The organism is Saccharicrinis fermentans DSM 9555 = JCM 21142 (assembly GCF_000517085.1).
In the GTDB taxonomy this organism is placed as follows: Bacteria; Bacteroidota; Bacteroidia; order Bacteroidales; family Marinilabiliaceae; genus Saccharicrinis; species Saccharicrinis fermentans.
In genome coordinates this window covers 2819678-2877348 of the sequence record NZ_KI912107.1, presented here as the reverse complement: position 1 = coordinate 2877348, position 57671 = coordinate 2819678, and the positions used below count along the sequence as shown (strand labels likewise).

Annotated in this window: 49 protein-coding genes and 1 pseudogene (2 of these 50 running past the window's edge); 34 read left to right on the top strand and 16 right to left on the bottom strand. The window is 37.7% G+C overall.

Annotated features, from left to right (window positions below; all coding sequences use genetic code 11):
• A protein-coding gene (locus CYTFE_RS0111490) for a CsgG/HfaB family protein (protein WP_044213364.1) crosses the window boundary here: on the bottom strand, positions 1-293 show its 5' portion. Its footprint begins 649 nt before the window's first position; only the first 293 of its 942 coding nucleotides appear in the window; the start codon lies at positions 291-293; its stop codon lies beyond the left edge, outside the window.
• 296 nt (positions 294-589) lie between these two features.
• On the opposite strand from CYTFE_RS0111490, the gene mnmA reads away from it, so the two are divergent.
• A complete protein-coding gene (gene mnmA / locus CYTFE_RS0111485) occupies positions 590-1789 on the top strand; it encodes a tRNA 2-thiouridine(34) synthase MnmA (RefSeq protein WP_044213366.1) in 1200 nt (399 codons plus the stop codon).
• 68 nt (positions 1790-1857) lie between these two features.
• On the opposite strand, the gene CYTFE_RS0111480 is transcribed toward mnmA, so the two are convergent.
• Positions 1858-2358, bottom strand: coding sequence for a SixA phosphatase family protein (locus CYTFE_RS0111480; protein WP_027471903.1), 501 nt, complete (start codon positions 2356-2358; stop codon positions 1858-1860).
• A 361-nt stretch (positions 2359-2719) separates the two neighbouring features.
• On the opposite strand from CYTFE_RS0111480, the gene CYTFE_RS0111475 reads away from it, so the two are divergent.
• Positions 2720-3229, top strand: coding sequence for a metallophosphoesterase family protein (locus CYTFE_RS0111475; protein WP_027471902.1), 510 nt, complete (start codon positions 2720-2722; stop codon positions 3227-3229).
• A gap of 473 nt (positions 3230-3702) precedes the next feature.
• Here the strand turns inward: CYTFE_RS0111475 and CYTFE_RS0111470 are convergent, their stop codons facing one another.
• On the bottom strand, positions 3703-5364 hold the full coding sequence (locus CYTFE_RS0111470; RefSeq protein ID WP_027471901.1) for a glycoside hydrolase family 43 protein: 1662 nt from the start codon (positions 5362-5364) through the stop codon (positions 3703-3705).
• A gap of 385 nt (positions 5365-5749) precedes the next feature.
• Here CYTFE_RS0111470 and CYTFE_RS0111465 point away from each other — a divergent pair, with 385 nt between their 5' ends.
• The 5 genes from CYTFE_RS0111465 (at position 5750) to CYTFE_RS0111445 (ending at position 11449) form a co-directional block, all read left to right on the top strand.
• A complete protein-coding gene (locus CYTFE_RS0111465) occupies positions 5750-6082 on the top strand; it encodes a hypothetical protein (RefSeq protein ID WP_027471900.1) in 333 nt (110 codons plus the stop codon).
• Between the two features lie 116 nt (positions 6083-6198).
• Entirely contained in the window at positions 6199-6783 is a 585-nt protein-coding gene (gene tssD / locus CYTFE_RS28720; RefSeq protein WP_027471899.1) for a type VI secretion system tube protein TssD, read from the top strand.
• Positions 6784-6785: 2 nt separating this feature from the next.
• A complete protein-coding gene (locus CYTFE_RS0111455) occupies positions 6786-8135 on the top strand; it encodes a hypothetical protein (RefSeq protein ID WP_027471898.1) in 1350 nt (449 codons plus the stop codon).
• 2 nt (positions 8136-8137) lie between these two features.
• Positions 8138-9775 carry an outer membrane protein assembly factor BamB family protein gene (locus tag CYTFE_RS0111450; RefSeq protein ID WP_044262764.1) on the top strand — a complete coding sequence of 546 codons (1638 nt, stop codon included), beginning with the start codon at positions 8138-8140 and terminating at the stop codon, positions 9773-9775.
• 45 nt (positions 9776-9820) lie between these two features.
• Positions 9821-11449, top strand: coding sequence for an outer membrane protein assembly factor BamB family protein (locus tag CYTFE_RS0111445; protein ID WP_027471896.1), 1629 nt, complete (start codon positions 9821-9823; stop codon positions 11447-11449).
• A 212-nt stretch (positions 11450-11661) separates the two neighbouring features.
• Here CYTFE_RS0111445 and CYTFE_RS26215 read toward each other — a convergent pair.
• Positions 11662-12896: pseudogene (locus CYTFE_RS26215) on the bottom strand (IS256 family transposase).
• A gap of 58 nt (positions 12897-12954) precedes the next feature.
• Here CYTFE_RS26215 and CYTFE_RS29980 point away from each other — a divergent pair.
• Complete coding sequence (locus tag CYTFE_RS29980; protein ID WP_154665659.1) at positions 12955-13098, top strand: hypothetical protein; 144 nt, start codon at positions 12955-12957, stop codon at positions 13096-13098.
• Between the two features lie 30 nt (positions 13099-13128).
• Here the strand turns inward: CYTFE_RS29980 and CYTFE_RS0111430 are convergent, their stop codons facing one another.
• Genes CYTFE_RS0111430 through CYTFE_RS0111425 form a run of 3 tightly spaced genes read right to left on the bottom strand, consistent with a single transcriptional unit; the run spans position 13129 to position 16410 of the window.
• Positions 13129-15474, bottom strand: coding sequence for a TonB-dependent receptor (locus tag CYTFE_RS0111430; protein ID WP_162150087.1), 2346 nt, complete (start codon positions 15472-15474; stop codon positions 13129-13131).
• Between the two features lie 14 nt (positions 15475-15488).
• Positions 15489-15692, bottom strand: coding sequence for a 4Fe-4S binding protein (locus CYTFE_RS31920; RefSeq protein WP_081735971.1), 204 nt, complete (start codon positions 15690-15692; stop codon positions 15489-15491).
• 1 nt (position 15693) lies between these two features.
• Positions 15694-16410 carry a hypothetical protein gene (locus CYTFE_RS0111425; protein WP_027471894.1) on the bottom strand — a complete coding sequence of 239 codons (717 nt, stop codon included), beginning with the start codon at positions 16408-16410 and terminating at the stop codon, positions 15694-15696.
• 425 nt (positions 16411-16835) lie between these two features.
• On the opposite strand from CYTFE_RS0111425, the gene CYTFE_RS0111420 reads away from it, so the two are divergent.
• Together CYTFE_RS0111420 and CYTFE_RS26210 are read left to right on the top strand one after the other, a co-directional pair.
• Entirely contained in the window at positions 16836-17075 is a 240-nt protein-coding gene (locus CYTFE_RS0111420; protein ID WP_027471893.1) for a hypothetical protein, read from the top strand.
• Positions 17076-17463: 388 nt separating this feature from the next.
• The gene (locus tag CYTFE_RS26210) at positions 17464-17913 is read left to right on the top strand and encodes a flavodoxin domain-containing protein (RefSeq protein ID WP_052343157.1); all 450 of its coding nucleotides are present in this window, start codon (positions 17464-17466) and stop codon (positions 17911-17913) included.
• On the opposite strand, the gene tnpC is transcribed toward CYTFE_RS26210, so the two are convergent.
• The 3 genes from tnpC to tnpA form a co-directional block, all read right to left on the bottom strand.
• The gene (gene tnpC, locus CYTFE_RS26205) at positions 17818-19392 is read right to left on the bottom strand and encodes an IS66 family transposase (protein WP_044262762.1); all 1575 of its coding nucleotides are present in this window, start codon (positions 19390-19392) and stop codon (positions 17818-17820) included. The genes CYTFE_RS26210 and tnpC overlap by 96 nt on opposite strands.
• Before the next feature lie 73 nt (positions 19393-19465).
• Positions 19466-19816 (bottom strand): IS66 family insertion sequence element accessory protein TnpB, encoded by a 351-nt coding sequence (tnpB, locus tag CYTFE_RS0111405; protein ID WP_027470457.1) that lies wholly within the window; start codon positions 19814-19816, stop codon positions 19466-19468.
• A gap of 3 nt (positions 19817-19819) precedes the next feature.
• Positions 19820-20164, bottom strand: coding sequence for an IS66 family insertion sequence element accessory protein TnpA (tnpA, locus tag CYTFE_RS0111400; RefSeq protein ID WP_027471892.1), 345 nt, complete (start codon positions 20162-20164; stop codon positions 19820-19822).
• A 32-nt stretch (positions 20165-20196) separates the two neighbouring features.
• Here tnpA and CYTFE_RS0111395 point away from each other — a divergent pair, with 32 nt between their 5' ends.
• Positions 20197-21225 carry an outer membrane protein assembly factor BamB family protein gene (locus CYTFE_RS0111395; protein ID WP_027471891.1) on the top strand — a complete coding sequence of 343 codons (1029 nt, stop codon included), beginning with the start codon at positions 20197-20199 and terminating at the stop codon, positions 21223-21225.
• 80 nt (positions 21226-21305) lie between these two features.
• Here CYTFE_RS0111395 and CYTFE_RS0111390 read toward each other — a convergent pair whose 3' ends face one another.
• Together CYTFE_RS0111390 and CYTFE_RS0111385 are read right to left on the bottom strand one after the other, a co-directional pair.
• Positions 21306-22352: a TRM11 family SAM-dependent methyltransferase gene (locus CYTFE_RS0111390; protein WP_027471890.1), complete on the bottom strand. Its 1047-nt coding sequence runs from the start codon at positions 22350-22352 to the stop codon at positions 21306-21308.
• 65 nt (positions 22353-22417) lie between these two features.
• Positions 22418-24031, bottom strand: coding sequence for an ABC-F family ATP-binding cassette domain-containing protein (locus CYTFE_RS0111385; protein WP_027471889.1), 1614 nt, complete (start codon positions 24029-24031; stop codon positions 22418-22420).
• Between the two features lie 372 nt (positions 24032-24403).
• Here CYTFE_RS0111385 and CYTFE_RS0111380 point away from each other — a divergent pair, with 372 nt between their 5' ends.
• From CYTFE_RS0111380 to CYTFE_RS0111340, 9 genes are all read left to right on the top strand, one after another.
• A complete protein-coding gene (locus CYTFE_RS0111380) occupies positions 24404-25195 on the top strand; it encodes an META domain-containing protein (protein WP_027471888.1) in 792 nt (263 codons plus the stop codon).
• Positions 25196-25448: 253 nt separating this feature from the next.
• Positions 25449-26297, top strand: coding sequence for an HAD-IIA family hydrolase (locus CYTFE_RS0111375; protein ID WP_027471887.1), 849 nt, complete (start codon positions 25449-25451; stop codon positions 26295-26297).
• Positions 26298-26316: 19 nt separating this feature from the next.
• On the top strand, positions 26317-26973 hold the full coding sequence (locus CYTFE_RS28715) for a phospholipase D-like domain-containing protein (RefSeq protein WP_052343156.1): 657 nt from the start codon (positions 26317-26319) through the stop codon (positions 26971-26973).
• Between the two features lie 107 nt (positions 26974-27080).
• Positions 27081-27917, top strand: coding sequence for a CvfB family protein (locus tag CYTFE_RS0111365; RefSeq protein WP_027471886.1), 837 nt, complete (start codon positions 27081-27083; stop codon positions 27915-27917).
• Positions 27918-28029: 112 nt separating this feature from the next.
• Complete coding sequence (locus CYTFE_RS26195; protein WP_052343155.1) at positions 28030-28812, top strand: sirohydrochlorin cobaltochelatase; 783 nt, start codon at positions 28030-28032, stop codon at positions 28810-28812.
• A 78-nt stretch (positions 28813-28890) separates the two neighbouring features.
• A complete protein-coding gene (locus CYTFE_RS0111355; protein WP_027471885.1) occupies positions 28891-29484 on the top strand; it encodes an ABC transporter ATP-binding protein in 594 nt (197 codons plus the stop codon).
• Positions 29485-29490: 6 nt separating this feature from the next.
• Entirely contained in the window at positions 29491-30285 is a 795-nt protein-coding gene (locus CYTFE_RS0111350; RefSeq protein ID WP_044262757.1) for an ABC transporter permease, read from the top strand.
• Positions 30286-30468: 183 nt separating this feature from the next.
• Positions 30469-31311, top strand: a complete 843-nt coding sequence (locus tag CYTFE_RS0111345; protein WP_235208207.1) for a polysaccharide biosynthesis/export family protein — start codon at positions 30469-30471, stop codon at positions 31309-31311.
• A 20-nt stretch (positions 31312-31331) separates the two neighbouring features.
• The gene (locus CYTFE_RS0111340) at positions 31332-33737 is read left to right on the top strand and encodes a polysaccharide biosynthesis tyrosine autokinase (protein WP_081735970.1); all 2406 of its coding nucleotides are present in this window, start codon (positions 31332-31334) and stop codon (positions 33735-33737) included.
• Between the two features lie 5 nt (positions 33738-33742).
• Here the strand turns inward: CYTFE_RS0111340 and CYTFE_RS0111335 are convergent, their stop codons facing one another.
• Together CYTFE_RS0111335 and CYTFE_RS0111330 are read right to left on the bottom strand one after the other, a co-directional pair.
• The gene (locus CYTFE_RS0111335) at positions 33743-36814 is read right to left on the bottom strand and encodes an AAA family ATPase (protein ID WP_027471881.1); all 3072 of its coding nucleotides are present in this window, start codon (positions 36812-36814) and stop codon (positions 33743-33745) included.
• Positions 36811-38037, bottom strand: a complete 1227-nt coding sequence (locus CYTFE_RS0111330; protein ID WP_027471880.1) for a metallophosphoesterase family protein — start codon at positions 38035-38037, stop codon at positions 36811-36813. The genes CYTFE_RS0111335 and CYTFE_RS0111330 overlap by 4 nt, the downstream gene beginning before the upstream one ends.
• 445 nt (positions 38038-38482) lie before the next feature.
• On the opposite strand from CYTFE_RS0111330, the gene CYTFE_RS0111325 reads away from it, so the two are divergent.
• The 3 genes from CYTFE_RS0111325 to CYTFE_RS0111310 all read left to right on the top strand — a co-directional run bounded on the left by CYTFE_RS0111325 (position 38483) and on the right by CYTFE_RS0111310 (position 40484).
• Positions 38483-38755, top strand: a complete 273-nt coding sequence (locus CYTFE_RS0111325) for an HU family DNA-binding protein (protein ID WP_027471879.1) — start codon at positions 38483-38485, stop codon at positions 38753-38755.
• A gap of 187 nt (positions 38756-38942) precedes the next feature.
• Complete coding sequence (locus tag CYTFE_RS0111320) at positions 38943-39629, top strand: TrmH family RNA methyltransferase (RefSeq protein WP_244880321.1); 687 nt, start codon at positions 38943-38945, stop codon at positions 39627-39629.
• Positions 39630-39770: 141 nt separating this feature from the next.
• Entirely contained in the window at positions 39771-40484 is a 714-nt protein-coding gene (locus CYTFE_RS0111310; protein ID WP_027471877.1) for a LytR/AlgR family response regulator transcription factor, read from the top strand.
• Positions 40485-40631: 147 nt separating this feature from the next.
• On the opposite strand, the gene trmD is transcribed toward CYTFE_RS0111310, so the two are convergent.
• Positions 40632-41306: a tRNA (guanosine(37)-N1)-methyltransferase TrmD gene (gene trmD, locus CYTFE_RS0111305; protein ID WP_027471876.1), complete on the bottom strand. Its 675-nt coding sequence runs from the start codon at positions 41304-41306 to the stop codon at positions 40632-40634.
• A gap of 217 nt (positions 41307-41523) precedes the next feature.
• Here trmD and CYTFE_RS0111300 point away from each other — a divergent pair, with 217 nt between their 5' ends.
• From CYTFE_RS0111300 to CYTFE_RS26190, 11 genes are all read left to right on the top strand, one after another.
• Positions 41524-43578 (top strand): DUF349 domain-containing protein, encoded by a 2055-nt coding sequence (locus CYTFE_RS0111300; protein WP_027471875.1) that lies wholly within the window; start codon positions 41524-41526, stop codon positions 43576-43578.
• A 647-nt stretch (positions 43579-44225) separates the two neighbouring features.
• Positions 44226-45482 (top strand): glutamyl-tRNA reductase, encoded by a 1257-nt coding sequence (gene hemA, locus CYTFE_RS0111290; protein ID WP_027471873.1) that lies wholly within the window; start codon positions 44226-44228, stop codon positions 45480-45482.
• A 20-nt stretch (positions 45483-45502) separates the two neighbouring features.
• Positions 45503-46438: a hydroxymethylbilane synthase gene (hemC, locus tag CYTFE_RS0111285; RefSeq protein WP_235208208.1), complete on the top strand. Its 936-nt coding sequence runs from the start codon at positions 45503-45505 to the stop codon at positions 46436-46438.
• A complete protein-coding gene (locus tag CYTFE_RS0111280) occupies positions 46431-47216 on the top strand; it encodes a uroporphyrinogen-III synthase (protein WP_027471871.1) in 786 nt (261 codons plus the stop codon). The genes hemC and CYTFE_RS0111280 overlap by 8 nt, the downstream gene beginning before the upstream one ends.
• 46 nt (positions 47217-47262) lie before the next feature.
• Positions 47263-48231 carry a porphobilinogen synthase gene (gene hemB, locus CYTFE_RS0111275; protein WP_027471870.1) on the top strand — a complete coding sequence of 323 codons (969 nt, stop codon included), beginning with the start codon at positions 47263-47265 and terminating at the stop codon, positions 48229-48231.
• 41 nt (positions 48232-48272) lie between these two features.
• Positions 48273-49583, top strand: a complete 1311-nt coding sequence (hemL, locus tag CYTFE_RS0111270) for a glutamate-1-semialdehyde 2,1-aminomutase (protein ID WP_027471869.1) — start codon at positions 48273-48275, stop codon at positions 49581-49583.
• Between the two features lie 73 nt (positions 49584-49656).
• Entirely contained in the window at positions 49657-50688 is a 1032-nt protein-coding gene (gene hemE, locus CYTFE_RS0111265; protein ID WP_027471868.1) for a uroporphyrinogen decarboxylase, read from the top strand.
• A 71-nt stretch (positions 50689-50759) separates the two neighbouring features.
• Positions 50760-51074 (top strand): DUF6787 family protein, encoded by a 315-nt coding sequence (locus CYTFE_RS0111260; RefSeq protein ID WP_027471867.1) that lies wholly within the window; start codon positions 50760-50762, stop codon positions 51072-51074.
• A gap of 109 nt (positions 51075-51183) precedes the next feature.
• Positions 51184-52083, top strand: coding sequence for an oxygen-dependent coproporphyrinogen oxidase (gene hemF / locus CYTFE_RS0111255; RefSeq protein WP_027471866.1), 900 nt, complete (start codon positions 51184-51186; stop codon positions 52081-52083).
• Between the two features lie 11 nt (positions 52084-52094).
• Positions 52095-53882, top strand: coding sequence for an ABC transporter ATP-binding protein (locus CYTFE_RS0111250; RefSeq protein WP_027471865.1), 1788 nt, complete (start codon positions 52095-52097; stop codon positions 53880-53882).
• A 92-nt stretch (positions 53883-53974) separates the two neighbouring features.
• A complete protein-coding gene (locus tag CYTFE_RS26190) occupies positions 53975-55558 on the top strand; it encodes a MutS-related protein (RefSeq protein WP_161636275.1) in 1584 nt (527 codons plus the stop codon).
• A 123-nt stretch (positions 55559-55681) separates the two neighbouring features.
• Here the strand turns inward: CYTFE_RS26190 and CYTFE_RS0111240 are convergent, their stop codons facing one another.
• Positions 55682-57671, bottom strand: the 3' portion of a protein-coding gene (locus CYTFE_RS0111240; protein ID WP_027471864.1) for a bifunctional alpha,alpha-trehalose-phosphate synthase (UDP-forming)/trehalose-phosphatase. Its footprint extends 212 nt past the window's final position; 1990 of the gene's 2202 nt are visible here — the last part of the coding sequence; its start codon lies beyond the right edge, outside the window — the gene reads right to left on this strand; it ends in the stop codon at positions 55682-55684.

Here is a 57671-nt window from a genome sequence, read left to right as displayed (position 1 = left end):
ATGTCCTGTCTTTCCAGTAAAATGAATTTATTAGTAGCTGCTAATTTGGTGGATAAGATGTCAACGGCTTGTTTACCTACAGGGTCGTTGTCTTTGTCGTAAAATATACCTTTGGCATATTGTGTTTCATTGGAGAAGCGGGCTATGGCCACTTTTCTTTTGAGTATTTGTTCTTCTGTGTTGTTTTGTGGTATGTCTTCTTGAACTTGCGGTTCAACTTGTACCACTTTTTGTTGGGTGGTGCAGCTCATTGCTAAGCTAACAATGAACATCGCAACTAAAAATCGAATCATGTTAATTTGGTTTAATTATTTTTTTAAATCAATAAAAATAGAAAATATAATGCTGATTTCCTGATGGATCGTAGGCAGGAAGCATTGACAATTATATAACCTATATTTATACAAAAGTAGTCTTTTGAATAAGAATAATTGTATTCTATTAGTTTTTGTTTAGTAGGAAGGTGATATTTCTATTAAAAACAGCTTCTGTAATATGATAGAATTAATGTATCTTTGTGCGCTTAATTTCTCTGTTGAGAACATGTTTTAATGGAGTGTGAAGTTATGTTTGTAAGAAAGGATTGACCATGCAAAAGAAGAAAGTAGTTATAGGATTATCGGGGGGCGTAGATTCGAGTGTAGCAGCTTATGTACTCAAAGAACAGGGGTATGAGGTGATTGGTTTGTTTATGAAAAATTGGCATGATACTACCGGAGTGTTGGAGGCTGATTGTCCTTGGCTAGAGGATCGCTTTGATGCTATGGCTGTGGCTAAAAAGTTGGATATACCCTTTCATTTTGTGGATTTAAGTGAGCAATATCGTGCTCGTGTGGTGGATTATATGTTTGCTGAGTATGAGAAAGGACGTACCCCGAATCCTGATGTGCTTTGTAACCGAGAAATTAAATTTGATGTCTTTCTAGATAAGTGTTTTGAACTGGGTGCTGATTATGTGGCCACTGGTCACTATTGTCGCAAGGAAACAATAGAAAAAGAGGGCAAAGAATATTATCGTTTGTTGGCTGGAACGGATAATAACAAGGATCAAAGCTATTTTCTTTGCCAGCTTTCTCAAGAACAGCTTGCGAAGGCTTTGTTTCCCATTGGAGATATTGTAAAACCGGAGGTGCGTAGAATCGCCAATGAGTTAAACCTGGTGACAGCGCATAAAAAGGACTCGCAAGGTATTTGCTTTGTGGGGAAGGTTGATTTACCTGTGTTTTTGCAGCAAAAACTGGAAGCAAAAAAAGGCAAGGTGTTTTTGATTGATAAACAAGCAGAATTATATCAAAGAGATTGGCAGCAGGCCTTTGATAACCCTAGTGATGAAGTACTGGAAGAGCTATCAAAACCTTATATGTTCCATCCCAAATATGGCAAAAAGGTAGGGGAGCATGGTGGTGCTCATTTTTATACGGTAGGACAGCGTAAAGGACTTAATATTGGAGGTTTTCCTGAACCTTTATTTATTATAGGTACTAATATCGCTTATAATCAGATATATGTGGGAATGGGTAAGGACAATCCCGGTTTGTTTAGGCAGGTACTAAAGGTAGATGCCGGGGAGCTACATTGGGTGAGACCTGATTTGGCTATGCGAGTGGGGGAGAGCCGTCGTTTAAGTATTCGGATTCGTTATCGGCAACCATTGCAAAATGGTGTTATACATCGCCGTAATGAAGGTATGTATGTGGTCTTTGATCAGCCACAGCGAGGTATTGCTGCGGGCCAGTTTGCTGCTTGGTATGTGGAGGATGAGTTGATTGGCTCCGGGGTCATCAGTTGATGACCAACTTGCCATCGGCAACTTATGTTCCTCTAAATAATAAACAGCTACTGGCCTACAATCAATAACTATTTAAACTGTTTAGGATACATGTAGGTGATGAGTCCTCCTTGGTGTGGTTCTATGTCTTTCCAGCTTTTTATGCTAAAATGCAGTGCTGTTGTGCACGAAGTGGGGAAATGATATAAATCCTCGTCTACTAAATTAACGGTAAAGCCTGCGATATCCGGGTTGTGACCAAAAATGATAATCGTGTTGTATTGTTCATCAAACTGTCCTAGGAAACGTAACATTTCGGCAGTGGTAAAGCCATCGTAAATAAATCGCTCCTTCATAATTTTATCTTCCGGGTAGCCCAGTTGTTCAGCGTATATTTGAGCTGTCTGTTCCGCTCTTTTGGCACTACTGGTAATAAATAAGTCGGGCATTATCCCCTTTTTCTTTAGCTGCTCGGCCATTAAAACGGAGTCCTTTTGACCTCGGGGTAAAAGTTCTCGCTCAAAATCCGATTTGTCAAAATCTGTTAACGCCTCTGTTTTGGCGTGGCGTACTAATATTATATTTTTCATGTATGATAAAATAGTAAAACCTAGTTGACCAGAGCAATTTTCAATACCCATCTTACCTTTCTTTTGAGGTAGGATGTTTGACCTACTTGTGTGCTCCGGTTATACCGGTTTTAGATGTTAAAAAAATGCAAAGTATGGATAGCCTGAGCAAATGCCCATCATCTTCATCCTATCGATGGATGTAGATTGGTGTGTATTATTTTTGTGCTCCGGCTATGCCGGTTTCATATAAAGAGTGTCAAGTTCTGGGTATCAAGTAACAAGGCAAGAAGTTGAGTGCGTTGGTACTTGGCACTTAGTCTATGATCGGTTTAATCTTTGGCAAAAATACATTAATTTGGCGCAATATAAAACAAATGTTATGACTCGTATTGGTCTTTTATCAGATACGCATTCGTATTTTGATCCTCGATTTAAAGAATTATTTGCCAACTGTGATGAGATTTGGCATGCTGGTGATATTGGCGATATTCGCGTGTTGGATGATATGCGACAATTAAAGCCTACTCGTGCTGTATATGGAAATATTGATGATGCTACAATTAGAGCAGAGCTGAGTGAGCATTTGCGTTTCGTGTGTGATGGGGTAGAGGTCTGGATAACCCATATTGGAGGGTATCCCGGTAGATATAACCCGGCGGTAAAGACTGATATTTTTAAAAATCCACCTGGACTGTTTATCTGCGGGCATTCGCATATTTTGAAAGTGATATATGATGATAAAATAAATTGTTTGCATATTAACCCCGGAGCTTCAGGTCGTTCTGGATTTCATGCTGTTCGTACGGCCATACGTTTTGTGCTGGATAAAGGAGAAATTAAAAACCTGGAGGTGATAGAGCTTGAGGATAAAGGCAAGGCACTGGTCTAAAGAGAGTGATCCGTTGTGATTTTGGCATGGGATTAGATGATGTTGTTAATCAAAAACTTGTAAGGATCTGACATTGTGTGCGCTATGGTGAGTTGAAACGAGCCATGGGAATGGATTTGTACACAAGAGGATGATTAAGCTAGGCGAGTTTCATATGATCACTGATAGATAAATAGTCTTTGCAAGAAAACTCCAAATACTGCGTTATTCTCATTTTTGAAACAGTCATTTACAATCAGTAAACTCCTTGGTTTCAAAAATATCGAAAGCCTTGTCTTTGAAGCTTTCATATGATTATAATTTGTCTTTCAATGGTCATATGGAACTCCCGATGAATTTTAATCATTCTTTTGTGTGTATTTTAGAATGCTAAAATTCATGTTCGTTTCTTATCAAAGACAGAAAAAACGGTCGTTTTCTTGCAGCCACTAAATATAAACATATTAAACGGGCCTGGTGAATTTACTGGGTAGTTATTTTGTTTGAGATAGATTTTTTAATGCATTTTCGGGTTTATACCAGAACCAATCAAACAGTGCTTTATTTTTGCTTTCTAAACCGGATGATGTAGCATACATTCCCACATAAACACCATTGAATTTTTGGGCTAGTTCGTCTGATACGATGGTGTAATCTTGTATCTGTCCTATCGTTTTTAGGTTTTTTATGTTTTCTCCATATAAAAACTGAACAGTCAGATTTTGCACCCTGGCTTCAAGAATTACTTCTTTATTAGTATATGGTACAGAGGCTATAATTTGTGGTTTAATGGGGCCCTTGTTATCTTTTTGAAACACTTTAATGAGTACAATCTCGTTTTTTTGTTTTAATAGTTGATAATTATTCCCGTGGCGGCGATAGATTACCAGACCAGCTTTTTCGTTGTCCTTCCTGGTTTTGAAAGTTAATTTAGTGCTTGCTTTGTAGTCGTGATGTCGTGTGCGTTGTGCGATGTAAGAAGGGTTTTTAAGTTCTGTGACCATTTCAGGACGTAGGTCGATTTCTAATTTTCCATGCTGTTGTTTGTACCATTGGTAGCGGGGGGTTCGTAGGAAATTCCACTCTAAGCCAAGGTTTGTTTTTTCAAATTCATCTTTTTCTACAAGTGGAGGTACTGCTGTCCACGGTAATTTGGGGCGTTCCTGTTCTTCTTGAAGTAGTCCAACGCCTGGATTAAATATGGGGGTTATTCCACTTTCTTGATGTGTCATTATTACTTGGGCTAAAAAGGTTTCGCGTGCCAGTGTAACATATCCATCTACTTGTCTTTTGGCCAGCATAACGCTCCACCAATCTCCACTTTGTGTTTGTACCAGGTCGGCATGTCCAGTCTGACCGATTGGATGTGTCTTGCCCAAGTGGCGATGTGTCATTACCGGATTGGCATGGTTAGGAAGATATGGTCCCCATAAGTGTTTGCTGTTGAAGACGGTGACTGCATGATATTCTCCGGTGCCACCTTCTCCAATTAGCAGGAGATATTCTCCATCTATCTTAAATAAATGTGGACCTTCTGCCCAGCGGGCATTGCTGGCATGCCCATAGGTCAATTGTTTTTTTTCGCCAAGTAAGCGCCCCTCATCGGGATCTATTTCTTGCATCCATATACCGTTTTTACCGGGCCATTCTTTTGAAGAACCGTCAATGATTCCTGCGCCTGTATAATAGCAACGGCCATCATCCTCCCAAAATAAAGATGGGTCAATACCTGGTGCATCCTTTATCCACATAGGATCACTCCAGGGACCTGCCGGATTTTTGGCGGTGATAATAAAGTTTCCTTCTTGTCCTACCATGGTAGTGATGATGTAAAAGGTACCCTTATGGTATCTGATACTAGGAGCAAAAATACCATGTGAATTATCTAATCCATCTTTGTATATTATTTGGTCAGGACGGTGTAAGCCATAGCCAATCTTCTCCCAATTTACCAGGTCTTTGCTCTTATGTATAGGTAATCCGGGATACCATTCAAAACTCGAGTTGACCATATAGTATGTGTCACCTACACGGCAAATAGATGGGTCTGGATAAAAACCGGAAAGGATGGGATTTTTAAATCTTTGTGGAGCTTCTTGAGCAATGATATTGAATGTAGCCAATATTAGTACTACTATAAGATGAATATTTTTCATAGGTTTTAAATTTATTTTTCAATCTTCATGTGATATGAGTCAAAAGCGATTGAGCCTTCTATAATTTACCTCATTCCAGATGTAGGTGTATTTTGAATCTAAATAAAATCATTATTAGTGGTTTTTGTTATGAGAAATTATTTGAAATGATAGGGGTATTTTGATTGTTACCTCATGGGTTTCTAATTTTTATTTACTGCATGAAACTCTCCATAAAATTTTACCGGTATAATGGTTTAGAGCTTCGGACTAGGTTTTAAATGTATTTATTTGGTTAAATAACAGCCTTTATTATTTTGCTTAAAACATTACTTTGTATTATTATTGCACATTATATTAATCTTTAACGGTATTGCAATAACTAAACTATTTTTTCCTTAACTGTATGTATAAAGTAAAATTAGTTGTAAACGACTATGAACGTTGGTTGACAGCTTTGCACTATGAGTATTTTTGTCCGGTTGCTGTAGATGAGCGTTATTATAGAAAATTTCTACAGAAAAACTTTCCTTATGAGATCAACGATGCAGATGATCTTCATCCTTATAATCACAGATCAGTTCCGAGTATTAAACCCAATGTGCTTGAAAAAAGATTACAGAAGCAAAGTATGGATGAGGCTAAATTTGCCAACCATAGCTCAGGGTACTCTGCTGCCAATGATTTTTCGAGTTTTAGCGATACTGATCCTGTAAAAGAGGATTATTTACGCGCTTAGGTAAAGCACGCCATACGGCAGGATTAGATTATGGTATCGCGCCTAACTATACCTCTAACTACGATAAATATATTCGTCCTGCACAGCAAATGTGTAGACGCATTGAATATAACAAGATGGGAGGTATTTTTAGTATGCAACTAAACTCTGGTGAGAATGATGATTTCTTATATCAGTGGTTGTTGGATGGAGACATGAAAAATGGTAAGCTTGTCTTTTATGATGGAGACCTTGACCAAGCTTTCAAGATAGAGTTCTGGGATTGTTATTGTATTGGCGTCGGAGAGCAAATGACATCCACTGGTAGTTCTGCAATGACTATGAACCTGCGTATATCGCCCGCAATTACACGCAACCGAAGCGAGGAACACCAAAAGGTTTGGAAAGTAACTGATATTACGCCATCCGATAGAGCTTTTGGTCCTGGTCCTGTTGAGGAAGTGGAAGAGCAACCTGAATTATTGAAGGTAGAATGTCAGGGGCCGGATGGAAAACCGTGGTCTAAATATATTGACGAAGGTGAGTTTATTGTTTATATACAAACAGCCAACGCAATTGGAGAGGATGTTAATATCAATTTGGGTATGCCCAATAGAGTGATTGAGTTTAATGGGGAGGTGCTGAATAATAATACGCTCAGGCATACCATAGAAAGCAATGAAGACAGCATAACCTTAGTAGCAAAACCTAAATTTAAATAACAATGGCAGATACTCTAGAAGTGAGCTTATTTTCCCGACCACAGGTTAAGAAGACGTGGGAAGGTACTGATTTAATAGAAAATTCAGATATGCAGGGTGGTGGCCTACAGGAAATTATAGCTTATATATGTACCACTCGCGTTGATGTTTTAACAGGGCGGAAGGGTGATGAAGAAATAGATCCATTTGGTGAGAAGTTTTTCGATCCTTATAAAAAAGGACATGAAAAGGACGATTTTGCACATGTATACTATTGTGTCGACTTCGTTAAGGCTCTATTGGAAATAGATGTTATTGTAGGCATTGAAGAGGAGGCACGGTTTATTATAGCAATGGTATATAAGTACTATCAGAAAAAGATGTTTGCGCTCAAGGAAAAGGAGGCGTTGGATATGCTTGAAAGTGAAGGCTGGTTGCACGAGGAGGTGAATAACCCAGATAAAATTGCGCTTAAGGTGATGAAGAGTCACTTCTCGAAATTTAACGCCTATTCTGATGTGTTTAAATATACTTCTACCTATGTAAAAAGTTATTTTAATGCCAAGGGAGATGCCATTATTGAGGCTACTCTTATAGAGGCTGAAATGTATTTTAAGACGGGGGATTTTAGTGGTCAAAAGCGTAAAAAGATATTACGTGCTTTAGGAGCTTCTAAAAATCAGGTGCAAGAAATAAATAGCAATTGGACTAAAATTGAGGACTTTTTAAATGCCAAAAAGCTGGAGAAAATGAGTTATGAAAGGGATATGATTAGGGCCTATAAAATTAACAAGGAGATTAAGCCCTTGTTGAATAACGATTTAAAAGCGGCAAGGCAATTGGTTCGTAAGGGAGCGTTTATGGAGGAGTTTGCAAAATCGAGTTTTTTAAAACGCACAAAAAAGACAGGTTTGCATTTGGTAGATGCTGTTTTAAGTTTAAAAGATGCCCATAATAAAGATGATATGATGGATAATTTACTCTCCGGGGCAGGAGGTTGTTTCGGAACAGGGCCTGGTTTTGCTGTTTCTGCTTTTTTGGCAGTTGGGAATGACTTTTGGGACAATGTGGAGGAAGATATGTATGGGTGTGTGTATAATTCATGTGGTTTTAAATGGGGGGATATTTGTGCAACTAAAAAAGAAGATGGTGTTTATGTTCTTAAGGAAAAGAGGTTAAAATCATTGATGTTAGTATATAAAGAAGAGAAATGTGAACCCTTTAAAAATAAGGATATTCAGGCTACTTCAATCAGAATATTAGATGCGGAAAAAGCCAAGAAAATATTTGGCTTTAAACCTGCCTTTGTAAATTATTATATGGCTGACGATCCTTACCATGTTTGCCGTACACGTTGTTATCAAACATTATAAAAATGATGAAATTATCCCGTATCATACCCATAGTACTCTTTAGTGTGATGGCTATCACTGCGAGTGGGCAATCAGTCTATAAGGTTGATTCATTAAAAAGAGAAGCACGCGCCAAGTTAGACATATTCAAACAAGTGCAGAAGGATTCCATTTCCAAAACAAGTTTGGAGTATAAAACTGCACTTCAAGATTTGAGATATGTTTTTAATAGATACATAAATGCGAAATCCGATTCTATATTTGATAGCCGAATTCGGCAGCGAGATTCTCTGTATACCCAGGAAACGAGGTTTTTGGGTACGATAATATCACGAAAAGGCCTAGATGGTTCTACCATAATAATAGACGACAGTTTATTGTTTTTATATAATCGTAGATTGTTGCGGTGTGTCGATATCAATACCAAAAAGCTTTTGTGGCAGTCGGAATGTAGTTATGATAATACCCGTGGGAATATGGTACTAACAGATAGTCTTATTATAGTACCTGCCAGTTCTAATGGAGAGATAAATGCCTATCATAAAGCAGATGGTGTTATAGAATGGTCGGTGGATAGCTGCGAGTTTATTGGGCAAACGAATTACTTATCTATGGGCATACCTTTTATTAATAGGAATGGTCAATTATACGAGATAGACCATACAACTGGTCAATTATTAAAGCGTAAAGAACCTGCACCTGAGCGAATGTTTCATTACAAGGAATATGAGATTGTTGTAAAGGTTAAAAAGATATGCAAAAAAGAGGGGGATGGGATAAGTCATATAGATAGAACTATTGTCTGTACTAATAAAATATCTGGCGAGCTGAAATGGGAGAAGAATATTGTTACAGAATTTTTTGGTACGTCTTATTCTTCATATATTATTAGAAATTCATTGTGGTTGGATGTGGGTGAAGAAAACTTTGGTGTAATAAATATTAAAACAGGCAAGGTGAAGCGAGCCGCATTTAATAATATTGGATATTATGATTTCCTTTATACGTTGAAAAATGGATTTGTTAGATGGACAGAGGATCACAGAATTGAGTATACTAATATAAGGAATTCTCGTAAAAGTTGGGTGTATGAAACTCCTGAGGGGGATAGGGTATACCGACCGTTTAATGGACCAAAATCGACAAATGATAAAATCCTTTATTTACAAGCAAATAGGAATGCTATTAGGGCATTTAATCTGAATACAGGCAAAGTAGATTGGGAATTTTCTTGTGTTTCAAACATTACTTCAAACTTGGTGCTGGCAGATGATGTTCTTTATTTTACAGATGGAGATGGTTTGGTTGCCCTGGATGCTAGCGAGAAAAACGATAAAAAAAGATGGGATGATTATCATCTTCGTTTTCCGGATGAGAAAAACAAAGAAGAATCAGAACCCGAGTTGCTTTCGGAAGAGTATCGTACACCAATGGGAGAGAAATTCGATGAACAGGATGTATTAGGAGATTTTGTAGTGTATATAAGAACTAAAAATGCCAAGGGTAAACAAATCGCTATAAAGTTCAATATGCCGGGTCGAGTAGTCCTGTATAATGGAGAGGTCGTCAAGGATAACAAAATAGAAGGATATACCATAAAAAAAGACTTTGAGAAAATATATTTACGTGCCGAAAAAATCAAACCAGAAGATGATGAATGATTAAAATTGCTATCGGCTAGAAAAACTTTGTTAATTTTTAAATGCGTGAAATTATTCCGTATCATATTTATTGCACTCTTTAGTGTGACAGCTATCACTGCGAGTGGGCAATCAGTTTATAAGGTTGATTCATTAAAAAGAGAAGCTCGCGCCAAGTTAGACATATTCAAACAAGTGCAGAAGGATTCCATTTCCAAAACAAGTTTGAAGTATAAAACTGCACGACAAAACTTTCTTGATGCATTTTTTAAATATAGAGACATGAAATCCGATTCTATATTTGATAGTCGAATTCGGCAGCGAGATTCTCTGTATACCCAGGAAACGAGGTTTTTGGGTACGATAATATCACGAAAAGGCCTAGATGGTTCTACCATAATAATAGACGACAGTTTATTGTTTTTATATAATCGTAGATTGTTGCGGTGTGTCGATATCAATACTAAAAAGCTTTTGTGGCAGTCGGAATGTAGCTATGATAATACCCGTGGGAATATGGTACTAACAGATAGTCTTATTATAGTACCTGCCAGTTCTAATGGAGAGATAAATGCTTATCATAAAGCAAATGGTGTTATAGAGTGGTCGGTTGATAGCTGTAAGTTTATTAGGCAAACGAATTATTTATACATGGGCATACCTTTTATTAATAGGAATGGTCAATTATACGAGATAGATCATACAACTGGTCAATTATTAAAGCGTAAAGAACCTGCACCTGAGCGAATGTTTCAATACAAGGAATATGAGATTGTTGTAAAAGTCAAAAAGATGCCCAAAAAAGAAAGGTCTGGGATAAGTTATGTAAGTAGAACTATTACCTGTACCAATAGGTTATCGGGTAAGTTGCAGTGGGAGAAAAGTATAGTGTCGGAATCTTCAAGTACGTCTTATGTTTCATATATTATAAGAAATTCATTGTGGTTGGATGTGGGAGAAGAAAACTTTGGTGTAATAAATATTAAAACAGGCAAGGTGAAGCGAGCCCCATATAATAACATAGGGTATTATAATCTACTTTATGCTTCAAAGCATGGTTTTGTTAGATGGACAGAGGATGATAGAATTGAGTATACTAATTTAAGGTATCCTCGTAAAGGTTGGGTGTATGAAATTCCTGAGGGAGATTTGATAGCTTGGTATCCCAATGGCCCGAAATCGATAAATGATAACTTCCTTTATTTACAAGCAAATAGGAATGCAATTAGGGCATTTAATCTTAGGACAGGCAAAGTAGATTGGGAATTTTCTTCTGTATCAAACATTACTTCAAACTTGGTGCTAGCAGATGATGTTCTTTATTTTACAGATGGAGATGGCCTGGTAGCCCTGGATGTTAGCGAGAAAAATGATAAAAAAAGATGGGATGATTATCATCTTCGTTTTCCGGATGAGAAAAACAAAGAAGAATCAGAGCCTGAGTTGCTTTCGGAAGAGTATCGTACACCAATGGGAGAGAAATTCGATGAGCAGGATGTATTGGGAGATTTTGTAGTGTATATAAGAACTAAAAATGCCAAGGGTAAACAAATCGCTATAAAGTTCAATATGCCGGGTCGAGTAGTCCTGTATAATGGAGAGGTCGTCAAGGATAATAAAATAGAAGGATATACCATAAAAAAAGATTTTGAGAAAATATATCTACGTGCCGAGAAAATAAAAGCAGAAGAATAGTATTATCCCGAGGGGGAATGTTAGCTGAACTCTGTCCTGTTGTTTTTTTACGATTTCAAATTAACTCATTATTTTTCTTTTAACCAATTTCTAAAAGCTTCATCGGGGAGCTTATGATTTTTGCCAAGGGCGGCTGAGGTACGAAGCCGTTTATATACCCTTGGCAGAACTCATAAGCGGACCTACCTTCGCTTTTATAATTTGGTGTGTGCTCACAGATTGATAACAAACCTCCCCTCAAACATGATACAAAGCTGCTGGGCTGTCAATGCCCAGTTCTGTATGGGTTGAGTCCACTTTTTCGATATGTTTTCGGTGGCCAGATAAATGAGTTTCATCAAAGCCATGTCGCTGGAAAACGCACCCTTGGTCTTGGTTACCTTGCGAACCTGCCTGTGGAAGCCTTCGACGGCGTTTGTGGTATAAATCAGCTTCCTAATGGGGGCGTCATATTTAAAGTAAGCGGACAGCTCCTCCCAGTTGTCGTTCCACGAGCGCAGCACCACGGGGTACTTTTTGCCCCACGTTACTTCTAGGTTAATCAGCTCGCTCTCGGCTCGCTCTCGGCTTGTGACTTGGTTGGGGCTTGGTACACTTTTTTCAAGTCCTTCATAAATTCTTTCTGGTCTTTGGAGACCACGTATTTGAGCGAATTCCGAATTTGGTGTATCACGCACTTTTGAATTTCTGTATCGGGGAATATGCTTAATATCGCCTGTGAAAAACCCGTCAGATTATCCGTACAGGCAATCAGGATATCCTTTACTCCGCGGCTCTTTAGGTCTGTCAATACCGACAGCCAGAAGTTAGCGCCCTCGCTTTCGGAAATGTACATCCCTATGAGTTCCTTCCTGCCGCTTTTGTTGATAGCCAAAATATTGTATACGGCGCGCGATACTACCCTTCCCCCGTCCCTTACCTTGTAGTGCATAGCATCCATCCAAACAATGGGGTAAACATCGTCTAGGGGGCGGTTCTGCCACTCCTTGACCTGTGGGATCACCCTGTCGGTAATGTTGCTCAAAACGGTTGGGGAAACCTCAACGTCGTACATGTCCCGGATATATGATCCGATGTCACGTAGGCTCATACCCTTGCCGTAAAGGCTAATAATCTTGGGGGCAAGGCTGTCTGCCAAAACGGTCTGCCGCTTCTTTACTATTTCGGGCTCAAAATCCCCGTGGCGGTCATAGGGCGGTTCAATGTCCACACTACCGCCTTCGGATCTAACCGTTTTGTTACCCTTGCCGTTGCGCTTATTGCCCTGGGAGCGCCGCTCGGAGGTCAAATGCTCGTCCATCTCGGCCTCCAAAGCGCTCTCCAAAAACTCCTTTATAATGGGTGCAAATACTCCACCCTTACCCGTCAGGGATTTACCGCTCTTTAACTGTTCGAGTGCCATATCACGCATAGCGATATACTCGGGGTTCAATTCTTTTTTTTCCATAATCCTCAAAAATATAATTTTTAAATTATGGACAGAGTTGAGTTTACAGTCTCTATATATGGCCGATTTTTTTGCAGTGTCGCTTATCTTTTTTGCCATCTCAGGTTTGTTTCTTTCCAGAGGTAAAAAAAGTGTAAAGGGAAGGGGGAAGTGGTTTATTCTGGCAGGTATTGTTGTGGTGGTGGTGTTTTGGTTGGTGTAGGGGTTCCGACTCATCCCGAAGCTGCAAACCCTACCTCTTTTTATAATAACTAAACAACAAATAATTTGCCTTTAACCATACAATGGGAGATTCTGGATACTTTTGAGTTATAATATTGCTTTCATCATCTTTATATTCTGTTTTAATACCATTATGTGACAAAAGGTTTTGAGCTGATAGTGAAATACGTAATTTGTTTCTTAAAAAAAAGCGACTTAACCTGGCCTGCATATCATAGTATTCGCAAGTTGTTGTATTGTAATTCTGTTCCTGAGAGTGATAGGTACTTTGAATATCAAATTTTATATCAACAGGCAAGGTTCCTGATAAACGTACATTTCCCTGCCAGTCTTTATTTTCGGAGCGAGTAATTGTATTAAAAACTCTGTAATTGTATGATAAACCTCCTGATAGTCTAATATATTTATTTACATTCCAATCAACCTTTGAATCAAATGCTGAAGTAAAACTCTCTTTAGCATTCTTCCAAGTATAAATAATACTGTTATCCTCATTTATAATTACATCCTGAACAATTTCTTTATTTCGGTAATTAAAACGTATTTTAAAATCATACGCTATCTTCTCTTTATCCTTGCCTTTAGAACTTACTCCTTTGCTAATTGCAATGTAATTGGTGTTTTTACAAAAACTCAATACCCCTTCAATATTGTAAGCCTGTTCTAAACCGTTGTTTCCTTGTTGCATAGTATAATCGTTTACATAAGTTAAAGGTTGGTGTAACTGTTTGTATGTAGGTGGTGTTATCCTATTATTTATTAAAAACATAAGTTCCTTTTCTTTTTTCATTGAATAACGATACTTAAAGTTTTGGGTATAATAAATAATACTTGATGACTCCAATACTTGTTGTGTATTTTCATTATCTTCATTACGCAAATAGGAAGCCAATGTCAATTTAAAATAGTGGCTTGTTTTTTTTGGAGTACGTATCAAATAACTGGCATATGGGCTCAAGGAAGCTGTGAATATGCGTGTGGTTGTATTATTTTCATATAAATATTGTTCATGCCAGAGATTATCAGTTATATCAAATATTTCTCTGTTATATTTTCTGGTATAGTAACTATAACTCACATTTGCATTAGCACTAACAAACAGTCCCTTTTTATGATAATTATAGTTGAAAAATAAAGAAGCATCATAATTCTTATTCGAACTTTCTGTTTGATACTTGTCTTGTTTATCCAAAATCCACTGATCTTGTGTTTCATTATCTTTATTTTCGGTTACAGATGCTTTGGCATTTATTATTCCATATTGACCAAAACCAATATTTAATCTTTTGTAGTATGCTGCCGATAAATTATATGCCGATGATTTATTGCTTAATAAATCGCAAATATTAATCCCATCCAGATAAGTTAAATTTCTATTATTACTAAAGTTTGTACTGGTATAATCCATATCCAAAGAGAGCCTTTGGTCACGATTAAATGCATAGTCCACCTCCATTGAAGGAGCTATTTGTTTATTTGTTTTCAAATTATTTATTGCCTGAGTTGTTGTTGCCTCAATATCACTTCGCTCTTCCTCTTCTTTTGTGGTGTATTGAGTGTTTTCATAAGTTATAGAAGGCCTAAAGGTTAGCTTCTTAAATTTTTTAGTAAAATCCAGATTTAAAGCATATTTATCTTTAGTGCCCACATCCGCCGATGCATAATAAATATCCTGCAAATCTCCTTTAGGGATAATATTAATTACCGGGGTATAAAAACCAAAGCGTCCGTTAGGTTCAGTTATTACCTCAATCCGCTTAATATTTTTAGCCTCAATACCTGCAAGTATAAAACCAGGCTTTCCTCTATAATAACTCCCCATACGTTCCCCATTTATAAGCGTTGTAAAAACATGATAACCGCCATATAAAACATTACCATCAATATCTATTGATAAACCTGGAATGTTCGTAATAATATCAGAAAGGAATAATTTCTCTACATTCCCCATTTGATCAACATTTAAGGCAACATCACCCTCCTCGTTATAATCTATAAGGGGTTTCCAAACTACAGTGACTTCTTCTATAGTTATGGTATCAGGAGTTAATTCAATATAAAAAGGATTTGAATAGGTATTAGAATTAATTAGAACTTTCTTAGAAACATAACCCAAACGACTCACCGTAAGGGTAACACAATTATTATTTGGTTTACTAATTCTAAAAGCACCATTTTTATTACTAATAGTACCTGTTATAAATTGATCGGATTCGTTATTACTTAAAATAATGTTTGCATTAGCAACCGGAGTTGCCAATGCACTATTTCTTATAATGCCTTTTATGTTATTGTTTTGACAATCACTAATAGTATAAAAATGCATCAAGATTATTAAGAAAAGGTATTGTTTCAAAATATAGCATTTAATTATCCTACAGACTCTACGCAATATATTGCCTCTGTAGGACATGATCTTAAGCATGCTTGACATCCCGTACAAAGAGAAGGATAAAGTTTAATTTCTTCATTTGAACAAGGATTTATTATTATTGCACTTGTAGGACATACAAGTTCACAACTTTCGCACAATATACATTTGTCCCAATCTACTCTTACAATAAAATAACTCATATCAAATAGTTTTTATTTGGTTAATCACTTTTTTTGTTTCTTCATTAAAATAATCCATAACAATATCCTTTGAAATAGCAATCCGAATATATTGATCAGGAGGAAAAGTTAAATTCGGCTTTATGCTTTGTACTGATATTTTAGAATCATAATTAAAATCTCCTTTCAATATAGTCAATTCATTTTTTTTGTCTTCATAAATTTTTCCCTTAGGCAAAGACATAGTCTCTTTAATATTTTTTATGGTCTTCCAATCTTTAGGAGGAAGTAATGATTTTATAGAAAAACCGTTATTGTACTTAACTATTGCATCATACGCTACTAATTCGTCAATTTTTAAATATTGATGCATCTCTGGTTGCCTAATTACTACACCTCTTTTATTTATTTCCATACCTTTAGGTATAACTCCATCCTTTAATGCTGAAGCATCAAAACCAATTGCGTCACAATGTTCTATTACTATATCTGCAATATCAAATATATTATTCTTTTCAGTAACGGTTTCTATCTCAAAGCTATCTGCAATTAGTATTTTGCCATCTGGCAAAGGTACATTAGGGTCAAAGAGTCCACCTCTAAAGTATTTGCCAAAATAATCTTCTAATGACGTTTTAAGTTCTTCGGGAGGAAATAGTTTTTGAGTATTCTGCATGTTGTTAAGCGTATTTCCCATTAAAGTTTCAACGCTACATAAACCAAGGGTTCCAATACCCATAGTTTTAAGGAATAGTCGTCTGTTCATTTCTTGTTATTAGATTTTATTTAATTAATGATTGCAATCATAACACTTTTATAAATAAACTTTATAGTAAACGATGTAAAGTCATAAGATGTTATGAGTTGCTGCGTTCATATTAGGCGTTTAGTTAAAATGTAATACCTATTAGTTATGAATTTACAAGATGCAACGAGGACGGAAGTCAGAAGTGATTTACATGGCGCTTAAACAAGCTGCTAATCAACTTTCGGCTTTAAACTCTCAAAAGTTTGGAAAACAATAGTTTGGAGCAGAAAAAATGCATTTAAAAAGGTTTGAGTGCTTCGCTATAGATCTCCGACCTGTTCTTTAGTTCTCATTTTTTATACGGATTAGCAGCCAATGGTCAATTTGCCAACTTTCTGAAAAGAGTGAACCGATCGATGAAGATGGGCGGTATTTTCGTTTCGAACCATGTATGTGACAAAATGCTGTCTCAACAAGAAGAAATGGTTCTTGCCTTAGTTGAATTACAGACCCGTGTGTTGGGATACCCTTCTCACAATATCCCAGAGGAAAAACTCAAGAAAACTCTTAGTGAAGCAGACTTTGGAGAATTTATAACAAAGCAGCCCGATGGAAGCTATGCTTATCCAACGTTGCTTTTATCTGTAAAAAAATAAAGGAAGTGTAATGTTGTAGCAAGTTTATGTCATTATGACTGAGTCATAAATATTTACTAATAACATATGGGGAGTTTGATTTAGCTGTCGTTGTATTGTGTTGATATACATTAATATGCTGTAATTAAATAATTGAGCCGCTGTTTTTTTTAGTTGTTTAATTCGTTAATAATTGGGATTGATTGAATTGTAGTGTCAGGTTACTTTTGAATAAACATTTTTAATAAATCAAATGATGACCAGAACAATTAATCTACAACAAGACCAGCAAAGTACAAGAATTCTTATGGCCGGTTCGTTTTCGCTTTTACACGAAAATTGGATGCTAAAAAAAAGAGGAAGAACTTAAACAAAAGAAACATAACAACATTAAAAAAGAAAAATAATTATGGAAAAAACAGCAGTTTTAGTAGGGTCTTCTACAGGAAACACAGAGTCTGTAGGAGAAAAAATAGTAGAAAAATTAGGAAATGGAGCTAAGTTAATCAACGTGGCAGATGCTTCTGTGGCTCAAATAGAAGATTGTAAAAACCTGATTCTAGGAACCTCGACCTGGGGTGTGGGCGATTTGCAAGATGACTGGGAAGATTTTCTTCCGAAATTAGCACAGGCCGATTTAAACGGGAAAACCGTAGCGCTTTTCGGGCTGGGAGATGCAGAATCGTACTATGATTCTTTTGTTGATGGTATTGGCACTATCTATGAGGAAATTAAAGACAAAGGTATCCGCCCGAGCAAATACTTATTCCTGAAGCAAACTTTTATCAATAAATTGCGGCAAAAGTTCTTTGAAATTTTCGGCGGGTGTAATGTGGATGTTTTCCATGACGTACTTTAGCCATTTTTGCGGATCAATGTCAAGTTTCTTGCAAGTTCCAAAGAAGCTGTAGAACATTGCGATATTTCTGGCAGCATCATGTGAACCGGCAAACAAATAGTTCTTACGTCCCAGAGCCAGAGGGCGAATAGAGTTCTCAACCAGATTGCTGTCTATCTCCAGCATTCCGTTGGTAAGATAGTTCTGCAGGCTTGTCCAGCGATTTTTGCAATATTCAAAAGCTTTGCCCAGAGGACTTCTTGGTATTACAGATCCTTTGTGCTTGTTAATGTATGCTCCAATTTCGTTAATTACAGGCAGAGCTTTTTCCAGCCGCAGAGCATGCCGTTGCTCATGGGATAGATTTTGTTCCCGTGCAATAGCCTCAATGGCATAGAGAAGCTGAATGAGGCTTAGCACATGCGAAGCTCGTTCCTGATCGTTCTTCAGTGCGGCATCAAAATACCGTCTGGCATGTGCCCAGCATGATAAATGAGTCAGTCCTGCTTTTTTTGCCAAAAAGGTATAGCCACTATAACCGTCGGTTTGAACAAATCCACGGAACGAACTCAAGTCGTCGATGGGGCCATTGGCCGATCGGCTCTTGTAGTACTCAAACAGCACGCTTTTTGACAATGGGGCATACCGAACCCACATGTACCCCTGGTGACACGTTCCTTTTTTGTTGCGATCCTGCACTTTTATTGGTGATTCATCGATCATCTGATAAATTTCCCTGAAAACATGTAATCGATGTACCACGTATAAAGGTCGCAATAAATTGGCTCCAAGTTTTATCCATGATTCCAGCGTGGAGTCCGGAATGGTAACTCCCATTTGGATGAGCATCTGGCGGGTGCGGTAAATCGGTAAGTGGTAGAGGTATTTATTGGTAAAGATCATTCCTAGCAGATTGGCACTGGCGATGCATTTATGAAGAGGTCTGTTTAAAGGAGCAATTACTTGCTTTTGATCGGCTTTCTCGTCCTCTTTGGTAATAAATTTGTAACGGATGTAATGGTTCTTAAACAACTTGGCAGGTGTATAATCCAGCTCCTCAGTGACTTCCTTACCAATACATATCATGCCTGTAGTGTCTTGCTCCGGCTCTAAAATAATTTCGTTAACAGGCAAGTGATCAGGCAGTTGCATACGGCCAGGATGTTCTTTTCTGACTTTCCTGCGTTCATACTCAACACGGATCTTTTCCTGCTCTTCTTTAACAGCTTTGGAAACAGCAGCAACCTCCTCTTCGAAAGACAATGTAAGTTGATCGGGATGAACCTGAGGAATGAAGCGTTCTCGTTTGGACCCGAATATTAAACGACGCATCTGATCATTCTGAAAAGCAAGATGTTCTACATCCTGCGTAAGCTTTTGTATAGAAGAGTCTTTTTCTGAAATAACAGCTTCTTTCTCCAAAAGATCCGCTTTCAGAGCCGATATTTTGGCCTCCAGTTGAGCAGTATTTTGGCTATGTGAAATGTGCTGTTTTTTCATACACAAATATAATATTAAATATTTGACTGACAAATATTTAAACCTATATTTTACAGTTATTTAACAACAAAAATCAGCTGATTTTAAATCGCTTTTTTCGTTTCAAATTTTTAAAGGAAAGACCTTCCAAAATCATCATCAACTCTTCCCGGGTAATGAGTCGTAATGGTGTTGTTTTATCCTGGTCTTCTAGAAAATATCTACCTCGCTCCAGACGTTTGTAAAACAAGGCAAAACCATCTCCGTCCCAAAATAACAGCTTTATATGTGTTCCGGTGCGATTTATAAAAATGAAAACGGAACCACTGACAGGATCCTGCTTCAATATATTGCGCACGATTCCGGCCAGTCCATCAAAGCCATTACGCATATCAACAGGCTTGCAGCACAAATAGTACTGCAAGTTTGCACTCAGCCCAATCATGAGCTAGTAAATTTTCAGGCTCATGTCGTTCGGAAAAGTAAGGCTCATTTGCGGCAATCGCTCATCCTGTAGCGATGAAACTGCCGTTGTTGCCGAAGATTCTGTTGAGGCGAAAGAATCAACCTGTGCATTCTGAAGACCGAATGAGTTAAGGTCAATAAATTTCAGGCTGGTGTCGCTTTCTGTTTTTTGAGTCTTTTCAAGGGCTTTGTATTTACCTACCCAGTATTGCATTTTCGAGCGTGTTACTCCAATTTGTTTGGCGTAACTTCCTATAGTTTGGCCGCTTTCCTGCTGTAGAACCACATGCTCAAACATGCTTCGGTTTAAGGATTTTCTGCGTTCCATGATTTTTTGAGGCAAAAATAACAGTCATTGGAATGGCAGGAAACATGGGTTTGGTGGGGTGGATACATACAACTGGTCAATTATTAAAGCGTAAAGAACCTGCACCTGAGCGAATGTTTCATTACAAGGAATATGAGATTGTTGTAAAAGTCAAAAAGATGCCCAAAAAAGAAAGGTCTGGGATAAGTTATGTAAGTAGAACTATTACCTGTACCAATAGGTTATCGGGTAAGTTGCAGTGGGAGAAAAGTATAGTGTCGGAATCTTCAAGTACGTCTTATTCTTCATATATTATTAGAAATTCATTGTGGTTGGATGTGGGAGAAGAAAACTTTGGTGTAATAAATATTAAAACAGGCAAGGTGAAGCGAGCCGCATTTAATAATATTGGATATTATGATTTCCTTTATACGTTGAAAAATGGTTTTGTTAGATGGACTGAGGATCACAGAATTGAGTATACAAATTTACGGCATCCTCGTAAAAGTTGGGTGTATGAAACTCCTGAGGGGGATAGGGTATACCGACCGTTTAATGGACCAAAATCGACAAATGATAAAATTCTTTATTTACAAGCAAATAGGAATGCTATTAGGGCATTTAATCTTAGGACAGGCAAAGTAGATTGGGAGTTTTCATCCGTTTCAAAGATTACTTCAAACTTGGTGATAGCAGATGATGTTCTTTATTTTACAGATGGAGATGGCCTGGTAGCCCTGGATGTTAGCGAGAAAAATGATAAAAAAAGATGGGATGATTATCATCTTCGTTTTCCGGATGAGAAAAACAAAGAAGAATCAGAGCCCGAGTTGCTTTCGGAAGAGTATCGTACACCAATGGGAGAGAAATTCGATGAGCAGGATGTATTGGGAGATTTTGTAGTGTATATAAGAACTAAAAATGCCAAGGGTAAACAAATCGCTATAAAGTTCAATATGCCGGGTCGAGTAGTCCTGTATAATGGAGAGGTCGTAAAGGATAATAAAATAGAAGGATATACCATAAAAAAAGATTTTGAGAAAATATATCTACGTGCCGAGAAAATAAAAGCAGAAGAATAGTATTATCCCCGAGGCCCAACTTTTAAGCATGACCTTATACCCATGGCTGTAGGTTTTAGTTGATCTCAGTTGGGTTTTAATTATTCCTTTCTAGCCACCACAATATCGCGTTTGATGGATTTGTCTACCATATGTTCAAACTGGTCATAGGGAGTGTCAGATAACACTTCCAATCCATGAATGGCAAAAGTTTTTGCTAGTTGCTGTCTGTTTATGATAAAGGAATTCCAGGCCATAACAACTGCGCCTCCCTTTTTAAGAACTTTAGTCCATTCAGGCAAACATTCATGGAGTAGATCGGATGGATTTCTTGTCTTAGAGGCAGTTTTTTTGTCTTTAACATTTCCGTGGGCAATGCCGTAAGGCAAGTCTCCAACGACCATATTAAATTTTTCTTTCTTAAAATATTTATATGCATTTTTTGAATGACCATTTACAATTCCCAATGTTTTAACTGACTCCTGTGATTTAAAATCTGCTTTGTTTAATGCATAATCAAATTTCTGTATCTCGATGGCTTCGGACTTATTGGATCCATAAATTTGTTTTTTTGAGTATTGATGCTTCACTCGTTCCGTTTGCAGGTATTTTTTAAAAAAGATGCTTGTTTCATGCACAGCTTTGTGTTCCAGTTCGATGCCGTATGCATCAAAACCGTGTGTAGTTCCGGCAAACAAAGTTGTTCCTTTTCCTGCTACTGGATCAAGCATTTTTATTTTGTCATCGTAGCTATAGTCACTGGAAAGGAGAGCTACGTTAATCATCATTTGAGTGAATAATTCATTGGTTTTGCCAGGGTATTTTAAAAGGGAGCAGATCTTACTGTTTAAGTATTCGTATTCGTCTTTTCTTATTGGAATTAAGTGATTCTCGTTGCCCTTTTGGTTCCAAATAAAAATAGCAAAAACAAAGGATAAACGTGATAGTATTTTCATATCACTTTCAGCAATGTCTCCATCTGATTCAAGAAACAGATAGCGTACTTTTTCAATTTCAACTATATCAACGTGGATGCAAGTTGTTGCTAATCTTTTGCAGGCCAACTTTAGTTCCGCTAAAGCTAACTTGTCGGCCAAGTTGTAATATACCCTATTGTGGCCGGGGTGTTGTAATATTAACAGTTTCACTGTATTAATAATTGAGTAAAATCTTTATAACCAGTTCAAATTGAAAAAGCACGCTGTTATTGTGATTACAGGTACATACTATCTCTTCTCTTCATAAGTTCTTCGTCAGAGATATAATCGTCATAGTCCATTTGTTTATCAATAATTCCCGATGGAGTTAACTCGATGATGCGATTACTTACCGTTTGAATAAATTCGTGGTCATGGCTGGAGAATAGCACAATACCCTTAAACTGAGCTAGCTTCTCGTTGAAAGCCTGGATGGATTCCAAATCTAAGTGGTTGGTAGGAGTATCTAAGATAAGGGTGTTGGCATTTTTCAACATCATACGAGCTATCATACAGCGCATTTTTTCGCCTCCAGATAGCACCCTGCTTTTCTTAAATATTTCCTCCCCTGAAAAAAGCATTTTACCCAGATAGCCTCGAATAAATATCTCGGTAGTATCTGGAGAATACTGTGCCAGCCAGTCCTGTATATTTAGGTCGTTATCAAAAAACTGAGTGTTTTCAACAGGAAGATATGCTGTTGTAATGGTTTGCCCCCATCGGTATTCGCCCGATTCGGCAGGATGAACACCGTTGATAATGTCAAACAATGCGCTCATGGCTCTTGGATCCTTTGAAAGGAAAACGATTTTATCATTTTTTTCCACGTTAAAAGATACATCCTTGAATAAGGTTTTTCCTTCAATGGATGCACTTAAATCACGCACCTCCAATATCGTATTTCCAGGTTCTCTTTCTGGTGTAAAAATAATGGCCGGATACTTGCGGGTAGAAGGTTGAATTTCTTCCAGATTAAGTTTCTCCAGCATCTTTTTACGACTGGTTGTTTGTTTGCTCTTGGCCACGTTTGCACTAAAGCGGGCAATAAATTCCTGGAGTTCTTTTTTCTTTTCTTCTGCTTTTTTATTCTGCTGTTGTTGTTGACGTAGGGCCAATTGACTGGACTCATACCAGAAACTGTAGTTACCAGAGAATAACTGTACTTTACCAAAGTCAATATCTACTGTATGGGTACAGATCGCATCTAAAAAGTGACGGTCATGTGATACCACCAATACCGTATTCTCAAAATTAGACAAATAATGCTCCAGCCAGCTTACCGAATCTAGATCTAGGTCGTTGGTAGGCTCATCTAATAATAGGTTTTCAGGTTTACCAAATAAAGCACGAGCTAACAGTATTTTTACTTTTTGCTTACCACTTAAAGTGCTCATTTTAGCTGTATGCAATTCTTCTTTAATGCCTAATCCGCTCAATAGGCTAGCGGCATCACTTTCAGCATTCCATCCGTCCATTTCGGCAAATTTCTCCTCTAATTCAGAGGCTTTAATTCCATCCTCGTCAGAAAAATCAGGCTTTGCATATAAGGCATCCTTCTCATGCATTACTTCCCATAGGACTGTGTGTCCCATCATTACGGTATCAATAACAGTTTGTTCATCAAATTCGTGGTGATCCTGTTTAAGAACGGATAAGCGTTCGTTAGGACCAAACACAACCGTTCCGCCGGTTGAGTCCAATTCGCCGCTTAAAATCCTTAAAAAGGTAGATTTTCCGGCTCCGTTGGCTCCAATTATACCATAACAATTGCCTTGTGTAAACTTTAAATTCACATCCTGAAAAAGAACCCTTTTCCCAAACTGAATCCTTAAATTCGAAACTGTAATCATATATATCGTTTTTTTGTTTCTGCTTAAAATTTAATTCTGGGTGAATAGGGTATAACAAGAGGAACGACTTTTTGGTGGTGTTGAAGCCTTTGTTTATTAGACTTTTACTGAGGTTAAAGTAAGTCTGTAGTCTTTCCCTGATATCAAACGATTCACCATATAAAATGCGCGCAAAATTAGGCATTATAATTGAGCTTCAAGTGCCTCAGGGAGTATTTAAATGTTAAGGAATGTAAAAAGATGCGAGTGTTTGTGTTTTACCCATAATTTGATCAGACTTATTGTTAGAATTGTTGTGTTTGTAATTTTTTTGTGAATACTAGGCGAAATATGTGTAATTTAGTTTTCAACTTTATAAAATAAGGAGTTTATATGATTAAGAGTTTTTCAATAATAGTGATTGTTTTGGGGGTATGTGCATGTGCTACAGTCAAAGATAAAACGAATCAGGAACAGGAACAAATGTCATCGATACAAGAGTCGGAAAGTCATTTCGAAATGCAAAAAAGAGGAATCGATTTTTCCGCATCAGGAATTGATTCGGATTGGTTGCTGGAAATTGATTTTGATAAAAAGGTTAGGTTTACATCACCTAAGTTAAATCATGACTTTGAGGTAAACGTATTGGTTTTGGGAGAAGGTTTAAAAGGTTCTGAAGCTACCCATGAAGTTATTAGCAGTGATGGCGAATTAACCATTGGTATACAATACAAAAAGCAACAGCTTATTCATCAGGCGAAGAAACCTTTTGATGTGATTGTTAAATATGTAGATCGTAAGACAGACAAAGAACAAAGTTTCAGTGGGGAAGGTGTTTTTTATGGTGATATCCGCCTACATGATAGTTGGCTTTTGGATAGAATAAATGGAATAAAAATAGATACCGCTCACTTGGATCAATATCCGCATATGGATATTTATCTGGATAAGGGGAAGGCTATGGGTTTTATGGGTTGCAATTCCTTTTCGTCTGATATTTATTTTGGTAGAAATGAAGTATGTTTTTCTCCTGTGTTGAGCACCAAAATGGCCTGTATGAATGATGCCATTGAACCAGTATTTTCAAAAGCTATTTCAAATAAGGTGCTTAAGTATAGATTCGATGATTTATATTTGATTTTGGAAAATGCTACAGATACGTTGGTGTTTGTAAAAGATTACTAATTATTCAATCCCGGAATAGTGTAAACGACCGTTATTCAGGAATCAAAGGTAAAAATGAATGTGCGTTTTTTTTAGCAGATAAGCGTGTAAGTTGATGTAAAAACTATCTTTGCGACTTTGATTTTTTCGCTTAGGCGGAAGATGATGTATTAATAGATCGATATATGAAGCAAGCTATGGGAATTATTTCACACGCAGCAGTGTGATTGATGTCGGTAAGTTTCATGTGATCTTAAAAATTAATTATAAATACATGAAAATTGCAAAGTTTAAGGACGTAGCTCATCAATATAAGGTTGTGTTTTTTGATGCTTATGGAGTGTTGAAAAAACACGATGGGATGATAGATGGTGTAAAAGAAATGTTGCGCTTTCTGAAGGAACAAAATATTGATTTTTATATTATCACCAATGATGCTTCACGTTCGCCTGAGTTGTTAGCAAAAACTTATCGGGATGCTGGTATCGAATATATGCAGGCAGAAAATTTGATTTCGTCGGCCATGATGAGTATGACCTTCTTAAAAGAAAATATTCATCCAGGATCTACTGTGGCTTATTTAGGTAGGAAAACATCGGAATTTTTTATTCAAGGTGCTGATTTAATTCCGCTGCGAGTAGAGAATGTGGAGGTCGACGACTATACAGATATTGCGGCTATTGTTCTCTTTGATGATGGCGGTTATGACTTTCATCCGGGTATTAACCGAACGCTCAATCTGATCAGAGGTACTGAGGTGCCCGTAGTGGTGGCCAATCCTGATTTGATTTATCCGGTAAATGATGAGCAAACAGCCTTTGCCATTGGCAGTATAGCCAATATGATGGAAGCGGTGGCTAATCGTAAGTTTTTTCGGTTTGGAAAGCCCGATGTAGGTATTTTTGATTATGCTTTTGAAAGAGTGAACCAGCAGCGAAAAGTCTCGAAACGCGATGTATTGATGGTTGGTGATACCTTAACAACTGACATTGTGGGAGGTAATCAATTTGGTATTGACACCGCTCTTGTGTTGTCGGGCAGTACCATTGCAAAACAAGCTGCGACAATGATTCAGGAAACAGGTATTGAACCCACCCATATCTGTATGTCGGTGGTGGATTAAGCTTAATTTTTAATGAATAATGGAGCGAATAGTAACACATTTTAAAGAGTTTGTAGGTAAGGATGCTTTTAAAATAAGTAATAAGCATATAATTGGTAAATTGTCTCAACTGAACCATCAAGGAAGAAAGGAGCTAAGAGCTCAATTATTGGAGCAGGCCATGATGATGTCGGAAGACAAAAGTGCTTTGGTTTGGCTTAGGTCCTGTTTTGATGAGCTGGATAAACATGCCTTTAGAATGCACCAAGTGTATTTTAGCCCGGGTACCGAAATTGGAGATACTATAAGTAAACTGCTGAACGAAGCAGAAAAGTCAGTTCAGCTGTGTGTTTTCTCCATAACTGATCATCGCTTGGCAAAGGAAGTTCTTAATTGTCAGCGGCGAGGTTTAAAGGTGGAGATTATTACCGATGATCAAAAGATTTTTGACCGTGGATCAGAGATTCAGGACATGCGTTATGCAGGTGTAGAGATTAAGATTGATCATTCCAAATACCATATGCACAATAAGTTTGGTATTATTGATCGACGCATTATTTTTACAGGAAGTTTTAATTGGACTTATACTGCATCAAAACATAATCAAGAGAACCTATTGGTAACCACTAATGGCTCTATTGTTCAACAATTTCATGAAGAGTTTGAAAAACTATGGAGAGAGATGTATGTTCTGTGACCTAGTAACGTTGATTGTCAAGAGGTGTTATTGTGTTTTTTATTGCCTCTCTAGTTAAAAAAACTCTAATGTAAATGATATCTTTGCCATCATAAAAAGAATAAACAATGACAGAAATAGGTAAATATAATGTGTTGCGGGTAGTAAAAGATCTTGATTTTGGTCTTTATTTAGATGGAGGTGAAGATCTTGGGGAAATATTATTGCCCCGTAGATATGTGCCTGTAAACTGCTCAGTGGATGATGAGCTGGAAGTATTTATTTATTTGGATTCTGAAGATCGTTTGATCGCTACCACAGAAATGCCTGAGGCTACCGTGGGAGAGTTTGCTTTTTTAGAAGCTGTTTCGGTTGGTAAAGTGGGTGCTTTCCTAGATTGGGGACTGCCAAAGGATTTGTTGGTTCCTTTTCGTGAGCAAAAGATGGACATGGAAAAGGGTAAAAAATATGTTGTTTATATATACTTGGACGATGAGAGCCGCAGAATAGCTGCATCTTCTAAAATAGAGAAGTTTTTAGATAACCTACCTCCGGAATATGCAGAAGGGCAGGAAGTGGATCTGATGATCTTTCATCAATCGGAGCTGGGATATAAAGCCATTGTTAATGGAACCCATACCGGTATGCTCTATGATAATGAGGTTTTTCGTAACTTAAAACGGGGCGATAAAATGAAGGGTTTTATTAAAAAAGTGAGGGAAGATGATAAAATTGACCTTGTGCTTGAAAAGCCTGGATATGGAAAAGTAGACGGTATTGCGCAATCTTTATTGAGTAGATTGGAAAAAGCCAATGGTTTCATGGATATGACGGACAAAAGTCCGGCCGACGAAATCAATCGACGTCTGGGTATTAGTAAGAAGAACTTTAAAAAAGCGGTGGGTGCGCTGTATAAACAGAAAATGATTGCCATTGAAGAGGATGGTATTCGCTTGTTAATATAAAGCTTAAAAATGACAGTATTGGGCATCGTTGTTTTCCTTAAAGCGGTGATGCTAATCGTTCTTGTCTTTTGAGTGAGCTTCAAGTGCCTATTAAAAGAAAAATTATAAACATATGCAAAAAGGGATTTTACTGGTGGCTTTCGGAAGCTCAGTTCCTGCTGCAAACGTAGCATTGAAGAATATACATCATGAGGTGGAACGTTCTTTTCCCGGTGTTATGATACGGTGGGCTTATACTTCTGCTTTTATCCGAAAGAAGCTTAAAAGACAAGGTGACGAAGTAGATTCTCCAGTGATTGCTCTGTCTAAGATGGCAGATGAGGGGTGCACGCATATTGCAATTCAATCTTTGCATACTATTCCGGGTTTGGAGTATGAATATTTATTACAGACAGTTAAGGGTATTATGGATATTCCCAAGGGGCCTGTAAAGGTTGAGGTGGGAAGGCCACTGTTATACTCCCATGAGGATGTTGAAAGAGCAGTGGATGCTATGATGGCTCATATACCACATAGAGGTGAGCGGGAGGGATTAGTGTTAATGGGACACGGTACCCCGCATTTTTCCAATGTTTTTTATCCTGCGTTGAATTACTATTTTGCCCAAAAAACACATACTGTTTTTGTAGCCACAGTAGAGGGGTTTCCAACCATACAGGATATCATTTTAAAGCTGAAACAACAAAAAATTGACAAGGTATATCTTATGCCTTTTATGAGTATGGCTGGTGGTCATGTGAAAAACGATATGTGTGGAGAGCATGAGGGAAGCTGGTGTACCTTATTGATTTCGGCTGGTTTCAAGGTGGAATGTATTATCAAGGGTACGGGTGAATTAAAAGAAATGGTTTCTATTTGGCTACAACACCTAAAGGATGCGTTTGAAAGACTGTAAAGAATATGTCTTGATTTCAATAATTTTAGTTTTGTATGTGTGGGCGTATAACTTGCTACATTATTTTAGTATTTCACGATGATAGAATGCAATAATATATCCCTCTGTTTTGATAAGCAGGAAGTATTTAAGGACTTTAATTTAAAAATTGAGAGAGGGGAGTCTGTATGTATTTCCGGGGAATCGGGTAAAGGTAAATCTACCTTGTTAAAAGTATTGCAAGGTTTTGAGCTGGTCAATAAGGGAAAGGTGATGGTGGATGGATGTGAGCTGAATGAGAAAAACGTCGCCCAAATTAGAAAAAAGATTACCTGGATTCCTCAGAATGTTAATTTGCCGGTAAAGAATAGTAAAGCGCTATTGGAGCTCCTTGAACTGGAGGACCAACAAGAGAAGGTGTTTTCTTTTTTTAAACAGCTGGGTGTTGAAACGGAGAATTTTTATAAAAATTTTGACGAAGTCAGTGGAGGGCAAAAACAACGTATGGTGATCGCTATATGTTTGTGTTTAGATCGGGAGATCTTGTTCTTGGATGAACCAAGCTCTTCGTTGGATGAACATTCTATTGCCTTGTTAATAAGAACCATTAAATCTCTGAATGGGAAAACCATTGTTTCTACTTCCCATAATTTAACATGGCTACAAAGTGTTGATCGTATAATTGAGTTGTAATGGTTTATGAGTAAAATTATAGATATACATTTTTTTGATCTGGGGCTGGCTTTTTTAGCTATGTTGATCCCTATTTCGTTTTTGCTGTATTTTCGGGTTAAAATAGTGAAGGGTGTGATGATTGCTTTACTACGTATGCTCTTACAGCTAAGTTTGATTGCCGTCTATCTGGATCAGCTCTTTGTAATGAATAATGTCTGGATTAATATTGTCTGGGTGTTTGTTATGATTGTGGTGGGTGTTTCAACGGCCATTACCCGGGTGGGGCTGAATTGGAAATACTTTATTGTACCCTTGTTTTTATCGGCCTTAACAGCCGTGGTGATCATTGATGCATTTTTTTTGGGAATCGTTGTTAAGCCAGCTTATTTTTTTGATGCCCGTTATTTTATTCCTATTACGGGTATGGTGTTGGGAAATTCGTTGAACCATAATATAGTAGGCTTAAGTACCTATTTTAAGAGTCTTACTGAGAAAAAAGAGTTATATTTTTTTCTTCTGACCAATACGAAGGATAATAAATTTTGTCTGCGACCATTCATTACTGAAGCGATCATGAGGGGGCTGAACCCCATGGTTGCTAATATGACGGTGGTAGGATTGATCTCTATACCAGGAATGATGACAGGACAATTGTTGGGAGGTATAGACCCGGTGGCTGCTGTTAAATATCAAATTATGATTATGTTGGCTATGTTTACCGGAAGCACTCTGAATTTGTTTTTGAGTATCTTGTTTTCCAACCGATTTATCTTTGATAAGTATCAGCGACTGAAAAAAGAAGTCATTAAACATGGATGATGTATTCTTTGTGATAGTTTTTCTATTGTATTTTGCGGCTTAATGTATGTTTAAAGCCAAATTCTATTGGTCATGGATATGCATATCTCCATAAAAAGATTATTTTTGCTAGTTTGATAGTAAGATAATATCTTGTAGTCGGTATTTTCTTTCAATCATTATATTGCAAAAACCTGATAACCAATGCAAAAAATATTTATGCGACTTTATACCCTATTGTTTGTTCTAGCTTTACCATTTACAGATCGTGCGAATCATAGTTTTAAGGGGATAATTAAGTGGTTGCCATTGTTACTTGTGGTACTGACCGTGTCGTGCATTCCTCAAAAAGAACTGTTATACCTGCAGGAAAAAGACTCTATTGTTGAGTATGAGACTGTCACTGAGATTACGGGGAAGTACATTTTACAAACAAATGACTATTTATTTATTCAGGTATCCACCTTTGATCCTAAATTGTCTGAGTTTTTCAATGCTACACAAGGTAATAGTTCGTCGCAATCAACACAGAATAATCTGTTTATGTATATGGTGGATGACAATATGGATATTGATTTTCCTTATGCGGGTAAGATTAATCTGAGAGGATGTAACCTGGAACAGGCCAAAACGAAAATAAGAGTCGCACTGAAACCTTATTTGAAGGATTTTAATTTAGTGGTGCGCTTGGGAAGTAATTCATTTACCATCTTGGGTGAGGTTAAAAGTCCAGGGCGACATACCATGAGTAAAGATCAGATAACCATTTTTGAGGCATTAGGAATAGCTGGCGATTTGACGGCCTATGGCAAAAGAAAGGATATGAAAATAGTAAGGCCTCAGGCGGATGGAAGCTATGAAACTTATGTTGTTGATATCACAGACCATAAAATTATAGGTTCTGATAAGTATTTTATTTATCCCAATGACCTAATCTATGTGCGACCTATTAGAGCCAAACAATTGGGTATTGGGGAGTCGTTTAGTTTAGGTATTTTTTCTTCACTTTTAGCACTGGCTTTAACTGTTGTAACTTTAACAAGATAGTTGGTAAAGTATTTTATTTTATGCAAAATTCACCAAACACCGCTACTACCGATACTAGTTTAAGTATTAATCTGGATTACAAAAAATTACTTAGGGATATACTCCAGTATTGGTGGTTGTTTGCCATCACACTGCCCATCGCTATAGGTAGTGTTTATCTTAGACATCGCTGGGTTACAGAAATACATAGTGCTTCCATGAAGATATTAATGGAAGAACGGGGTAATGATATGCCTCAAACTGATATGATGGAGGGCTTTGGTTTAACGCCTGGTATGCGAAACCTGGATAATCAGTTAGCTGTTTTAACTTCTTGGGATATGGTGAGTAATGCCATTCATTCCCTGGATTTTGATGTGAGTTATTATGTGAAGGGAAACTTAAAAACAACAGAAATTTATCCGGCTTATGATTATCGCGTAGAATTTGATACTTCTTATCCCCAATTATTGAATACCGCATTTTATATTCAAAAAATTGATGCCAATACCTTTGAATTGAAATACACAACAGAGGGGCAGGCTGCCTATAATTATAGTAATGGAAATATCAGTTCCGGACCTGGTGCGGTAGAAGTGTCAGCACATCATCAGATAGGGGAATGGATTACAACTGATTATTTTCGTTTTAGGGTGTTAAGTGGTCGCTTTGCTCTGTCATCAGAAAATGTGTATTATTTTCAATTTAATCACCCGGGCGCATTGACAAGTCATTACGCCAGTTTGTTGAGAGCTACCAAAGATGGTGAGTCATCTATTATTCGAATATCCATTACGGGTCCCAATAAAGCAAAAAATATTAAGTTTCTTAACACACTGGCCGATGTTTTTATAGCCTCAAATCTTGAGAAGAAAAATCAGATAGCCAGTAATACCATTAAGTTTATTGAATCGCAGTTGATTAATATAAAAGACTCATTGAGCGATACCGGCAAGGAGCTAAGTAGTTTTAGAACTTTCAATAGGATACAAAGTATTGATTCCAAAACAGAGTATCTGTTTACACAACTGCAAGAGTCGGAACAAAAGCTGGCAGAGTTATATATTTTACGGAACTATTATGATTATCTGATAGATTATTTTGGTAATAGTGAGATTGACAATGAGATTATAGCGCCGGCTATTTACAAGGTGGATAATCAGCTATTGACATCTCAAATTCAAAAAATAATTGAATTAAATTCGGAGCGTCTCGCAGTTGAATTACCTCTGGGAGAAAGCACAATAAACCCTTATTCGGAACAAAAAGGAATGGAGTTGGCGTTGGCTAAGGAAGTGTTGATTAAATCCATTAAAAACCAAAAGATAAATTTAGCTGCACAAATAGATCGTATACAGAAAGAAAAGGACAAGTTTGAGGCTGATTTATATGGTTTACCTGAGACTGAACGAAAATTGTTGGGTATAGAGCGTAAATTTGATTTGAACAGTGAGGTGTTTACCTTTTTATTGCGAAAAAGATCTGAAGCACAAATTCAAAAGGCCTCTAATACCCCCGATCATCATGTGTTAGAAGCAGCCAGGAATGGAGGTATGGTGACGCCTTCTATGTATAGCAATATGCGAAAAGCTGGTATGATTGGTATTTTGATACCTTTGCTCATATTGGTTGTTAAGCAGTTGTTAAACAATAGGATCACCAGTGTTGATGATGTGGAGAAATTATCTCCAATTCCTATCATAGGGCAGGTAATTCATAGTAGTAAAAAAGAGGTGAATGTAGTTAGTGCCCATCCTAAATCGGTGGTTACAGAAACTTTTAGGCGTGTAAGAACCCGATTGGAGTTTCTGGTGGGAGATACAAAGGTACCCATACTTACGGTTACTTCATCTATGCCGGGCGAAGGGAAAACGTTTTGCTCATTGAACTTGGCTTCTGTTTTTGCTTTGTCGGGTAAAAAGACTGTTATTATTGGATTTGATATGAGAAAACCTGGGTTGAATAAAGTACTGGGTATGGAGGAGCATAGTGGGGTATCTAACTATCTGATTGGAAAAGCAAGTTTGGAAGAAATTGTATTGCCCGATCCTTCGGGTTTGGAGAATTTGTATGTCATCCCTTCTGGTGTCATTCCTCCTAATCCCTCAGAATTGATTAACTCCAATAAAACCAAAGAACTGTTTGCTGCCTTACGTAAAGAGTTTGATATAATTTTACTTGATTCACCACCCATGGGGGTTGTGGCAGATGCCTACATATTGGCAAGGTATTCTGATGCATTAATATTTTTAGTTCGCCATAATCATACCATCCGACAGGTGTTTGCTCATACTGTAACAAATTTAAAAGCGGAAGGTATTACCACTAATGTTGGTATTTTGCTGAACGATTTGAATATAAAACAAGGTGGCTATGGTTCTCATTATGGCTATGGCTATGGCTATGGCTACGGTTATGGTTATGGTCATGGTTATTATGAGGAATAGGTATATTACCTATTCCAACTCTCTTCTATGTAACTGCCTGTTTCTTCGTTTTGTGTAATGTTCAAATAGGTTGGTATTTCCTGCTGCATTTCTTCCACGTGGGAAATCACACCTACAATACGATTTTCTTTGCGAAGATTTTTGAGGGTACTGAAAACAGTGTCTAAAGACTCTTTGTCCAATGAGCCAAATCCTTCGTCTAAAAAGAAGAAGTTACGTTCTGTTTGCTTAATGTGTTGGATATTATCGGCCAAAGCCAAAGCCAAAGCCAGTGCTGCCTGAAATGTTTGTCCTCCGGATAGTGTTTTTACGCTGCGTAATTTACCTCCGTTCATATAATCACGTACCTCAAAATTGTTGTCCTCGCTTAATTCAAGGCTTAACGTTTGACGGGTCATCTTGTAAAAGCGTTCATTGGCTGCTGCGCATAGGTTCTGAAGGTATACCGACGAAACATAATTTACAAATCCGCTTTTGTAAAAAAGCTTTCGTAGCGTTTCTATATCAGCAGCTCTTAGTTTAAGTTTGTTTAGTTGGGCTTTTAAATCTTTTTGCAAAAGTAATTTTTGACTTAGATCGTTCACCATGGATTGTATTTTACCGTGTTGTCTGTTGGCCTCTGATAACTTCTCTTTGGTTTCTTTAGCTTTGGCAATGGCTAGCTGATGTTTGGGGGCCTCATATGTTTGTTTGTTGAGTTCGGTGGTTAATTTTTGTATGTCGTGATGAAGCCTTTGAGTGTTCTGGTAGTATGTTTCTATTTTTTCCTTTGATGTTTTCATGTCCAGCTCTAACTTTAGCATGGATTGTATTTGATCAATGTTCTTAAAGTCTGAGTTCTCCATGTCCTGTTGCAACTTTTCCTTCAGCTTGCTGGTTTGTTCTGTTTCTGATTCTAGATGCCTTTGGTTCACATCTATTTTACCCTGGAGTGCGGCCATGGCATTTTTATTGTCTTCAACTTGTTTGCGTGTTTTTTCAAAAAGTTGATTGATGTCAGACGCTTTTTCTTGTAGTTTTTTTGCTTTCTCAATAAGCAGTTCGTCATTGTGGTCTTTGTATTTTTCTATTAGGCTAGGTGGTATCTGTCCCTCCAGTACTTCCTTGGAATTGATATTCTTGTCCAACTCGCGTTGAATATCCGTTAGTGCAATCTGATAGTGATCCTTTTTTTTCGTTTCAGCCAAAAGACAGTCTCTTAGTTTGGAGAGTTTTGATTCACAGGTTTCGAGCTGCGTTTTTATTTGCTGATAACTGTTTGCTGCTTCTTTGAGTATTTCTTTGTCTTCATATGGTTTAATAACTTTGTTCTGATGTATTGTGTCTTCCTTATGTAGCTTTTCTAATTTGATCTCTATGTTTTTGAGTTGTATCTCCAATGGTTTGATTCCGGCGATGTGTTGTTCGATATATGAGTTGAGTTTCCGTGTCTGAAGAATTGTTTTTTCTAAATTTTCGGTTTTGTGCTTGAGATGCTTGATTTGTTGACTGATGGTATTGGAGTCCAGTGGCTGGGGGTGGTGGTCTGAACCACACAAGGGGCATGCTTCTCCTTCTTTTAGTGCTTGTGCATATTTCTCCAGTCCAGACTGTATTAGTAGGTGTTCTTTTTGGTCATTTAGTTGTTTAAGCTCCCTTTCTTCACTTGCAAGTTTTTGGTTAAGCTTATCCATCAAAAGTGTTTTGTTATCTATTGAAAAGGGGAGTGCTTGTTTTTTTAATTGATGTACGATCTCTTCTTCTAGTTTGCGTAGCTGTTGTATGAAAGCACTTTGTTCTGATGTGACATCTTTCATGCTTTGATGGATGCTATCTTTCTTTAGATGCCATTGCTGTGCCTGATTGATGATTTCTATTTGTGGCAGTTGCTTTTTTAAAGCAATCAGCCTCTCCTGCTCTTTTTTATCTTCCGTTTTTACTTGTTCTATTTTGTCAATGACCTTGGCAACTGTTTTAGTGCCATTCTTTAATCTTTGACTGCCTTCTTCGGCCTTTCTTTCCAGTTTTTTAATCTCAACCAGTTTTTTCAGATCTTCGGCTTCTCTTTTGAGTTCTTCTATTCTGTTAAAATCAGCGCTTAAGAGCTTAAAATCAGCTTCTATCTTTTTGTGTTTGCTTTGTAGTTTGTTTAAGGTGGCAGAATCTAAATTAAGCGACTCTCGAAGGGCTTGTAGCTTTTGTTTGCTTAAGGTTAATGTGTCAATGGTATTTTTGAAATTTACAATGCAATATTCGTAATTGGCCAAGTTTTTTTTTAGCTGAGTAATGGACTCTTTTTGTTGGTCCAGAATGATTTTTTTGTTTTGTAGATCTTTAAGTTGTTGAACGTTTTCTTTGAGTTTATCCAGGGCCACTAGTTTCTGCTCTTGTTCCTTTAGTAGGGAGGTAAGTGTTGTTAGTGTAGCCTCCACAGTAGCGAGTTGTTTTTTTAACGTGTCCACTTGTTCTTCCGAAATATCCCCAATTTGTTCCAGTCTGCCCTCCAATTTTTGGATGTGTGCATTGTTGGTCATTTCCAGGTTTTTTACCCTGGGTGATAATTCGTATTTATGAAGGCTAAATAACTCTTTTAGCATTCGTGTTCGTTCGGTGTTTTTTAACTGCAAAAATTCCTGGAACTTACCTTGAGGTATGATGATGGTTCGTTTAAAGTTATCGTAACTTAAGCCGATGGTGTCTGTAATTTCACTTTCGCTTATGGGTATATAGTCGGAGCCTTTCTTTTTGTAGAAGACGCGGGGTGATGATTTTACATCGTGGTATTTTTTGCTGTTTCGTTTGGCGGTATATTGAATCCGATACTCCTGACCATTTTGGCCCGCCAGAAAATCAAACTCTATAAATAGAAGGTTCGATTTGAGATTCATCATATTGTAATTGCGATTGTCGCCACTGAGTAATAATCGATCTGTTTTACCATATAGGGCAAATGTAATAGCCTCCAGAATAGAGGATTTGCCACTACCAACGGTTCCAAATATCCCAAAAAGATGATTGGAAGTAAGTTTGTTGAAGTCGATGGTTTGCCTCTTTTGATAGGAGTAGAGGCCTTCAAGAGTAAGTGCTAAGGGAATCATGCGTCTAGGTCTTTTTGTGCAATAACTTCATCCAACAATTCTAATATGTTGTCATTGGGTTCAATACCCAAAGAGTGTTTGAAGTAATCAGAGAATAATGATTTAAAATCTTTGTTGATGTTGATGTTTGCGTGATGTACGTTCTCAGTTTTTCTATTTTTTAACTGTGGAATCAGTGTCACAATGCCATCGTGTATTTGATGTAGGTGCTGTCTTTCTTTGGCCGAGATAAAGGTGTCGGTTTTTAAGGTGAGTTCAACCAAACAAGCAGGTTTGTTTTTTAGTTGCGTTTCTGCATCTTCCATTCCGTCAGCTGTGATGCGTAATAATTTACGGCCTTGGTTGAGCTTTATGGCTTCCACCTGGGCTTTATTATCGGGCTCAATGTTTACGATCATTACATATTTTTGTTGATCAGCCTCCGCAAAAGAGTAGGAAAGCGGACTGCCAGAATAGACAACCGGATGTTGAGTTGAGGGTATGATCTGTTGACGATGTAAATGCCCTAACGCTACATACTGCGCTTGTTGAGGAAAGTCAGATGTATATATGGCTTGAGCTCCACCTACGTGTAAAATGGGCTTTTCGTCATCAGGTTCTTGTTGGGGCTCGTCTCCTTTACGAATGACAAATAGATGAGTGGCCAATATATTTACTCCTTTGTTATCGCAATTTTTGTTGGCTATACGACGCCAGTTGTTTTGTAAAACATTTCGTAGGTCGGCTTCCTTATCTTCTGAGTTCAAAGCTTGTTTCATTCTATATTCATTGGCATAAGGTGTCGTGATCACTCGTAGTGGGTAAGCTACTGATGGTATGCTAAATTCAATAAATCCCTCTTCCGACTTTAGTACGCTTAAGCCAGATTCCAACCGAAAGGGGGTCACATGACTGTTGGGATACCCTAAGAATACAATGCCACATTCTCTGGCCAGTGGATCTGCAGTTTCAATTCTGTCAGGGGAGTCGTGGTTGCCTGAAATGGCTACCACAGGACGGTTGCCTTGTTTGCTTAATCTCTTTAAGGTTTTGTAAAATATTTCAATGGCTTCTGATGATGGATTAAATGTATCAAAGAGATCTCCCGCTATAATTACTGCATCAACGTTTTCTGCATCTGCAATTTGGCATATTTCTTCCAAAACAAGCGTTTGTTCCTCGATACGGGTGTAACTTTCTAGTTTCTTTCCAATATGCCAATCGGCAGTATGTAGTATCTTCATGATAGTTGAATTAGTCTTTTTTAGTAGTTGTGCTGACCTGTTTTTAAATGACAAAATTAATATAAAAACAGGATTTATCGTTCCGAATGAAAGTAACATTTTTCTTTTGTGAAGAGGGGACTGTGGATAGGGTTTGGTAAGTAAAACGTTCATTAAATGGACTGTAAGGTATTGCTAGAGCGTAAAATGTAAAAAAAATAAATATCCAAACATAAAAATATATATTGAAGTAATGTGAGGCGGTGTGCTTTTAATGTGTTGAAAATTAGGGAGTAATATTATTTTGGTGTTATTTAAGAAGTATTTTAGTCTGTTTTTACGTGATTATAAAATGCCTATTCCCTTCATTTTATTGGCTTTGGATTTGGTTTATAATAGGAATAATCTATATTTGTAGAGCAAATTTGGTGAACTTAGTTGTTAACCCTAAAAATTATCAGTTATTATGAACAAAGCTCAATTGATTGATGCTATCGCCGGAGATTCTGGTCTAACAAAAGCAGACGCAAAAAAAGCGTTAGATTCATTTATTAACGTTACAAGCGAAGCACTTAAAGGTGGTGACCGTATTTCTTTAATCGGTTTCGGTTCTTTTTCCGTTTCTGAAAGAAGTGCAAGAACAGGAAGAAACCCTCAAACAGGTAAAGAAATTCAAATTGCTGCCAAAAAGGTGGTTAAATTTAAAGCGGGTAGCGAACTAGGTGACGCTGTAAACTAGTTCTTCGTTCAGGAAAAATATAAGAGAGTACTTTGGTGCTCTCTTTTTTTGTACCTGAAAGTTTGCGTTTTAGTGTATTTGTTGTAACGACACAACTGATGGGTAGTTACTAAGTTAAGATGAAAGGGGTCATGATAACGTTTTACACAAAAAAAAGAAGGTGGTGAGTTTTATGTGACCATTGAAAATGAAATATAAACACATGAGAGAAGAGTTAGTGCAGTTTTTAAGTGAACATGTAACAGAGAATAGGAATGCATTGTTTGATAAGGTGTTAAAGGATAGAACCAAATATATAACAGTGGTTTTAGAAGATATTTACCAGTCACACAATGCCAGTGCAGTGCTTCGATCGTGTGACTGCTTTGGTATTCAGGATATTCATGTTATTGAAAACAGAAATTCATTGAGTGTTTCCAGAGACGTGGCATTGGGGTCTACCAAATGGTTGAGTATGAGTAGGTATAATGAGGAAGAGAACAATACGCGTTCGGCTTTGCGGAATTTGAAAAATGAAGGATATCGTATCGTGGCAACAAGTCCACATACCAATGATGTTGAACTTTATGATTTTGATGTTTCTAAAGGAAAGGCTGCCATCGTATTTGGTACTGAATTAACAGGAATATCAGATGTGGTAAAGGAAGAAGCTGATGAATTTTTGCGTATTCCAATGTATGGATTTACGGAGAGTTTTAATATTTCAGTTTCTGCGGCTTTGGTATTGCAACATCTGGCCCATGAAATTAGAAGAAAAGAAGTGGAGTGGCAGCTGACTGAACCAGAGGTGCTGGAAGTTAAACTGCAATGGCTCAAAAGAACCGTAAAGAGCGCAGAGCTCATTGAAAGAGAATTTTATCGAAAAAAAATATAATGACCAGTTTTATTTCCTGGTTGATAAACATGTTTTATTTGATGATTAAAATAGTTTTTTGTATATTCCAGATCTAAAGGATAGTTCATGCAACTTTTTCTTTAAACTAAATTTTCTATTTTTGAAAAAAAGAAGCGCTCTATGAATTGTATAATTATTGACGACGACAAGTTATCAACCAAGATTATTGCGGAGTTTGTAGAAAAAACAGACGAACTTAACCTAATTGAAACATACGAAAGTGCTGTTGATGGTATTAACTATCTTAATGGTAAGCATAATGCGCAAATTGATATTCTTTTCTTAGATATTGAGATGCCTGAAATGACAGGTATAGATGTGTTAAAAACGCTGAATATATTGCCGCAAGTCATTATTTATTCTTCACAAGAAAAATATGCCCTGGAGTCGTATGAGTATAATGTAACTGACTATTTACTTAAACCAGTCACCTATCCTCGGTTCTTAAAGGCTATTAATAAGGTAAAAGAGAAAAACGAAAAGAGTGAAGATTTAACCAAAAATTCCACTGAGATATTCATAAAAAATAACTCATCACTGGTCAGGGTTAAGTATGAGGATATTCTTTGGATTGAGGCTTTAGAAAATTATGTGGTGGTAAATACCTTCAGGGATAAATACACCATTCATTTTACCATGAAAGCAATTTCTGATAAAATGCCCTCCGACAAATTTGTGAGGGTTCATCGATCTTTTATCGTGAATCTAAGTAAAATTAAAGTTATTGAAGATAATTCAGTGGTGATTAAAACAGAGTCGGGGTCTAAAGTTATTCCTATTGGAAAATCCTATAAAGATCAATTGATGAATGATATAAATCTGATTACGAAATAAAGTGTTTTGTATAGTGTGATTTAGGCAATTCACAGGTGTTTGATTTGATCTTTTTGTCATTATCCTGTGTGTTGGTTTTATTGATATGTGGGTTTAGCCTAGTAAAAAGCCGTATCTGAAATGCTCAGCTACGGCTTTTTATATTTGTTATTTTAGCAGGTCGGGCCTTCGTTGTCGCGTTCTTTCAAAAGCTTGTTGTTCTTTCCATTGCTCAACTTTCTTAGTATCGCCCGATAAGAGGATGTCAGGTACTTTCCATCCTTTATAATCTGCTGGTCGTGTGTAAACAGGTGGAGCCAGTAAGCCATCTTGAAACGAGTCTGTTAGTGCAGAAGTTTCGTCGGAAATAACTCCGGGTATCAATCGAACCACAGAATCGGTGATTACAGCAGCAGCAAGTTCTCCTCCTGTTAAAACATAATCACCAATGGATAATTCCATAGTAATATAATGATCCCTTACTCTTTGGTCTACCCCTTTGTAGTGTCCGCATAAAATCATTAGGTTACCGCTCAGCGAAAGTTGGTTCGAGATACCTTGGTTTAGTGTTTGTCCATCCGGTGTGGTGTAAATAATCTGGTCGTAGTCGCGTTGGGCCTTTAATTTTTCTATGAGGATAGCAATGGGCTCAATACTCATTACCATGCCGGCTCCGCCACTAAATGCGTAGTCGTCAACTTTTTTATGTTTGTTGGTTGAATAATCTCTGATGTTGTGACAATGGATCTCAACACATCCTTTTTCTTGTGCTCTCTTTATAATAGATTCACTAAATGGCCCTTGAAACATATCAGGAAACAAGGTTAATATATCAATTCGCATCGTTATTTATTTGGGGACAAATATAGATAAATACAAAGTAAACAATTCATACTTTTTGTATTTAAGCGCAACATGCCGAAAAATACCTATGTTGCATGTATTAAATGCTTCAAAAAATTTGACATTTTATGTATATATGATATATTCGTACAATAATTAAATCAATTGTATCTTTGCATGTGCAATGAAAATTGATGTACCAAGAACTTAAATGCTGATGGAAGCTAATGATCTAAATAAATCCGGCAACGAAGAAAAGGATTTAAACAAAATCGACCCAAGTTTAGAAGAAAAGAAAGGGGAGAATTTTTCTGATGATACAGATTCAACACAAGAAGAAAAGGAGGCTATTCGTGAGGAAGCCGAACCGCCAAAGGAAACTACCACGGGTGTAGACGAGCAGGGTGATCTTTCAGAAGAAGGCGGTGAGAAGGAAGAGTCGGTAGAGACAGAAGCGTCCCCAGATATCCATTCCGCTGCAACTCCTGTTAATCCGGAAAAAACGGAAGGAGGGTCTGAGAAGGAGGAAGAGGCCAAGCCTGTTCTTGAAAAGATAGATTTATCAGCCCTCAACCGAGAACAATTGGTGAACAGGCTAAGTTATATCAATAAAACCTTTGACGTTCCTACCATTAGAGATGAGGTGGAGGATATTAAGTCCTTGTTTTATAAGCTTTATAATGAAGAGGTGGAGGAACTTAAGTCTCGTTTTATTGCCTCGGGTGAAGTGGAGGAAAACTTTGCTCCTCCACAGGATCCGTTTGAGGTGGAGATTAAAGAGCTACTCAAGGACTTCAGATATAGGAAAGCAGCTTTTATGCACAAGCTGGAAACGGAAAAGGAGAAGAATCTGAAGGCTAAAATGGAAGTTATTGAGTCCATTAAAAACTTAATTAACCGTCAGGAATCTTTAAACGAAACATTTAATGAGTTTAAAGCACTTCAGCAAAAGTTTCATGAAATAGGTTCTATTCCTCAGAATAAGGTGAGGGACGTTTGGGATACGTATAATCTGCACATAGAAAATTTTTATAACTACGTAAAAATCAATAAAGAACTTCGTGATCTGGATTTGAAAAAGAACCTGGTATTGAAGACCGAACTTTGTGAAAAGGCAGAGGCTTTATTGGATGAAACGGCCGTGGTGAATAGTTTTAAGACCTTACAGAAATACCATGACAGATGGCGTGAAGTTGGTCCTGTTCCGAAAGAGAAAAAGGATGAATTGTGGGAACGATTTAAGGCAGCAACCACTAAAATAAACCAGAAACACCAAGAATACTTTGAGGGCTTGAAGGATCAGTTGAAGGAAAATTTGAAACAGAAAACTGATCTGTGTGAAAAAGCAGAGGGCATTGTGAAGGAAGAGGCACATTCGCCCAAAGAATGGGAGGAGAAAAGTAAAAAACTAATAGAACTTCAACAAACATGGAAGACGATTGGTTTTGCGCCTAAGAAAGATAATAATGCTATTTATGAGCGCTTTAGGACTGCTTGTGATAAATTCTTTGAGAATAAGAGAGTGTTCTTTAAATCCTATAAGAATGAGCAGCAACAACATCTTGTGCTTAAAACACAATTGTGCGAGAAAGCTGAAGCCATGAAGGATAGCACGGATTGGAGAAAGACAACGGAGGAATTTATTCGGATTCAAAAGGAATGGAAGCAGATAGGTCCTGTACCACGACGTCAGTCAGATGCTGTATGGCATCGATTCCGCACTGCTTGTGATGCGTTTTTTGATAATAAATCAAAATTCTTCAATAAAATTGATGAGTCACAAGAGGAGAATCTGAAAAAGAAACAGGCGTTGATTGAGGAAATAAAAGGCTTTCATAATCTTGAAGACAATGAAGAAACATTTAAAATGCTTCAGGATTATCAACGTAAATTTTCAGAGATAGGACATGTGCCATTCAAAGAAAAAGATAGGGTGAACCAAGAGTTTCGTAGCGAGATAAACAAGCATTTTGATGCACTTAATATGGATGAGTATCATAAAAATGTGCAGAAGTTTAGAAACAGATTGGAAAATATTAAGCACTCGGATCACTTGGATGATAAAGTGTCGCAGGAAAGGCATAAGTTGTTGATGAAACTCAAACAGCTGGAAAATGATATTATAGTTTGGGAAAATAATATTGGTTTCTTTGCTAAGGGTAAAAGCTCTGATTCTTTGATCAAAGATTTTCAACATAAAATAGAAAATGGAAAACGTAATGCCAAACTCCTACAGGAGAAAATAAGAATGCTCGATAAATTGGAAGATTAAATGTTTTCTGAATACATGATAAAAAGAGGTTATCTCATAAAGGGATAACCTCTTTTGGGCTAAATAACAATGGTTCTTAGTATGTAAAAGTGCCTTTTTTTGTCTCAAAAATTCAAGTTGACTAAACAAAACCCTTCTTGATTTGTATTATCGTTGATAATTCCAATTGGAAGTGTTACTTTTGGGTCATTAACTTTGAATTTTAATTGTGTTTTTAATCGGGATTTTTTCTACTCACTTAATGTATATGCTACTGGCGGCAGTTTATGTCTTTGGTTTTGGAGCGTATGCCTTAAATTCAAAGAAAAATAGCTGTGAGCTATCCGAAGTATCACCAAAAATAATTAGCTGCAAGGATTTTAGTCTCCAGTCGGAACAAGTACAAACGGAAGATTGTTATGCCTGGAATCAACAGCGAAATGAAACGGTTGTTTCAAGTTCTATAGCTCAATTATATAATAGTTACATTGTTTTTAAAATAATAAAGCTTAAAGATCATTACTACACTTTACACTACGATTTTAAGCTTCCTCTGCAAATTACATCCCGGCCACCACCTTTTTTTGCCTGATTTGAATACTTAAGAATAAGTTCAATGCTTATTTTACAATTATTAGGGCAAAAAGTATCATTAAAAATATGACTAAATGATCGGTGTAATTGGTGTAAACCATAAAACAGCCTCTCTGGATATCAGAGATTTATTTTCTATTGCACAAGACGATATTATTCCACTTTCTGAAAATATTTTGTTGAATCAGGATATTGTAGGGGTGGTCATTGTAGCTACTTGTAATCGTACTGAGATATATTATTCGCATCAAAAATCGGATGTATCACAACTGAAAGAAGCTCTTTTAAAAAAGGTGCATCTGTTTTTAGGGTTGGATAAAAGCTATGATGAACATTTTTACCACTTATCACAGTCGGATGCTATCAGACATCTTTTTAAGGTGATATCAGGGGTTGATTCAATGGTTTTGGGTGAAAACCAAATTGTAAACCAAATGAAGAAATCTTATTTGTATAGTACCGAAGCCAACTTGACAGATGCTGTGTTAATGCGTTTGTTCCAAAAGTCTTTTGAGTGTAGTAAGCGAGTTCGTACCGAAACTGAGATTCAGCAAGGTGCCACATCAATAGGGTATCTGGGGATTGATTTATGCTCCAGGGAGTTTGAAAATATCAAAGAAAAAAGTGTATTGGTAATAGGGGCCGGCGAAACGGGTGAGCTGTCTATACGTGGACTGATTAAACGAGGTGTTGATGATATATATGTAACCAATCGTACGGATAAAAAAGCACTGGAAGTAGCTGAGAAAAATAATATTAAGCCGATGTTATTCGGTAATTACAAAGAGCAACTTCATAAAGTGGATATAGTGATTACTGCTACCGATGCAGGAAAGTATCTTATAGAGAAAAAAGACGTGGAGATTGCATCGGATTTACGTAATGGAAAAAAACAACTGTATATTGATCTGTCGGTTCCTAGAAATGTCGATTTGGAGGTGGCTGAAGTAAAAGGTGTGCAGCTTTACAGCGTGGATGACCTAAAGAATATATTGGATGCCCACCAAGATATGCGTGAGAATAGCTTGGGAAAAGCAGAAGTTATTATCGATGAATTGGTAGATGATTCGTTGATGTGGTTGAATAGCCGCTCCTTGAGGCCTGTTATCAACACGATAACGACTAATATGCAGGAGCTTAATAAACGAGAGCTGGCAGAGTTTCGCCGCTGTTTGGGTGATGAAGCCTGCGATCAATTGGAAAAGATGACCGGCTTGCTAACTCAAAAGTATATCAGGTATTTAATCAAAAATCTGAAGGAGGTTACCAATAATGGAAGTTCTACCCAATCATTGGACGATATCAATCAATTGTTTAAATTTGATATTTAATCACATACGCAGAATTATTTATGATGGAATCAGATAAAATAATTGTTGGTACCAGAGGAAGTAAATTAGCACTTTATCAGGCCAATAAGGTTAAGGAGGAATTAGAAGTTCAATATCCGAAACTCACCGTTGAAATAAAAGTAATAAAAACAAAGGGGGATAAGATCTTGGATGTGGCTCTGTCTAAAATTGGAGATAAAGGATTATTTACCAAAGAGCTGGAGGTAGCCTTGCTCTCCAAAGAAATTGATCTGGCTGTTCATAGCTTAAAAGACCTGCCGACGGATTTACCCGACGACTTTAAGGTTGGTGCAGTGTTGGAACGGGCCGACTTTAGAGATGCGCTGGTCAGTAAAGGGGGGGTGAAATTGTGTGAACTAAAGACTTCGCATAAGATAGCCACTTCAAGTCTTCGCAGAATAGCAGGTCTTAAAAAGATAAATCCTGATTTTGAGATAGTGGATATAAGAGGTAATGTGAATACACGCCTTCAACGAATGGAGGATGGGCATTGTGATGCTATGGTTATGGCAGCGGCAGGACTACAAAGACTGGGATTGGATCATTATATTACTGAAATTTTGGAGCCCGATGGATTTATTCCAGCAGTGGCACAAGGCGCTATTGCTGTTGAAACATGTGCAGGTGATGATCGTACCAATAATTTATTGCAAGCGATTAATCATGAACCCACCCAACAGGCTGTTAAAGCCGAACGAGCATTTATGAGAAGCTTGGAGGGAGGATGTCAGGTGCCTGTAGGTGCCTATAGCTCATGCCACAATGATAAACTTACTTTAACCGGGTTTGTTTCGTCTTTGGATGGTACTTGCTACTTGAAAGAGACTTTGTTTGATCAGGTAGAGAATGCGAATGCATTAGGGGAAAGGCTTGCTCAAGCCTTAGTGGAGAAAGGAGCATTGGAAATATTAAAGGAGATACGCGCCAATGGGTGATTCTTTTCAAAATGATACGGCCATATCTCTTCAGGGTAAGTGTTTTATATCTACACGACCATTGGGAAAATCTAGTGAGTTGAGTGTTTTACTTCGACAGTATGGTGCAGATCTGTTGGAGTTGCCAATGATCGAATTGTCCGCGATGGAATGTGATGAGGCATGTGAAGACATACTGAAGCATTACCATCGGTATACGCATATTGCTTTTACCAGTGCTTATGGATTCAATTTTTTCTATCAGAAAATATGTAAGCACCCAGATTTTGAAGCCATAGTGTCTAATTTAAAGATTGCTTCTATTGGATATAAGACATCAGAACTGATACGTCAATCGGGATGGATCATTGATTTTGATGGCAAAGCAAAGACAGGAGCAGAGTTTGCTGATAAATTAGTGGATTACCTTGCAGGAAAAAATGCGCGGTTAATATGGGCTACTGGCTCCTTGTCACCGAACCTACTGATGGAGAAAATAAGCGCTGTTGCGCAGGTTACACGCGTAAATCTATATCAAAATACTTTACCCAAAAATATTGATGAGGCATTACTCCAAAGGATCAAAGAAAAAAAATATGATATGATTGTGTTGACCAGTCCTTCGGCCTTTAAGAACTTATTTAAAATAATGAATACCAAAGAACTTTGTGTGGTTTGTATTGGACGTGTGACAGCATTTGAAGTAGAACGACATGGTATTAAACCTTTGGTCATTGCCAATGAACCCAGTTCAAAGGGAATTACCGAAGCTATTTTGGAATATTACAAAAGCCGGTAGCTACTGCCCGTAGTGGCCGACTGATAACAAATAAACAAATTTAATTATGGCTTTCCCAATAACAAGACTTCGAAGATTAAGAAGCACAGAGGTTTCTCGTAATATGATTCGAGAAACACAGCTGACCAAAAATGATCTGATCATGCCTTTGTTTGTTCGTCCCGGAAAAGGCGTGCAAAACCCTATTAACTCCATGCCAGGCAATTATCAGTTATCGGTGGATTTGTTGGTTGAAAAATGTAAAGAACTTTATAATAAGGGAGTGCAATCAGTCTTGCTTTTTGGTATTCCTGAGCATAAAGATGAACATGGATTAGTGGCTTGTGAGGAAAATGGAATTGTGCAACAAGCAACCAGAGCCATCAAAAAAGAATTACCAGAACTTTTCTTGATAGCCGATGTTTGTAACTGTGAATATACTACACATGGTCACTGCGGAACAGTTATTGACGGAGATGTGGACAATGATTCGACCCTGATTACTTTGGGTAAACAATCGGTTTCTTTGGCTCAGGCTGGTATCGATATGATTGCGCCAAGTGATATGATGGATGGACGTGTGGGCTTTATCCGTAAGGCGCTGGATGACCATCACTTTGCAAATATGCCCATTATGGCTTATTCGGCCAAGTACGCTTCGGCTTTTTATGGTCCCTTCCGTGATGCTGCTGAGAGTGCTCCTCAGTTTGGAAATAGGGCAACTTACCAGATGGATCCAGCGAATAGCAATGAGGCTATCCGCGAAGTGGAACAGGATATTATAGAGGGTGCAGATATGGTAATGGTGAAACCGGCATTGAGTTATCTGGATGTGATCCAACGTGTAAAAACCGAATTTAATATGCCTCTTTGTGCTTATAATGTAAGTGGTGAGTTTTCAATGGTAAAAGCAGCTGCCGAAAGAGGATGGGTAGATGAGGAACGAATCACCATGGAGGTTTTAACTTCTATCAAACGAGCAGGTGCTGACGTGATTATATCCTACCATACACAGGACGTGATCGAAAAATTGTAGTGAGGATTAGTCCATAAACCAGGTAGTTAATTTATAACAATATGAATATAAAAAATAGTGTCATTGCTTATCAGGAAGCAGTAAAACATATACCAGGCGGTGTTAACTCTCCAGTAAGGGCTTTTAATTCAGTGGGTGGGAATCCACTTTTTATAAAAAAAGCCAATGGATCCAAAATAATAGATATAGATAATAACGAGTATGTTGATTATGTAGGTTCATGGGGGCCGATGATTTTAGGGCATGCACACCCTGATGTGGTGGAGGCTTTACATCAAACAGCGATGAATGGTACCAGTTATGGTGCTCCTACTGTGATAGAAACAGAAATGGCAAATCTGATCTGCCAACTGATTCCTTCCATTGAGCGTGTTCGGATGGTGAATTCCGGAACAGAGGCTACCATGAGTGCCCTTCGCTTGGCACGTGGCTATACACAGCGTGATTTGGTCATTAAGTTTGAAGGGTGTTATCATGGCCATGGCGATAGTTTCTTGATCAAAGCAGGATCGGGTGCCTTAACTTTTGGAACACCTAACTCTCCTGGCGTTACCAAAGGAACTGCCAGTGATACATTAACAGCTGTTTATAATGATTTGGATTCTGTTTTAAGTCTTTTTTCACAGTATAAAGATCAGATTGCAGCCGTCATCCTGGAGCCTGTGACGGGAAATATGGGGGTCATAAAGCCCACCGAGCAGTTTATTCATGGATTGAGGAAAGCATGTACCGATAATGGAACATTACTTATTTTTGATGAGGTAATGACTGGCTTTCGTGTGGCTAGAGGTGGAGCACAGGAGTTACTGGACATTACCCCGGATTTAACAACCTTGGGTAAAATTATAGGAGGTGGTCTGCCGGTAGGAGCATATGGTGGTAAAAAAGAAATAATGGATATGTTGGCACCTAATGGTCCTGTATATCAGGCAGGTACTTTGTCGGGTAATCCTATGGCCATGGCAGCAGGCTTAACTACCTTAAAAATTGTGAATGAAATAGATGGATTTTATGAGCAATTGGAGGAGAAAGCAGCCTTTTTAGCAGAGGGTATTCAAAAGAACCTGGAGGCACTGAATTTTCCAGGTGTCATCAATAGGGTAGGCTCTATGTTTACCTTGTTTTTTACCAAAGAAACAGAAGTGAATAATTTTTCGGATGTGATGAAATGTGATACCGATTTATTTGCCCAGTATTTTAAATTGGGACTGGAAAATGGTATCTATACGGCACCATCCCAGTTCGAGGCAGGTTTTGTTTCCATAGCACATAGCCAGGAAGATTTACAAAAAACGATCGATAAAAGCTATGATGCTTTTAAACAATTATTAGCGTTAAACGATTCACTTTAAATATGTGGTTGCATAAGATGCAGTGTTTCTTCTGCGTCTTATGCCTATGTGTTTATATGTCCAGATATAGATTATGAACGATTCAATATTATTGAAAACTCTTGCGGGAGAGCGAACGGAACGACCGCCATTTTGGTTTATGCGACAGGCAGGTAGAGTGCTGCCTTCTTATATGAAACTTAAAGAGAAATATTCTTTTTGGGAGATGATGCAAAAGCCAGCGCTGGGAGCCAAGGTTACTTTGTTACCAGTGGAGGATTTGGGCGTAGATGCTGCTATCCTGTTTTCGGATATCTTGGTGATACCATATGCTATGGGTATGGGACTGGAATTTACTGATAAGGGACCAGAGTTTGATGTGCCTTTGGTAGCACGTGATAATCCTTTGGCTGCCTTAAACCCAGATCCTGAAAAACTGAATTATATTTATGAGGTGATTAAGCAAACCATCGCTACGAAACCACCTCATATCCCATTGATTGGCTTTTGTGGAGCTCCATTGACCGTGCTTTGTTATATGTTGCAAGGTATTGGTAGGAGCAAGGATTTTCCTTTAGCCACCACCTTTATCTATCAGCATAAAGAAATGGTAAAAAAATTGGTGGACGCCATCACTGACTTGTCCATTATCTATGCGAAAGGTCAAATAAAACATGGTATACAGGTTTTTCAGCTCTTTGAAACGCATGGTGGACTGATTCCTTTTGAATTGTATAAAGAATTATTTTTTCCTTCGGTACGTAAAATTGCCGAGGCAGTCAGACAGGAGGGTATTCCTTTTATTTATTTTCCCAAAGATCTGGGAACTGGTATTGCCGAAGTAACACCGGATATGTGTGATTATCTGAGTGTCGATTGGCAAACTCCCATAGAGGAGGCACGGAAAATCGTGAATAGAAATATCGGTCTGCAAGGAAATATTGACCCTCGTTTGTTGTATGCCGATCAAAGGACTATTGATGCGACTTTAAAGAAATATATCGATTTTGGAAGTAGAAACCAAGACTGGGTTATTAATCTGGGGCATGGATTTTTGCCTGATATACCTTATGATAATGCCAAGTTTTTGGCCGACTGGATCAAGCAAGCTGATTGGAGAAGGTGATAATATCCTCGTATGGACTGTTGCTTGAAATGGTGAAATTTTTATGATAACAATACGATGCGGACAAATATATGTTAGAAAGACTAAGAATACGGTGGGGGTTAAAATACAAATGGCAGATCATTATTATTCTGATCGTCTTTTCCATTACCGGCAGTATGGCTGTATATGTGAGAAAAGTAGTTTTTGATTTATTAGGGATAGATGCGGATACATCACTTTGGATAAAGATACCCATGTATGTGATAACTATTATCCCGGCTTACCAGATTTTGCTGCTGGTGATTGGATTTGCTTTTGGACAATTTAAATTCTTTTATAATTTTCAGAAAAAAAGTTTTGGTCGTTTTATTCGTAAGAAAAAGAGTCCTGAAGAAATCGTATAGATTTCTTCAAAATACGAAATATTATACAGAAACACGTCGTTAGAAATATCCTTACAACTGAAGGAGATCAAATGGGCACGTTGCATCTGGTCAATGAAAAATTATAAGCATGAAACATACTTCCCGAATAGCATCTATTTATAAAGATTTACAACAGCAAATGTGTCGCCAATTAGAGAAAGGGGATGGTAAAGGTCTTTTTCAACAGCTGCCTTGGACTAAAGATATCGGTTCAGGGCTTACTTGTGTGATGAAAAATGGCGATGTGATTGAAAAAGCAGGCCTTAATTTTTCTCATGTCGAAGGAGATTTTTCAGATAAGATGGAAGCCTTGTTGGGTATGAAAGCAGCACGTTATTCGGCTACAGGTATTTCTTCTATCATCCATCCTTTTAACCCCTTTGTGCCTATTATTCATATGAACGTTCGCTTCTTTGAACTAGACAATGGGGTGTGCTGGTTTGGTGGGGGTATAGACCTGACACCTCATTATATCGATGAATCAGAAGCTGCATGGTTTCATCGTTCTTTAAAAGATATTTGTGATCAATATAATGGCGACTATTATCCAGACTATAAAGCTTGGGCTGATAATTATTTTTTTATCAAGCACCGAAATGAGACGCGTGGTGTGGGGGGGATCTTTTTCGATCGTGTTCAACCTCAAGATGAAGGAGAACTGGATAGGCTATTGAACTATACGATAGACTTGGCAAAAGCGTATCCTCGTATCTACAATCAGATTATGGATAAGAAGCGAAATAAGCCTTATGAGCAAAGTCATAAACAATGGCAAGCAATGCGGAGGGGACGTTACGTGGAGTATAACCTGGTATACGACCGGGGTACTAAATTTGGCTTGGAGTCTGGAGGGAATATAGAATCTATTTTAGTGAGTATGCCACCGATGGCTCAATGGGAATATAGTTTTGAACCAAGTTTAGAGTCCCCTGAACAACATACTTTGGATTTGTTGAAAAAAGAAATTGATTGGATTAAGAAAGAGTAGATAATCTTAAGATGAGAAGAGTAGATACATCAAATGTACCCAATGGAAAAATAAGTAGAAGTGGCTTTGCCAGCGCATTTCGTTTGTATAAATATATGAAGCCATATAGAGTACAATATATGCTGGGTATGTTTTTCTTATTAGGCTCTAGCTTGGGGAGTCTGGCTTTTCCTAAACTATTGGGGGATATGGTAAATGGGGGAGAGCGTTCTTCTCTGGGCTTGACCCTGAATCAAACAGCCTTATTGATTGCAGGTATACTTGTCTTGAGAGCTGTTTTTTCTTATTTTCGAATTGTTTTGTTTGTGAATGTGACAGAAAAATCCTTGGCCGCTTTACGCTTGGCTAGTTATCGTCACCTTATAAAATTACCATTACATTTTTTTGAAAAAAGAAGAGTGGGAGAGTTGAATAGCCGAATATCTGCCGATGTAGCTTTGTTGCAGGAAACTATGACAACTACCTTGGCTGAGTTTATTCGCCAAATAGTTGTTATTACTGGTGGAATCACCCTACTTGCTATTACCTCTATTCAGCTGACTGGCTTTATGCTTATTGTATTGCCTCCTGCTATGGTGTTTGCTAAGTTCTTTGGTAAGTTTATTCGTAAGTTTTCTAAAGAGGTGCAGACTAAGGTGGCAGATTCAAATACGATTGTGGAGGAAACCTTACAGGGTATTCAAAGCGTAAAAACTTTTACCAATGAATTTGTTGAAATAGCTCGTTATAAAAAAAAGACCAAGGAGATTGCTGACCTGGGCATGACCAGTGGAAAGTATCGGGGAGCCTTTTCTTCTTTTATTATATTAGGACTGTTCGGGGCTATATCGGCTGTGGTATGGAGAGGATCCGTATTATTACAAAAGGGCGAAATGGTGGCCGGAGATTTGTTTTCCTTCGTTATTTATTCTGTGTTTGTGGGAGGAACGATTGGGGGACTGGCTACGGTGTATGCCAATATTCAAAAGTTTATAGGGGCTACCGAAGACCTGTTTAAAATATATGATGAAGAACCTGAAGATATTCAGGAGTTAGATGAGATTGATCCCCAATATAGAATGCAAGGAAAGGTGAGTCTGCGTAATTTGAGTTTTGCTTATCCTTCTAGAAAAGAACAAAGTGTTCTGAAAAATATAAACCTGGATATTCAAAGCAATAAAATGATTGCTTTGGTGGGACCAAGTGGAGCAGGTAAAAGTACTTTGGCTTCCTTGCTGTTGATGTTGCACCGTCCACCTAAAGATACCTTATTCTTTGATCAGGTGGATAGCCATGAATATCCCTTGTCGGCTTTGCGACGACAGATTTCACTGGTTCCGCAAGATATCTTTTTATTTGGAGGTAGTATAGGTGAAAATATTGCCTATGGAAATCCAAATGCAAGTGAACGGGAGGTTTATAAGGCAGCAGAAAATGCCAATGCCCTTGAATTTATTAATCGTTTTCCTGAAAAATTTGAAACAATTGTGGGTGAACGAGGAACGCAGCTTTCGGGTGGACAACGGCAGAGAATAGCCATAGCCCGTGCTATTTTAAATGACCCCAAAATTCTTATTCTGGATGAGGCAACTTCTTCGCTTGATTCGGAATCAGAAATGCTGGTACAAGAAGCTTTGGAGAAGCTGATGGTAGGACGTACTTCCATTATTATTGCTCACCGCCTTTCTACTATCCGTAAAGCCGACGAAATTGTTGTATTGGAGCAAGGAGAGGTTGTAGAACAAGGTACTCACGAAAAACTTATGAGTATACGCAATGGAAGATATAAAAAGCTGATTGAGTTGCAATATTCTGCTTAGTATACGGCTTATGTATGCTCAAATATTGTAATACATTTTTTTATGTGTTTATTGGGTTGAATTACAGCTTGCACCAAACTAATTTTAAGAATATGAGAAATAGACGCAAGAAAGATTTGCTCATCTTTGGTAATATAAAGGACGAAAATTTCGATTTTCAGCAGATAGAGAAGTATTATCGGAGTAAAAAGCAGGAGGATGTTCTGCAATCTTTGTCAGATAAAACTTGTGAGGATCTGGATTTTCAAGAACTATTTATGTTTGTGGACAGAACGGCTTCAAAAGTAGGACAGCAATATTTGTACCATCAGCTGCGATCCATCCCCAAGCAACCGAAACCATGGGCGCATGAAGAAAAAATAATGGATGCATTTACCGAAGACGCGAACTTTAGAGATGCAGTGCGCAAACAATTGGCCAAACTTTCTAAAGATGAAGCTTCGTTAATTGCTGGCTTGTTTCAAGAGGCGCATTTGAAGCCACCTCGTTGGTTTTTTGTGGTGCCTGTACTGTCCTTATTTAGCTTGCTTTCCCTGACTCTGCTCTGCTTATCTTCCGTATTTGTTATCCCCTTAGTCATCATTTTATTGGTCAATATGGGTATTCATTATTGGAACAAGAAAAATTTGTATGGGTATATTGGATCTATTCCTCAACTGCTGCAGATGAATCATGTGGCATCAAAACTTTTTCAGCAGCCATTATTTCGTTTCATGAATCCAAACCTACAAGCATCTTTTCAAATTATCAATCAGGTGCGTAATCGTATGTTCTTTTTTCAATTAGAAGCCAAGATTCAGGGCGATTTGGCCGCTGTGTTCTGGAGCTTGTTGGAAGTGATGAAAATATGTTTTTTAGTAGAGCCCCTGCTTTTGTTTGGCGTGCTTAAGAGATTAAGCAACAAACGAAAAGCGATTGAGGAGCTGTTTATGTTCGTTGGGCAGATAGATGTTTTATATTCCATAGCTTCGCTTCGTCATGGTTTGGATTACTATTGTAAGCCCCAAATAGAAAATAGGGACGATGTCTTTTCTGTTCAGGAGATGTATCATCCATTGATCAAAGATTGTGTTGTGAATTCTATTTACCTCCATGATAAATCGGTTCTGTTAACAGGTTCTAATATGTCGGGTAAGACATCATTTGTTAGAAGTGTTGGCTTGAATGTGTTGACTGGACTAACCTTGAATACTTGTTTTGCCAAGACAATGATTACTCCTTATACCCGCATATATTCTGCTATACGTATAAGCGATGATTTAATGAATGACAAAAGTTATTATTTTGAGGAAGTACAATCCATAAAAGAGATGATAGATAGAAAGGATGACTCTCATCATAATCTGTTTTTATTGGATGAAATATATAAAGGCACCAATACAATTGAACGCGTGGCTGCAGGTAAGGCTGTGCTTTCAGCTTTGGCCGTAAAAAATAATAAGGTGATGGTGTCAACGCATGATATGGAGCTGACTGATATGTTATGTGACCAGTACGATCTGTATCATTTCAGCGAAACAATAAACAATAACAATGTGGATTTCGATTATAAGCTAAAAAAAGGAAAGATCTTCCGTCGAAATGCTATACGAATACTTGAGCTGAATGGTTATCCTGAAGAAATTATCAAAGACGCCCATGAAACAGCACAAATACTTGATCATTCAGAGATATGAGTTGTTGGAGTTGGTGAGTTGGTAAAGTCGTGGAGTTGATGAGTTGATGAGCAAATTAGTAAAAATAACTAACACGGGTCAAAATATATTTTGCCCCGCTTTCTTTTTTTTTGTATTAAAATATTACATCAGTTTTAATAGGTTTCTGACTGCTTCTACCGATTCAACTTTATAAGCTGCCTTGGTATGTTTCATACCTACTTTGATGGTTATTGCTTCTTCGGGTAATTCTCGGAACATAAATTCATCTGTCCAATCATCGCCAATGGCCATGATAAAATCGTATGGTTGATTGCTGATGAACTGTAGTGCTGCAATTCCTTTATTGATGCCACCACTTTTGACCTCAATCACCTTGTTGCCTTCCATGATTTCAAGGTTGTGGTTACTAAGATGTGTATTTAGTTCATCTTTTAGCTCATTGGCTCTTAATTCACCTTGTTCTGGCTCTGATTTACGGTAATGCCATACCAGCGAATAATTTTTTTCCTCGATAAAACTTCCTGGAGTTCTGTCCACAAAGCTTTCCATAACCGGATGTACATTGGGCATCCAGCTGTTATTCACCGCCGAGAGCATTTCCCATTCTCCATCTACCTTCTTTAACCAAACACCATGCTCACAAATCAGATTTACGTGATGACCAGAAAACCATTTTTCTAAAGTGTATCTGTCTCGTCCACTGATGATGGTAACCGTGTTGGCCTTGTTTGCGGTTAGTTTCTTAATGATGTTATGTAGCTCTTCATCGGGTTTGGCATCCTGAGGGTTTTTAACAAAGGGAGCCAAGGTTCCGTCGTAATCTAAGAAGATAGCTCGTTTTTTTGCATTGGCGTATTTGTCTACTATCTTAGTACTTAATTGATTGGTAATACGTTTGGCCAGAAAATCGTTTTGTACACTTTCTGCTTTCTTTAGTGTGCGTATAAATTCTTTGGCCCATTTAAATACATCGTAACGTTGAATTCGTTCTTTCATATATTTAATACGTTCTTTTTGCTCCTCTAAGGGCATAGTCAGCGCTTGATTGATGCTGTCGGCCATTTCTTCCTCATCTACTGGGTTGATGATTAAAGCCTCACCCATCTCTTTTGCCACTCCAGCCATCTCGCTTAAAATAAGAACGCCTGTATTATTCAAACGAGAAGCCACATATTCTTTAGCTACCAAATTCATCCCGTCTCTAACCGGAGTAATGAGTGCCACATCGCATGAACTATATAACTCTATCAAGTTACTAAATGGGAGTGAGCGGTAAAAATACCAGATGGGTGCATAGTTAATGGATCCATAGGTTCCATTGATTTGACCCACCAACTCGTCCACTTCTTTTTTTAGTTGTTGGTAATGATCCACTTGGTCGCGCGAGGGTACAGCTAGCATAATCAAGGTAACTTTTTTTCTAAATTCGGGGTATTTCTCCAGAAAACGACCAAATGCTTTCAAACGATTTGGGATGCCCTTGGTATAATCCAGTCTGTCAATGGATAATATTAGCTTGCGGTTGGGCGATGCCAGAAAGTATTTATCCAGTTCTTTGTGTAGTTCCGACTTTTCTTTGATGGACTTCATTCCCACATCTTGTGCGCTCTTTTTAAATTTTTCGTAATCGATGCCCATGGGGAAAGAGTCCGCAATAATAATGCGTTCATCTATGTGAATCTGGTTAAAGGATATTTCATAGCCAAATAAACGACGTACGCAGCTAAAGAAATGTCGCTCATAGTCGTAGGTATGAAAACCGATTAAATCGGCTCCCAACATGCCTTGTATAATCTCCTTACGCCAGGGTAAGATCCTGAATACTTCGTAAGATGGAAAGGGAATGTGAAGAAAGAAACCGATGGTTACATTGGGTTTCTTGGATTTTATCATTTCCGGAACAAGTAGTAGCTGGTAATCATGAATCCAAACAGAGTCTCCGTCTTCAAGTGTATCGATAGTGGCATCTGCAAACTTCTGATTAACTGCTTTGTAGGTCTCCCAGTCTTCGTTATTGAAATCGGCGTATTGTGTAAAGTAGTGAAACAGAGGCCATATTGTTCTGTTACTAAAGCCTTCGTAAAACAATTGTATTTCCTCAGAATTTAAATGTACAGAGGCGCATTTTTCT

Bases quoted from the DNA above. Each gene is read 5' to 3' on its own strand.
- tnpC (WP_044262762.1), bottom strand. From the start codon at position 19,392: ATGAAAAAACAGCACATTTCACATAGCCAAAATACTGCTCAACTGGAG.
- hemC (WP_235208208.1), top strand. From the start codon at position 45,503: ATGATGGAATCAGATAAAATAATTGTTGGTACCAGAGGAAGTAAATTA.
- CYTFE_RS26210 (WP_052343157.1), top strand. From the start codon at position 17,464: ATGGAAAAAACAGCAGTTTTAGTAGGGTCTTCTACAGGAAACACAGAG.
- hemA (WP_027471873.1), top strand. From the start codon at position 44,226: ATGATCGGTGTAATTGGTGTAAACCATAAAACAGCCTCTCTGGATATC.
- CYTFE_RS0111475 (WP_027471902.1), top strand. From the start codon at position 2,720: ATGACTCGTATTGGTCTTTTATCAGATACGCATTCGTATTTTGATCCT.
- CYTFE_RS0111310 (WP_027471877.1), top strand. From the start codon at position 39,771: ATGAATTGTATAATTATTGACGACGACAAGTTATCAACCAAGATTATT.
- CYTFE_RS0111395 (WP_027471891.1), top strand. From the start codon at position 20,197: ATGGCAGGAAACATGGGTTTGGTGGGGTGGATACATACAACTGGTCAA.
- CYTFE_RS0111345 (WP_235208207.1), top strand. From the start codon at position 30,469: ATGCAAAAAATATTTATGCGACTTTATACCCTATTGTTTGTTCTAGCT.
- tnpA (WP_027471892.1), bottom strand. From the start codon at position 20,164: ATGGAACGCAGAAAATCCTTAAACCGAAGCATGTTTGAGCATGTGGTT.
- hemL (WP_027471869.1), top strand. From the start codon at position 48,273: ATGAATATAAAAAATAGTGTCATTGCTTATCAGGAAGCAGTAAAACAT.
- CYTFE_RS0111450 (WP_044262764.1), top strand. From the start codon at position 8,138: ATGATGAAATTATCCCGTATCATACCCATAGTACTCTTTAGTGTGATG.
- CYTFE_RS0111375 (WP_027471887.1), top strand. From the start codon at position 25,449: ATGAAAATTGCAAAGTTTAAGGACGTAGCTCATCAATATAAGGTTGTG.
- CYTFE_RS31920 (WP_081735971.1), bottom strand. From the start codon at position 15,692: ATGAGTTATTTTATTGTAAGAGTAGATTGGGACAAATGTATATTGTGC.
- CYTFE_RS0111330 (WP_027471880.1), bottom strand. From the start codon at position 38,037: ATGAAGATACTACATACTGCCGATTGGCATATTGGAAAGAAACTAGAA.
- CYTFE_RS0111420 (WP_027471893.1), top strand. From the start codon at position 16,836: ATGAAGATGGGCGGTATTTTCGTTTCGAACCATGTATGTGACAAAATG.
- CYTFE_RS0111365 (WP_027471886.1), top strand. From the start codon at position 27,081: ATGACAGAAATAGGTAAATATAATGTGTTGCGGGTAGTAAAAGATCTT.
- CYTFE_RS0111480 (WP_027471903.1), bottom strand. From the start codon at position 2,358: ATGAAAAATATAATATTAGTACGCCACGCCAAAACAGAGGCGTTAACA.
- CYTFE_RS29980 (WP_154665659.1), top strand. From the start codon at position 12,955: ATGGCCGATTTTTTTGCAGTGTCGCTTATCTTTTTTGCCATCTCAGGT.
- CYTFE_RS0111340 (WP_081735970.1), top strand. From the start codon at position 31,332: ATGCAAAATTCACCAAACACCGCTACTACCGATACTAGTTTAAGTATT.
- CYTFE_RS0111325 (WP_027471879.1), top strand. From the start codon at position 38,483: ATGAACAAAGCTCAATTGATTGATGCTATCGCCGGAGATTCTGGTCTA.
- CYTFE_RS0111350 (WP_044262757.1), top strand. From the start codon at position 29,491: ATGAGTAAAATTATAGATATACATTTTTTTGATCTGGGGCTGGCTTTT.
- CYTFE_RS0111355 (WP_027471885.1), top strand. From the start codon at position 28,891: ATGATAGAATGCAATAATATATCCCTCTGTTTTGATAAGCAGGAAGTA.
- trmD (WP_027471876.1), bottom strand. From the start codon at position 41,306: ATGCGAATTGATATATTAACCTTGTTTCCTGATATGTTTCAAGGGCCA.
- hemF (WP_027471866.1), top strand. From the start codon at position 51,184: ATGAAACATACTTCCCGAATAGCATCTATTTATAAAGATTTACAACAG.
- hemB (WP_027471870.1), top strand. From the start codon at position 47,263: ATGGCTTTCCCAATAACAAGACTTCGAAGATTAAGAAGCACAGAGGTT.
- tnpB (WP_027470457.1), bottom strand. From the start codon at position 19,816: ATGATTGGGCTGAGTGCAAACTTGCAGTACTATTTGTGCTGCAAGCCT.
- CYTFE_RS0111470 (WP_027471901.1), bottom strand. From the start codon at position 5,364: ATGAAAAATATTCATCTTATAGTAGTACTAATATTGGCTACATTCAAT.
- CYTFE_RS26190 (WP_161636275.1), top strand. From the start codon at position 53,975: ATGAGAAATAGACGCAAGAAAGATTTGCTCATCTTTGGTAATATAAAG.
- CYTFE_RS0111250 (WP_027471865.1), top strand. From the start codon at position 52,095: ATGAGAAGAGTAGATACATCAAATGTACCCAATGGAAAAATAAGTAGA.
- CYTFE_RS0111335 (WP_027471881.1), bottom strand. From the start codon at position 36,814: ATGATTCCCTTAGCACTTACTCTTGAAGGCCTCTACTCCTATCAAAAG.
- CYTFE_RS0111280 (WP_027471871.1), top strand. From the start codon at position 46,431: ATGGGTGATTCTTTTCAAAATGATACGGCCATATCTCTTCAGGGTAAG.
- CYTFE_RS0111385 (WP_027471889.1), bottom strand. From the start codon at position 24,031: ATGATTACAGTTTCGAATTTAAGGATTCAGTTTGGGAAAAGGGTTCTT.
- CYTFE_RS0111260 (WP_027471867.1), top strand. From the start codon at position 50,760: ATGTTAGAAAGACTAAGAATACGGTGGGGGTTAAAATACAAATGGCAG.
- CYTFE_RS0111380 (WP_027471888.1), top strand. From the start codon at position 24,404: ATGATTAAGAGTTTTTCAATAATAGTGATTGTTTTGGGGGTATGTGCA.
- hemE (WP_027471868.1), top strand. From the start codon at position 49,657: ATGAACGATTCAATATTATTGAAAACTCTTGCGGGAGAGCGAACGGAA.
- CYTFE_RS26195 (WP_052343155.1), top strand. From the start codon at position 28,030: ATGCAAAAAGGGATTTTACTGGTGGCTTTCGGAAGCTCAGTTCCTGCT.
- CYTFE_RS0111320 (WP_244880321.1), top strand. From the start codon at position 38,943: ATGAAATATAAACACATGAGAGAAGAGTTAGTGCAGTTTTTAAGTGAA.
- CYTFE_RS0111300 (WP_027471875.1), top strand. From the start codon at position 41,524: ATGGAAGCTAATGATCTAAATAAATCCGGCAACGAAGAAAAGGATTTA.
- CYTFE_RS0111465 (WP_027471900.1), top strand. From the start codon at position 5,750: ATGTATAAAGTAAAATTAGTTGTAAACGACTATGAACGTTGGTTGACA.
- mnmA (WP_044213366.1), top strand. From the start codon at position 590: ATGCAAAAGAAGAAAGTAGTTATAGGATTATCGGGGGGCGTAGATTCG.
- tssD (WP_027471899.1), top strand. From the start codon at position 6,199: ATGGGAGGTATTTTTAGTATGCAACTAAACTCTGGTGAGAATGATGAT.
- CYTFE_RS28715 (WP_052343156.1), top strand. From the start codon at position 26,317: ATGGAGCGAATAGTAACACATTTTAAAGAGTTTGTAGGTAAGGATGCT.
- CYTFE_RS0111425 (WP_027471894.1), bottom strand. From the start codon at position 16,410: ATGGGTATTGGAACCCTTGGTTTATGTAGCGTTGAAACTTTAATGGGA.
- CYTFE_RS0111455 (WP_027471898.1), top strand. From the start codon at position 6,786: ATGGCAGATACTCTAGAAGTGAGCTTATTTTCCCGACCACAGGTTAAG.